This is a genomic window from Pedobacter sp. BG31 (assembly GCF_042464845.1).
Taxonomy (GTDB): Bacteria; Bacteroidota; Bacteroidia; order Sphingobacteriales; family Sphingobacteriaceae; genus Pedobacter; species Pedobacter suwonensis.
This window is the reverse complement of record NZ_JBHNZK010000001.1, coordinates 519,042-576,712: the sequence shown is the minus strand read 5'-3', so window position 1 is coordinate 576,712 and position 57,671 is coordinate 519,042. Positions and strand designations below refer to the sequence as shown.

Genomic DNA, 57,671 nt, shown 5'->3' with positions numbered 1-57,671 from the left:
TTTATGACACGTAATTCATTCTTTTTGATATTTGGGGCAGCTAATTTTATATTTTTGGTGTTGAAACGGCCAACTAAAGATAAATTGATTTCCACTTTACAATTGCAACATCCAAATTCCGGGTCTTTATAGGCAATTAGCCTTATCTTTGCCCCTTAATGGAATACAATGTTCACACTCTGCCAAACGGCATCCGCTTATTGCACGTGCCTGCGGCTTCAGCCATATCTCACGCATGTATCATCGTTAATACAGGATCGCGCGATGAGCCTGAAGGCAAAGCAGGTTTAGCACACTTTATAGAGCACTTGATTTTTAAGCGTACCGAAAAACGGAACACTAACCAGATTCTGAATCATTTAGAAAGCGTTGGTGCAGATTTAAATGCCTATACCACTAAAGAATATACCTGCGTACATGCCTCTTTTTTAAATCCTTATTTAGCTAGAACTTTAGATCTCTTTAACGATATACTCTTCCATTCTACTTTTCCTGAAGAGGAAATGGATAAAGAAAAAAGTGTAATTCTGGATGAAATTTCTTCTTATCTGGATCAACCGGAAGAAGCGATTAATGACGATTTTGAAGATATGCTTTTTGCAGGTCATGCTTTGGGCAATAATATTCTAGGCACAACCGAATCCGTTCAACATTTTACAAGAGAAGATGTAATGAACTTCAGAAAGGCCAATTACCGTACAAATGAAATTGTGGTGGCTATTTTAGGCAATTATACTTTAAATTATGTTGTAAAAAAGGGAAGCAAATATTTTGCAGATGTAGAAGAAAATAACCCCAAAAAAGTGCGGGTTAAACCAACTATACTTCCTCCAAGCAATAACACCATTTACAAGCCCATTATGCAGTCTCACTGCATTTTAGGTACACAGGCATATTCTACACATCAATCACAAAAGGTACCGTTGATGCTGTTGAATAATTATTTCGGCGGCAATGGAATGAGTTCGGTATTAAATCTGCAGATCAGGGAAAGATATGGCATTGCCTACACCATCGAATCCAATTTTTCGCCTTTAAGCGACACTGGCATTTTCTCTGTTTATTTCGGAACCGATAAAGAAAAACAGGCTAAAGCACTATCTTTAATTTTTAAGGAAATCAAAAAACTCAGAGATCGTCCGTTAAATGATTTACAGCTTCAGAAAGCCAAAAACAAATTTATCGGACAAATTGCTTTGGGAGAAGAAAACAGGATTGGTTTGATCATTTCGATGGCAAAAAGCCTGATCGATCATAATCAAATAGATTCGCTGGAAACCGTTTTTGAAAAAATTAACACGGTTACCACCAGGCAAATGATAGAAGTTACCAATGAGATTTTAAATATTGAGCAACTGAGTGTCTTTACGTTCTGCCCAATAGCAGAATAATTGTTAGTTTTGTAAAGAATTGCTGTCATACTGAGGTACGAAGTATCTTATCCTGATAAGCAGTCACAATAAATATAGTAGCAACTCGTCTCGCCAGAAAAGCAATGTTAGAGATTCTTCATTGCATTCAGAATGACAAACTTGCATACAATTAATGAGTTCAGATTCACTTCTGAAAAAAATATAATACAATGAAATTACCAATAGTAGCTTACGGCGATCCGGTTTTAAAAAAGGTTTGCGCCGATATCGATAAAGATTATCCGGAATTAGAAAAATTGATCAGCGATATGTTCGACACCATGTATTACGCCAATGGTGTTGGCTTGGCTGCACCGCAGATTGGTTTGCCGATCCGCTTGTTTATTGTAGATACCGGTGAAGACGAAGACGGAAACCCTGGTTATAAAAAAGTATTTATTAATGCCGAAATTTTGGAAGAAACAGGCGAAGCCTGGAGCTTTAACGAAGGCTGTTTAAGTATTCCCGATATCCGCGAAAATATTATGCGCAAACCCAATGTCAAGATTACCTATTTCGACGAAAACTGGGTAGAGCATACCGACGATGTTGATGGCATGCCTGCACGTGTGATCCAGCACGAATACGATCATATTGAAGGGAAACTGTTTACTGATAAAGTAAGTGTTTTACGCAAAACTATGCTGAAAAGTAAACTGGACGCCATTTCGAAAGGAAATATCAAGACAGATTATAAAATGAAGTTTCCGAACAAGAGCAAGAAAAGATAGGTTTTGATGGAAGATGTAAGAGGGAAAATGGAAACGTTTTCCCTTTTTTTGTCCCTGCTTTCCCTTATCAATTTCTTTGCATTCGTCATCCTGAACTTGTTTCAGAATCTTTTTAGCTATGATTACATATGTAAAAATCCGTCATTGTGAGAAGGCTTTTTCAGCCGGCAATGAGGAATACTGGTGGATCTGTCAATGGTAACGAAACGCAAGAATTTAAGAACCCTAAGAGGTACACATAAGCTAAACACAATCTGCAACGCCCTCACCATAAACTCGTTAAGAGTCTTTCTTGTTAAATAAACCGCTATGTTTCAGCCGGGATGACGAGAGTAAATAAATCCCGTATGCATAGACTAAGGACTCCAGACTTAGGGCTCAAGACTAATTCGTCCTGCTCTTATCGCCATCAAAGATCTGCTGCATTAGTTTGCCCCAGGCGAAAGGATTAAGCAGTGGATTGGTTTGCACCATATTCTTATTGATCATCCTGTCGAAATTATAACGGTAATTCTGGCTGCCAATTTCCTGCCCATCTCGTGGTAGCGTTTGGATCAAACCATCAATTGAAGAACGCGAAAGATTCTTCTTGGCAATGGCCATATCGTCATCCGCTAGTTTCATTGATAAAAACTCGCGGGTAAATTCTTCAGTGGTTGCCCAGGGAAAAACGCGCACCGAAGGTAAATCGATCACATTTGCTTTCAATTTAACCATAATGGTGTATTTGCTATCGGGCGTACTTTGTGGTATTACGGTAGAGAATTTTTTGTAACCAATGGCTGTAAATAGTATCGTATCGCCTGGGTTAACAATAAAGGTAAAATATCCCCTGTAATCGGCACCAACCCTTTTGCTCCTGGCAGAAAGATTGGTAATGGTAACATAAGGTATTACGTTTGAACTGTCGATATCGGTAATAATCCCGGAAAATTGGATCAGTTTATCCTGAGCCGGCTTTTGTTGTGCAGAAGCGGCTAAAGAAAAAATAAGGCAAATTAGGATAACACAATATCTCATTAATACAAAAGTAATTTTATTAATAAAACTTCCTTGTTAAATAGTGTTAAAGCTTATTCTTGTTCAGCCATGTTAACGGCAACCACAGACGTAATCTGAGGAACAGCTTTCATAATGGCCTGTTCAATACCAGATTTCATCGTCATAAAACTCATTGGGCAAGAACCGCAATTGCCTAAAAGCTTAAGCTTTACCGTGCCTTCAGCTGTAATTTCTTCAACAGAAACATCCCCTCCATCAGCCTTTAAATACGGCCTGATAGTTTCCAATGCCTGTTCTACTTCTTCTGTTAAATTCATTATATATATTTTAATTTATAAAAATAGTAATTTTTTAGCAATTCACGATTTGTGCATTGTTAATGGAGATCTGTTGTGCAATCTTACTGGCAATATCTCCAAATACAACATCCAATAACGGGTTTTGATTTAGTGCTACAGGTTTTCCTTTGTCACCAGCTTCGGCAATACTTTGGATAATTGGAATTTCTCCCAGAAACGGCACATCAAAACGCGATGCAAGCGCTGTACCGCCACCTTTTCCAAAAATATAATATTTGTTCTCCGGCAATTCGGCTGGTGTAAAATACGACATGTTTTCTATAACGCCTAAAATCGGGATATTAATTCCAGGCATTCTGAACATCGCCAAGCCTTTATGCGTATCAGCCAGTGCTACCTGTTGCGGTGTAGTAACCACTACCGCCCCCGAAATTGGAAAACTTTGGGTAATGGTAATGTGGATATCGCCCGTTCCCGGTGGAAGATCTACAATCAGGTAATCCAGTTCTCCCCAGTTGGTATCATTAAACAATTGTTTTACCGCATTTGAGGCCATTGGGCCACGCCAGGGTACGGGTTGGCCAGGATCAGCAAAAAAACCAAGAGATAACAATTTAATGCCATACTTTTCAATTGGCAAAATTTTGGTCTTTCCATCAGCCGTTTCTTCGGCAGCAGGTTTGGCATCAACCAGATCGAACATGGTTGGTACCGATGGACCATAAATATCAGCATCAATAAGCCCAACCTTGGCACCATCTTTAGCCAATACAACCGCCAGATTGCTTGCAACGGTAGATTTACCAACGCCTCCTTTGCCAGATGAAACCAAAATAATGTTTTTGATGTTATCTAATGATGATGAATTGCCGGGCTGAGTAACCCTTGACGTTACATTGATCATTACCTCCGCAGTGGCTGATACAAAATGCCTGATGGCATTTGTACAGGCATTTTTCAGCATTTCTTTCATTGGACATGCCGGCGTGGTAAGCTCTAATGTAAAATTGACCTGGTTATCTGTGATCTGTAAATCTTTGATCATGTTTAAAGTAACCAGATCTTTTTTAAGATCGGGATCTTCAACATTTTTAAGCGCATCTAAAACTTGTTGCGGGCTAATCTGCATGGTATTAATTTAAATTCAAAATTAACAAAACGTAGCCACAAATACTTTTATTTAGGCTTTTTAACTGTAATTTTAACACGAAATAAACATTTAATTGTTACGTTTAAGCAATTAACCATTTTAACGACTATATGCGAATACCAAAAATTAAGATCCCCAAAAAATATTTGAAAATCGGAGCCTGGTTTTTAGGTGTTTTTGTTGTTGTTTGTATCGCTTTTGGAGCCGTAGCCTACAGCAAAAGGGAAGCGCTTCTTAAAAAGATGGTGGCCAAAGCAATCGCTAAGGCCGACAAAGATTATAACCTGGAAGTTAAAATCGGATCAGCAGATTTTGCCGGACTCAGCACCGTTAAAATGACCAATATTTCTGTCGTTCCTAAAGAACGAGATACCCTTTCAAACATTAATGAGCTGAGCGTTAGCGTTAAGCTTTTTCCTTTAATATTCGGGAACGTAAAACTTTCGGAAATAAAACTGAAGGAAGGTTATGTGAGTGTAGTGTTAAAAGATTCGACCACTAATATCGATTTCATCTTAAAACGGAAGAAAAAAGACAGCATTCAGACCAATCAAAAAGCAAATTTATCAGAAATTGCCAGCAACATTTTAAATCAGGTTTTATATAAAATCCCTGATGATATGGATGTGAAGAATATGATTTTTAAGCTAAATGATCATGATACAGCCAAACTGAGCTTTGCAACCACTGCTACAATTGATGGAGGAGATTTAAAATCAACCATTGACGTAAACAACAACGAATCTACGTGGCATGTCAATGGGTATGTTGATCCTGGAAGTAAAAAGTTAAACTTTTTAGCCTATGCCGATGGAAAAAAGCTGGAATTGCCTTACCTCAACAATAAATTACACGCCAGGCTTAGTTTCGACACCTTACAAACTGAATTAAAAAATGCCAAATATAGTGGCGATGATTATAAGATATCGGGCTCCTGGTCGGTTAAAAATATGCTGATCAATCAGCCCCGTATCGCATCAAATGATATTATTGTACAAAGCGCAAAACTGGATGCCGATATTTTGGTTGGACCCAACTACATTGCCTTAGACAGCACCTCTACAGCCTATTTAAAAAATGCACAGATTCACCCTTTTGTTAAGTATACCTTAGGGAAAAACAAAATATATGAACTAAAGCTCAATGCCGAAGAACAGGATGCACAAGCGGTTTTAGATGCATTTCCACAAGGTTTGTTTGAATCGCTGGAAGGATTAAAAGTACAAGGCAAGGTTAAATACAGCCTTAACTTTTACCTGGATACCAAGATACCCGACAGCGTTCGCTTCAACTCTACACTTACACCGGTCAATTTTAAAATCTTGCAGTGGGGCAAAACCAATCTGCAAAAAATTAACAATACTTTCATTTATACACCCTATGAATATGGCAAGCCGATGCGCGATATTACCATTGGCCCGTCAAATCCGAATTTTACACCCTTATCTGCCATTTCAAAGAATTTTATCAACGCCGTTTTAACGGCAGAAGATCCTTCCTTTTTTACCCATAATGGTTTTGTGGAAGAATCGATCCGCAAATCAATTGCTGTAAATTTTAAGGAAAAGAAATTTAAGCGCGGGGGCAGTACCATCAGCATGCAGCTGGTGAAAAATGTTTACTTAAGCCGTCAGAAAACTTTGGCCCGTAAAGCCGAAGAGATCTTAATTGTCTGGCTTATCGAGCATAACCGCCTCATCAGTAAACAACGCATGTTGGAGGTATATTTTAATATTATGGAGCTGGGGCAAAACATTTATGGTATAGGGGAGGCCTCAAGGTATTATTTTGGAAAGCAACCGGCAGATTTAACTATTGGTGAAGGATTATTTCTTGCCAGCATTGTTCCCAAACCAAAAGCTTCAATGTATAAATTTATGGCCGATGGCAGCCTGAAACCTTATATGTTCAACTATTTTAGGTTTATGGGCAATATTATGGCCAGAAAAGGTTTAACGCCTGGCGATACCTCAGGTTACGGGTTTTATAATGTTCGCTTAAGGGAAGGTTTGCGTCGTTACCTGGCTCCAGACACGGCCGTGGTTGATACCTCTGCTTTCGATGATGATGGAGATGGATTGCCCGTTGTAATTGTTCACGATAAAAATAAAAGCTTCTTCGAACGTCTCTTTGGTGGCAATCCTAAAAAAGACACCACCAACAATAAGCAGATGAACGCTCCGGCCGATACCACCAAAACAAAAAAACAGTTGAGGCAGGAGCGAAGAGAAGAACGGAGACGCCAGAAGGAACTGGAAAAGAGCCTGGAGCAGTAGTTTTGAGTTGCGCATCTGAAGACTGAACTTGGGTAACAGGTTTTCAGTTAGCGGTTGTCAATTCGCAAAACAACCCAACAATAAAACAATCATCAACAAAAACCTTACAACTTTCCAACATTAAAACCTTTTTCAAACAATAACAAAGCAGCATGCACAAAATAAAAGTAGAGGATAAAGAATTCGAGATATTTTTAGAAAATGATACATTAAACAAAAGAATACGCTTGCTGGGTATCCAGATGAATGTAGATTATGAGAATAAATGCCCTTTATTCATCGGTGTGCTAAATGGCAGCTTCCTGTTTATGGCTGACCTGATTAAAGAGATTGATATACCTTGCGAAGTTGCTTTCATGCGTGTTGCATCCTATGATGGAACAGCAAGTTCGGGAAATGTAAAAGAACTGATCGGATTGCCAGATAATCTGGAAGGTAGGGATATCGTTATAGTGGAAGATATTGTTGATACAGGCCTGACTTTAACACATATTTTAAAAACGATAAAGGAAAAAAATCCGGCTTCCGTTAAAGTAGCTTCTCTTTTGCTTAAACCAAGTGCTTTAAAACACGAAATTGAAGCCTTAGAATACGTTGGCTTTGAAATACCTAATGAATTTGTAGTGGGTTACGGGCTGGATTATAATGGCCTTGGCAGAAACCTGACAGATATTTACAGAGCAACGGGCGCATAATTTTTAGATTGGATTAATTTATTTTTCGCACCTTTGCCCTATAATTTCTAAAATAATGACCATACATAAAGAAGGCTACACCACTATTGCCTTAAGCATATTGTTTATCTTCGTAATCAACGCCATAGTCGATTATAAATACCATGACATTACCTGGTTGCGCTGGTTTATCTATATCTTTTCTGCTGCTTTATTTATTATTGTGCTGCAATTTTTCCGCAACCCGAGCCGCAGCTTTTCTTCAGGCGATAATCTGGTGATTTGCCCTGCAGACGGCAAAGTTGTGGTAATTGAAGAGACGGAAGAAGGCGAATATTTTAAAGATAAACGTTTACAGGTTTCGATTTTTATGTCGCCCGTAAATGTGCACATCAACCGTAATCCGATTTCGGGGGTAGTGAAATTTTTCAAATATCACCCTGGAAAATACCTCGCCGCCTGGAATCCAAAATCGTCCACTGAAAATGAGCGTACGACCACCGTTGTTGAACATAAAAACGGCACGCCTGTATTGTTCCGTCAAATTGCAGGTGCCTTAGCACGCAGAATTGTATGGTACGTTAAAGAAGGGGATCAGGTGGTACAAACCGAACAGTTTGGCTTCATCAAATTTGGATCAAGGGTGGATGTTTTTCTTCCGGTAGGCACCAAAGTTAATGTAGAGCTAAACCAGGTTGTAAAGGGTGGGATCACTACCCTGGCAACCTTAAGTTAAAGATATTAAATAATGTATAAAAAAGCCGTCCCGATTTTGCATCGTGACGGTTTTTTTGTGATTCACATTTGATTAACACGATGTTCTGTGATGATACAAACCACGGCAACTGAAAGGGATTTTGAAACACTAAAGTATCCACCTAAACCTGATAGCAACAGAAAACCCGGATCCCGGTTTTTCATTGGGAGAGGAGTTGTGGTGGATAGCAGGAGCAAACTTTAATAACAGGCTTTGCTTTCCAAAAAAGCAACTTTTTCCCCTTATCCGTTGTACTTTCTGTATGGCAATTTCTTTAATTTACGCAGCGGTTTGTGGAAATACAAACCAAAGGATCAGAACTAATCCATAGCATCATTACCCACTTCTTTTTCTGTTGCGGCGTTACTGAGCGGCCTGTCGCTGATTAAACGTTGTGTAGGGTAAGCAAAATCCGATTTATTCCTAACTACGATCTCCATAATCTCCAGGTTAATTTCCTGCCTGATTTTCAGGAATTCAACGGAATCAAGTACGGTTACGAAATAATTGATTTCCACGTTCAGGCTTGAATCGCCAAAGCTTTTAAAAGAGGCATTTCCATCATCGCTGGTACCTTCATGATTGTTGATATAATCCTGGATTTCAGAAATAATTTTTCTTAAGGAATCAGAACTGGTTTCGTAGGTAAGTCCGATTACAAATGATACCTTACGCGAATTTCGCAAGGAGAGATTTTCCAAAACCCCATCAATCATACCCCTATTAGGGAGGGTAGCCATGGTTCTTTCAGAAGTCCTGATTCTTGTACTCCTAAAACCAACCTTTTCTACAGTACCTTCTACACCATCAACCTTTACCAGATCGCCCACCACAAAAGGCTTATCTAAAAATATGGTAAAAGAACCGATCAAGTTCTCCAGGCTCTCTTTCGCGGCCAAAGCAATGGCAATACCACCAATACCCAATCCGGTGATCAGGGTTAACACGTTAACTTCGAAAACAAAACCCAGCAGCGTGAAAAAACCGATAAAGATTACAGTTGTTTTAAGTAATTCTTTTAAAAAAGGCACTAACTGATCGTCAGCCTTATTTGCGGTAAGCGATGCTTTAAATAACAACACGTGGGTAATAAAATCAATTATCCTTAAAATAATCCAGAAAAACGATAGGATGATGCCAAACAAAAATATCCGGTCGATACAATCGCCAATAGATACCGGTATAGACTCTTTAACCTTTCCGATTAACTTGCTGTAATGGAATACAGTTACCTCTAAAGGGTGTTTCAACTGGTTGATTGAAAGATAAAGTGTGGTTAACAGAATGAAAACTTCTATTGGCTTTACCAGCAGTGCCACAAAAGCTTCATCATGTGATTGGTTTGAAAAGTTCCTGAAAAGCTTGAAAAGCAGCTTGCTTAACAGCTTAGAGACGATATTTTTGAAAACCAAGCCGAAAAGAAGTATTCCTCCGAAAAGGAAATAATCCTTTATGGTATTGCCCCAAAAAACCTGATTGAAAAAAGCAGAGTCTAACATTTAACAAAGGTATAAACAAAAAAACCTCCACGAAATTAATCGTGAAGGCTATATCTTATAATAAAGAATATTATTTTCTCAAAGATTTGATACGAGCAGCTTTACCGGTTAAAGCACGTAAATAGAACAATTTCGCTCTACGAACTTTACCATAGCTATTCACTTCAACTTTCTCGATGTTAGGAGAACTAAAAGGGAAAATACGTTCAACACCAACGCCGTTGCTCATTTTACGAACAGTAAAAGTTTCGTTAGCACCTGCACTGTTACGTTGTATTACAACACCTTGGTAAATTTGAACACGTTCTTTATTACCTTCGCGAATTTTATAGTGTACGCTCACTGTATCGCCAGACTTGAACGCAGGAAAATCTTTTTTCGCGATGGCCTGCTCTTCAACAAATTTTACTAAATCCATGATTTTAAGCTATTAAATCGATATTTCATCCCGTGAAAATCGGATTGCAATATTAGGGATTATTTTCGATAAAAAAAAACCTATTTTAATTTTTTCCACATTCTTAATGAATTCCACATTTGATTGTGTTAATTGCTTCTATTCCAAAAGATCAGGACGACGGGCTTTGGTCCGTTCTAAAGCCTGTTCATGCCTCCATTCGTTCACTTTTGCCTCATGGCCGCTCAATAAAACATCAGGCACCTTATGTCCACGCCAATCTGCAGGACGGGTATAAACCGGTGCATCCAGCAGCTCGCCTTGAAAACTATCAGACAGGGCAGAAGTCTCATCATTTAAAACCCCGGGAATTAAACGTACCACAGCGTCTACCACAATTGCTGCCGGCAGCTCTCCTCCGCTTAAAACATAATCACCAACAGATATCTCCCTTGTTACGAAAATATCCCTTATACGCTGATCTATGCCTTTGTAGTGGCCACACAAAATAATGATGTTCTTTTTTATAGATAGCTCATTGGCCATGCTCTGGTTTAACGTAACACCATCCGGACTCATGAATATTACCTCATCATATTCCCTTTCTGCCTGAAGTTTTTCGATACAGGCAGCAAAAGGTTCGATGCTCATTACCATACCACTACCACCGCCGTATTGGTAATCATCTACACTTTTTTGCTTGTTGGTGGCATAATCTCTCAGGTTATGCACAACAATTTCGGCAATGCCCTTTTTTTGTGCACGATGCAATATAGAATGGGCAAAAGGGCTTTCTAATAACGCAGGTAAAACAGTAATAATATCGAAACGCATGGAGCAAAGGTAAGGCTTTTGACGGTCAAATGTAAATAAGCCGAACCGGGATCAAAACCAGTGTATATTGTCAAAATAACTGACTAATATTTAGCGTTATAGCACTCCTGACCAAGACAGATATCTAGCCTTTTTTTATCTTGTCCACTTTCCGCCATAGTTCCTGCCACTGGTAAGTTTCTTTTCCGTCAACTTGTTTTGCACCACCCATTATACCAAGGTACCGATTACCGTCAGGCCCATCAAAAAACTTAAATTTCAAACTGGAAACAGTATTGTTTAATGGCGCACTGATAGAATAAATAACACTTTCTTTTATAAAATTCTCATTTTCTACTTCAATTTTAGCAGTTTGCCACACCACCGCTCCTTGTTCAGTTACTTTCAACTGGAGACAGTTACCCATGGTATCAAACACCTTGAGGGTTGATAAAAATGGCAGCTGTGGAGCATTAGCCTGGCCAGATGGCTTTACAAACTCCCATGCCCCAACAAAATCAGATAAAGTTGATTTCTCCTGGGCGCTAACGCAAGTTGAGTTTAAGAAAAAAAGAACGGCAACAAGAACGAATTTAAAGGCTTTTCTCATATTAATTTTAGGTTTATTGTCGCGCTAAAATGATTTCACTTTGACCATACTTTCTTCCCACTTGAGCGTATCCGATCCAGATTTACTATACACAACACCAGAAAGCTTAACGCTCTTCATATCTTTTCCAAAAACATAATGATTGATGTATTGACGATCCTTAAGCGCATACTTTCGGTTAGGCAGTTCGTAGGTAATATCAAGTAAATAGGCACCATCGCCAATCACTTTATAATGACCACTATGGGTAATCACCTGGCTATCACCTTCCTTATAGCTATTATAAAAATGGCCATCTTCCGTATAAGTGATAAAAGATCCTGTTTCTTTAACATTCTGCCAAATCCCAACAAAAGGCTTGTTGGCTTTTAAAGATAGTTTTTGTGTGGTGCAGGCTTGAAATGAAGCCACCAATAAAAGCAGCGCAATAGCTTTAGATCGTTTCTTAAACATAAAGAATTAATTAGATATAGCTAATATAAAGATTTAGATCTATATCTAATTAATTGTTTTATTGCACACTCTATTTTTCCAGGTAAACATCCAGCAAACCTTCGGGCAAACTAAGTGTGAGGATCTTTTCATCCTCATCATATTCAACAATAAAATCTTCATTTAGCGGAAACAGCACTTCGGTTCCTTTATACATCACCGTAGCCACAAATTGCTGTGGATATTCGTTTACTTCCAGAATTTCGCCTAATTCGCCTAAAGATTCATCTATCGCTAAATAACCTTTAAAATCGGTATAGAAAAATTCACCTTCTTCGCGTTCGGGCATCTGCGACAGCGGCAGGTACAATTTCTTTTTTAACAGTGGCTGCACTTTATCAATATGATCAGCATCATCAAAGTTGAAGTAACCTGTTTTATTGGCTTGCAATTTTGCCGATGCTACAAAATAAGGTACTAGTTTGCCATTCATATCTGCAAATACCACATCAAAATCAAGTTCTTCGTATTCATCAAATTCAAAAAATACCTGAACTTCTCCCTTTAAACCCCTTGTTTTTGTTACGTAACCGATATAAAATGCTTCTTCGTGTTTCATGATAATTTGCATTTTGATTCTGATGCACGAGGGATCTTTTAATAACTAGAAAGCCCCTTCGTACCTCAGGATGACATTTTTGTTTAAAAAAATAGCGTTCCGGTAACCGGAACGCTATTTTATCAGGCAAAATAATTAAAAACTATTCTGCACCTTCTTCTTTAGGAGCTTCTTCAGTTGCCTCAGCCTCAACAGCTGGAGCTTCTTCTTCAACAACTTCTTCTGCAACTGGTGCATTTTTAGCTGCGATAGTTGCTGCTCTATCTTCTTTCTTTTTAGCTTCTGCTGCTAACGCTGCTTTACGCGCATCTGCTTTAGAATTAGCTAAACCTTCTGTTTTACCAGAAATTTTACCTGCTTTAGCATCTAACCAAGCTGCAAATTTTTCATCTGCCTGTTCTTGAGTCAAAGCGCCTTTTTTAACACCACCTTCTAAGTGTTTTTTGTATAAAACACCTTTGTAAGAAAGGATAGCACGAGCAGTATCAGTAGGTTGTGCACCACTGTTAACCCAGGCTAAAGTTTTTTCGAAGTTAATTTCGATGGTAGCAGGATTGGTATTTGGGTTGTAAGAACCTAAACGCTCAATAAATTTACCATCACGTGGAGAGCGGGAATCTGCTACCACAACGTGGAAAAAAGGTTTCCCTTTTTTACCAAATCTTTGCAATCTGATTTTAGTTGCCATTTTCTTTTGTATTTATGTATTCAACATAGTTCCCGGAGCTTCATACTGCGGGGCTGCAAAGATAACTAAAATACTGGAAATTAAAAACATAGTTTAATTTCTTTGTTTTCAGGATATTTACGCCCAAATATTTGCAGATACAAATGGAAAGAATTGCGATTGATATGGACGAGGTGATTGCCGATGCCGTTGGAAAATTTATTAAACTTTATAACCGGGACTTTAACGTTCCTTTAGACTTGAAAATTGACGCTGGAAATGAAATCTATCATCATGTTCCACAAGATGTGAATCAGAAATGGTTCGAGTATATCAATGAGCCTGGTTTTTTCCGAGATCTTGACGTTATAGCCGATAGCCAAAGGGTAATTAAAGCTTTACAACAGAAATACGATGTTTACATCGTTTCGGCAGCAATGGAGTTCCGGAATTCATTGGTTGATAAATACGACTGGCTGGCCGAACATTTCCCTTTTATCGATTGGCAACACATCATGTTCTGCGGAAATAAAATTGTGAATGTTGATATCATCATTGACGACCGAACTAAAAACTTTATAAATTTTGCCGGCAGGCCATTGTTGTTTACCTCGCCACATAATTTACTGGTAACCGAATACGAGCGTGTAAATAACTGGGAAGAAATAGCAGGATTACTGTTATAATTCCTGCCATGGTCAGTTTTTATAAGCTGCAACAGAGAAATCTATAGCATTCTTTATTCCGTTACATTCCGATTGGCAATGACAATCCAGGCATTAAGCTCCTAAACCTTTACATTTCGAAAAGTGTAACATTTCTGGAAAGATTTGCTCTAATGATAAAAAAATTAAACTATGCTAGTAACCACAACGCCTACAGTTGAGGGCAGAAAAATTATAAAATATATTGGTTTGGTAACCGGAGAAACCATTATAGGTGCAAATATTTTTAAAGATTTATTTGCAGGAATAACAGATATAGTAGGAGGGAGATCGAGTTCGTACGAACGCGTTTTAAGAGAGGGAAAAGATACCGCTGTTAATGAAATGCAGCAATATGCAGCGGCACTTGGAGCAAATGCCATTGTTGGGGTTGATTTAGACTATGAAACCGTTGGTAGCGGTGGAAGCATGCTCATGGTAAGCGCCAATGGTACTGCGGTAATTTTAGCAGACTAAAAAATTTGCTTATCGCGAAAACTAAGCAAAAAACAAGAAAATCTTTCCGGTGCGGGAAAGACTTTTCTTTTAAACGTTTTTCACTTAAAACGAAAGTATGTCAATTAATTTCAGCCATTTAGAACTTACTTTCTCTGCATTAATATGCTTTATTGCATGATCAAAAGGGGTAAAAACAATTTCCCGGTTAATCTGTCCGACCATTACACCACTCTCACCCTGAATTAAACCCTCAACTGCAACTACGCCTAAGCGGCTGGCCAATACGCGGTCCATACAAGTTGGCTTACCCCCACGTTGAATATGCCCCAAAACTGAAACTTTGGTATCGTAATGTGGATATTTTTCCTGCAAAATTTCGCCAACCTTAAATGCACCACCGGTATCATCACCTTCAGCAACGATAATAATCTTTGATGATTTATCTTTACGGCTATGCTCCAGCTTGTGCAAAATATCATCCGCATTCATATTTGCTTCAGGGATCATGATGGCCTCAGCGCCAACACCAATACCACTTCTTAAAGCGATTAATCCAGAGTCGCGGCCCATTACCTCTACAATAAAAAGCCTGTCGTGGGATTCTGCCGTATCCCGGATTCTATCTACCGCATCAACAACGGTATTAATAGCCGAGTCATATCCAATAGTGAAATCGGTACCCACCAAATCATTATCAATGGTACCAGGTAAGCCCACAATCGGAAAATCGAATTCTTTGGAAAAAACATTGGCCCCCGTAAACGTTCCATCTCCACCGATTACCACTAAGGCATCAATTCCATTGGCTTTCAGGTTTTCGTAAGCTTTTTGCCTGCCTTCTACCGTTCTAAAAGCTTCACTACGGGCTGTTTTTAAAATAGTTCCACCTCGCTGAATAATATTGGCCACCGACTTACGGTCCATCGGAATAAAATCATTGTTGATCAACCCTTCATATCCACGGAGAAATCCGGTTACTTCAATATCATAATAAATAGAGCCTCTAACTACCGCTCTGATTGCGGCGTTCATGCCTGGCGAATCTCCACCAGAGGTTAAAACGCCAATATTCTTAATCTTATTCATTTGTCTATTTCTTGGCAAATCCAGATAATCCATTATCCAGGTATTGCAAATATTTATCTATATCAAATTCTACCCCAATAGGAGGCGAAACTAATTCTTTTTCATCAGTACCCAAAAGCACATAATATGGTTGCGAAATGGTATTAAATCTCTCTGCCTGCAAATGTTTGAACTTTTTACCAACGGTATTCACTCTTGTGCCTAAAATTTTAGAGTCAAATTGTTCTGCTTCCGGCAAACTGGTTTTGTCGTCAGTGTAAAGCGATACCACAATGTAATCTTCTTTCAATTTTTTTAGCACTCTGGGATCAGACCAAACCCGCGCTTCCATTTCGCGGCAATTTACACAACCATGTCCTGTGAAATCAAGAAATAACGGTTTTTTTACTTCTTTGGCATAGGCCAAAGCTTCTTCATAATCAAAAAAACCATCAATATTGTGCGGAATATGAAGAAAATCAGCATATTTACGTTTAGCATGATTGGTTGTTGCCGTTTGGTTTGATCCCCCTCCGGCATCTTGTCCAATTACAAAATCCTGCGTAGATAGCGGAGGTACCAGTGCACTTACAGCTTTCAAAGGCGCTCCCCACAAACCCGGAATAAGGTAAATAGCAAATACAAAAGTTGCCGTTGCAATGAATAGTCTTGGTACAGAAACATAAGGGAGGTCACTATCATGAGAGAACTTGATTTTACCCAATAAATAAACGCCCAAAATTAAAGCCAGTACAATCCAAATAGCTAAAAATATCTCACGGTCCAATATTCCCCAATGATAAGCCAGATCTGCTGTTGAAAGGAATTTCAGTGATAAACCCAATTCTAAAAACCCTAAAAAGACTTTAATGGAGTTTAGCCAACCACCTGATTTTGGCAGCCCCGTCATTAAACTCGGAAAAATAGCGAACATGGTAAAGATCAATGCCAATGACAGCGAAAAGCCGAACATCACGATAACAGGTGTTAATAAATCGGTATTGATGGCAACTAAAGAAGTTCCGATTAATGGTCCTGTACAAGAGAAGGAAACAACCGCCAAGGTTGCTGCCATAAAAAAGATTCCACTTAAACCTTTAGCATCAGATTTTGCGTCGAGTTTGTTCACAAATGAACTTGGCAGGGTAATTTCGAAAGCACCTAAAAACGATACGCCAAAAATAATTAATATCAGAAAGATAAAAATATTAAAAAATCCGTCTGTAGAAATTTCATTCAGTGCACTGGCGCCCCAGATTAAGGTAATGATTACACCTAAACCCACGTAAATGACAATAATCGATAAACCATAAATAATGGCACTCCTGATACCTTTCGCCCTGCTTTCGGCCCTCTTGGTGAAAAAACCAACAGTAAGCGGTACCATCGGAAAAATACATGGAAGAAAAAACGCGGCGACACCCGCCAAAAGCCCCAAACCAAAGGTTACCCAAAGCGATTGTTTAGGAGCATCTTTTCCCGATACAGGAGCTTTTACTTCTTTAACCGTATCCTTCTTAAGTGTATCATTTTCTGTTTTTACCTGCTTATTGGCGGCACTATCTTGTGCAGAGCCTACCTCAGTAAAAACGATATCATCTGGAGGAGTTGTTGCTGTGGTATCCTGTGTGACCGTTGCGTAGGTCTTAACGGCTGGCCATGCAATAAACGTTGCCGCCATTAAGAACAATAATAAAACCTTTTTCATTTGTGTGTATTTTGAAACCGTGAAATTAAGAATAATTTTAGAAACGATTTTTTTTAAACCACAACACCTTGTAGATTTTACTTTAAAAAGAAACAGTCCCAAAAATTCGGGACTGCCTGTAAACATTTTGATGTCAATTATTTAACCGGAACACTAAACTCCACTTCTTCTGGCGGAAGGCATTGCTTATCGTTACAAACCATAAACTCTACCACACCTTTAACTACAGTTGTTGCTTTGTTCAGCTTAATTTTTTGTTGAAAAATTACTGATTTTTCAAAGTAACTTACGTTCATTTTAAATGTGCTTTCGTATTTAACAATTGCTTTTGGCTCAATTGTTTTACCTACAAGACTAAAATCTTTTGATGGGGAAAAAGTAAAAGTGGTTTTTACAGGTCCTCCGTCTTTTACATTCTGAGAATAAATATGCCATCTATCATCAATCGTAGCCTTTAAATAAATTATGGCTTCAGTTTTACTTACTTTCTTTGCAGAGTATGCCCAAGTTACCGGTTTTTCGATCTGAGCAAATGCACCAACAACGGTAAAAAGTACCATCGAAAGCACCAGGGTGATTTTTTTCATTTGTGTTTTATTTTGTGTGTATAAATTCAATTTCTTTAAAGTTAAAAATTTTTACGCCATTTTTTGTATCAACTTTTAACCTGCCGTTATCTTCAACTCCTTCAATCGTTCCTTCAAAAATCCCGCCGTTGTGCTTATATAACGAAGCAACTCCGTAATTATATAGTTTCGTAAGGTAATCATTTTGTAAAATACTGAATTTGCCTGCCCTCAAAATTAGATAGTACTTTTCGATAAATATGAATATTTTATCCATAATATCCATTAAGGGAACCTCTTTTTGTAAAATTTGAATCACCGAAGTAGCACGTCCACTGATGCTCTCTGCAAATTCTGATTGATTCACGTTCAAGCCAATGCCAATTACTGATGATTTAAAAGTACTGCCTGTCAGTGTATTTTCAATCAATATCCCTCCTAATTTCTTATCCAGGTAGTAGATATCGTTAGGCCATTTCACCATTATTCCTTGCGGTATAAAACAGCATAAAGCATCACTAACAGCCAAACTAACGGCCATATTTAAGTAAAACTGCTTTTCAAGCGGCAAAAAAGAAGGCTTTAAATATATACTCGTACTGATATTTTTTCCTTCCTGTGTTTGCCAAACGCTATCCTGCTGTCCTCTTCCGGCAAACTGATGGTCTGCCATAATTACAGTGCCTTCTACTAATGGCTCGGATTTTGACACCAAATTTTTTAAAAAGTTATTAGTAGAATCAACTTCTTTTAATTTGATTAAATTTTGACCAACAAATAGTGTCGAAAAAGTGTTATTTTGCAAGTGTTGAATTTATAATATTGTAATTCCAAAATTAAAGCATTTTAATGGTAAAAAAGAAAATAGTAGCCCTTTCTACATATCTTTCTGAACTGGCCGTTCACGGCATACAAGAGAAAAAAGGAGAAGATATTGTGCGGTTAGATCTTAGAAATATTCATACTTCAGTGGCTGATTACTTTATTATAGCGAGCGCCAACTCTGCTACCCAGGTTAAAGCTATTGCCGATAGTGTAGAAAAAGAAATATATAAAGCCACTCAAGCCGACCCAAGGCATAAAGAAGGTTTCGAATCAGCAGACTGGATCATTCTTGATTATTTCGATGTGGTTGTGCACATCTTTAAAACTGAAAAGCGCCACTTTTATGGCATAGAAGAACTTTGGGGGGATGCAGAAAGCACAAATTTTCAAAGCGCATAACCTAATAGAACCATTTTGACAAAGACAAATGAACGACAATCAAAATAATAACGAAAAACAGGGAAGAAGAATCCCAAACATTCCTAAAAAACCACAAAAAGGTTCAAAATTTAATATTTTCTGGGTATATGCGGCCATTATTATAGCCATTATTGCTGCACAGTTTTTATTTACCACCGATGGAGGTAAAGAGGTAACCTACCAGAAATTTGAACAACAAATGTTGCTAAAAGGCGACGTGCAAAAAGTTGTTGCTTATAAATCTGATGATTTAGTGCGTGTAGAGGTATATATCAAGAAAGACAGTCTGAAAAAGCCAACATACGATCCATATAAAAGCAACAGCACTTTTAACGTAAATAATGCGTCAGGTCCTGTTGTGTTTTTCAATGCCGGAACGATGGATGGACTGGATAAACAACTTGCCGATTCGCAAAAAGACCTTCCAGCAAATCAACCAAGGATATTGGCAGAAAAAACCAGCCGCAGCAATCCGTTGGCAAGCTGGTTTTTAAGCATCATTTTACCTGTACTGCTTTTAATCGGTTTCTGGATTTTTATGATGCGCAGAATGGGTGGCGGTGCTGGTGGTGGTGGCCAGATTTTCAGTATCGGAAAATCTAAAGCAACACTGTTTGATAAAGAAAGCCAGGTAAACATCACTTTTAATGATGTTGCGGGTTTGGAAGAAGCTAAAACCGAGGTAATGGAAATTGTAGATTTCCTTAAAAACCCAAAAAAATATACCGATTTGGGTGGAAAAATACCTAAAGGTGCTTTATTGGTAGGTTCGCCAGGTACAGGTAAAACTTTATTGGCTAAAGCTGTTGCCGGCGAGGCCCAGGTTCCTTTCTTTTCTCTGTCAGGGTCTGATTTTGTAGAGATGTTTGTTGGAGTTGGTGCATCCCGTGTTCGCGACTTGTTTAAACAGGCAAAAGATAAATCGCCTTGTATTATCTTCATTGATGAGATTGATGCTATTGGTCGCGCCCGTGGCAAAAACGGTGTTATGGGTGGAAATGATGAACGAGAAAACACCTTAAACCAGCTTTTGGTTGAAATGGATGGTTTTGGTACCAATACACATGTGATCATTTTAGCAGCAACAAACCGTGCTGATGTTTTAGATAAAGCCTTATTAAGGGCGGGTAGATTCGACAGACAGATTTACGTTGATTTACCGGATGTTATAGAGCGTAAACAGATTTTTGAGGTACACATTGCGCCGCTTAAAAAATCGGAAGAGCTTGATACTGAGTTTTTAGCTAAACAAACGCCGGGATTCTCAGGTGCAGATATTGCAAATGTTTGTAACGAAGCAGCGCTAATTGCAGCACGTAAAAACAAATCGTCGGTTGATAAGCAAGATTTCTTAGATGCTGTAGACAGAATTGTAGGTGGTTTAGAAAAGAAAAACAAAATCATCACCCCGAGCGAAAAACGTGCAATTGCGATTCACGAGGCTGGCCACGCCACCGTAAGCTGGTTACTGGAACATGCTGCACCTCTAGTTAAGGTTACAATTGTTCCACGTGGACAAAGCTTAGGTGCAGCCTGGTACCTGCCAGAAGAGCGCTTAATTGTTCGCCCTCATCAAATGCTCGACGAAATGTGTGCAACAATGGGTGGTAGGGCTGCTGAAAAAGTAATGTTTGATACCATTTCTACTGGTGCGCTTAGCGATCTGGAGAAAGTAAACAAACAAGCGAGGGCAATGGTTACCATTTACGGATTGAACGATAAATTAGGAAACATTACTTATTATGATTCATCTGGTCAGAACGAGTATAATTTCTCAAAACCATATTCTGAGGACACCGCTTTAACTATCGATAAAGAAATTTCAGCATTAATTGAAGGCCAATACCAGCGGGCAATTCAATTATTGGAAGAAAATAAAGATAAATTGATCCAGTTGGCTGATATCCTGATCGAAAAAGAAGTTCTATTTAAAGATGATTTAGAAGTGATTTTCGGTAAAAGATTATTCGAAAATCAAGGAGAAAGCGGAAATCCCGGACACATTAAGCCCGTTGAAGCTTAAATAAATAATTTCTATTATTACATTTGCTACCCTGGTTTAACCATTAGGGTAGCTTTTTTTTATAATGAAGGATAATACGACAGCGAAAGAACAAATACTGAAAAAGATAAGGAAAGCACTATTAGAGAAGCGCGAAAATCCCTATCCTAATTTAGAAGAAAGTCCATTGTATAAAACAAATACAGATGAGCTTGAGATATTATTTGCCGAACAGCTTACGGCAATATCCGGTAATTTTATCTTCTGCGAAGACGGGATCGACTTTTTTGAAAATATGCTGCATCTGGCTGATAAGTTTAAATGGCGAAAAATATACTGCTGGGAACCAGAGCTACAGCAGTTTTTAAGCAAATACGAATTTCCATTTTACCAAACCGATAAGGATTTTGAGCAAGCTGAAGTTGGTATTACCCTTTGTGAAGCCTTAATTGCCCGTAATGGAAGCGTAATGGTAACTAACCAGGGCGCTGCAGGACGAAGGCTCAGCATCTTTCCACACCATCATATTGTGATTGCTAAGACCAGTCAGTTGGTTTTAGATCTTAAAGATGCCTTTTTGTTATTGAAGAACAAATATGGCAGCCAAATCCCATCCATGATCAGTAATATTACTGGACCAAGCAGAACGGCAGACATCGAAAAAACACTGGTTTTGGGCGCTCACGGCCCCAAAGAGCTTTTTGTGTTTTTAATTGATGATTTTAGTTAATTAAATTACCATTCATAGTATGCCTGAAAGCTTACCCAGGAATGCCATCGGTTAAATTCTCTTACAGTGTTAAATTCGGGCGAACGCCCAACAGCCATAGCGGAGAACCTTAAAGCCTTTTTCTTACAGACCGGTATCTTTGCACCCAAACCTAAATTCCAATCAAGAGTAGCTTTATTTAGCTGTCTAAAACTTATTGTATAAGGACTATCTCTAAACTGCCCCATTAATAAAGCATTGTAAAGCCAACCATTACCTTTAACACCTGCGAGGAGATGAACCTCCCATAAATTTTTATTTTCACTAGTCAAGCCAACCATATTTGACATTGGCAAAGTATTTATTGACCAATTTTTCTTGTCAAGCAAACCTAATCTCGAATTAAAACCTAAGCCTGTACTTACATAATAGCCTAGACGTACTTCAGCATTGGTACTCAATTGAAAAAAACCACGGCCATCACCGTTACCTTTTCCGATAAGTAACCAATCCTTCTTGCCGCTAATCAATAGCGTAGGTTCTCCCCCTTTCGAGATCTGGCCTTCCCATCCGTAAGGAATATCAGCAGTATTTCCGAACCAGTGATCGCGATGAATCGTTGTTTGTACTGCTTTGGAAACATTTAATCCAATGGCACCAACATTAATGCCGAATGTCATTGACTCATTACCGCCATCATCCTGCAAACCCAACCCCGTACCAATAATATTTAGGCTGGCAAATGGCCGATCATTCTTACGTTTAAATTCATGTACAGGATCATGCAAATTACCTAAATACTCCGGCGTAAACGTAGTGTTTGCCAACATTATGGTTGCATCGTATACATAATAGTCTTTAAGCATTTTGCCAAACAGTGTTTTAGCTATAAATCTATGCGGAGCGAAAACCCATGATCCGCCGAGTCTTTTATTCTGATAAATTAGGCCCAGTCCCATAGTATAGTTTCTATCCGTAGCATAAGATGGCTTTACGAATTTTAGAAAGTAATCTTGATCAACAACGATCCCGGCACGATGCAATGGTTTTTCAGATTCTTGCGAAAAAGATGCTTTAGCTAGTAAAAGCATTAAAAATATTGACAATAAAGTATTTTTCATAAGAGCAGTTGCTAATTAATCGTAGTACCGATTGCTTTAATTATTGCGTTTGATCGTTAGAGGCTGATGTTTTACTTTCTCCAAACAAGCTAAATCCAATGGCAAAACCAAGCCATGGCTTGCCCTGATAACCCCAATCAGCACCTTTAGATTTGTCAATAAAATCAAGTCCCGTAAATACCCCAATCTGAAACTTATCATACTGATACATGTAACCTGCAGATAGAGAGATTGCAGATGCGGAATTATCCTTGTCTAACTTTACAGCACCAGCAGATATTCCACCCAACAAATTACTAGCAGAATATACTGTATTAACATGTTGCCATTTGATACCTGCCGATATACCAAAATTAATTTTTTCTTCGAAAGCAAATGGTGCTTTTTTATTGCCAAAGCGTGCCTTTATCGGTAGCGTCAAAAAGCCCCAGGTAAAACCTCGCTTGTGTGGGTAAATAAATTCACATTTATTATTAAAATCTTTTAAAGAGATAAAAAATTGGGTATTGTTAGCCCAAAGATCTACATAAGCAAGATCCTTAAACTTGCTTAAAATATCAGTATTACTATTTTCTATACCTAATTGGGCTTTACTCATTTTATAATATTCGTCTGATTGTGCATTCAGGTTATCTCCTACCTTTTTTCCGTCTAAAGATTTATAAAAATTTAGTTTGGCAGTATCAGCTTTAAAATCCCATATCGAAATAATATATCCATTATCAGCAATGTCGTATATATAAAATTTTATATCATCATTAAGCATAAAAGATAAATCTTTTACCTCCTTTTTGATTGGATCATATACCTTTACCAATACGCTTACTTTAGTTACGTAAGACTGTCCAACAAGGTTTGTTCCTTGGCCGTTAGTTTGGCTGTATGCTTTAACAAAAGATAAAACAATTAGCATGACAAATATTAAATTTTTCATAATAGTATTAATTAAATGTTAAATAATAATTGGAAAGATAAAGCGCTTTATTCTAACCCTTTACCAACTGCACCCCGAGCACGAGAAAATAATAGCTAACAAATTCTAATTTTTTAAGTGGTTTGGTTTGATGTAAATGTAATTGATAGTCCAGGTAGTTTATATACCCTTTAAGCGGTATATTCATTACCTGGTTTATATCTTATATTTATAGAAATATTAACCGTAACTTTTCGACAATTCGTTCATCAATGAATAAATTTTTCCTGATTTCTGCATTATTATTGACAGCCTGCTTATGTGCTGCACAACAGGGAAATCCTATTTTAATTGATACGGCCAAAAAATTCAGTATCAGCAAACACGGATATTTTTATGAGGACAAAAACCTAAACCTGACCATCGACTCTATTATAAAGTATAAGCAGGCCGGTAAACTGATCCCTTTAAAACCTGAAAAAGTTTTTAGTAAAGGTTACTCGCAGTCTTATTACTGGATCGCCTTTGATATAACAAATACGCTTGATCAGGCTGTAAATCTGATGTTTAAGGAACAGAGTTCGAGTATCAACCAGCTCCGGTTATTTAAAGTAGATGAAGGGCAAAACGTTCATCCATTAGGTTTAACCGGTGATCATTTTCCTTTTAAACAACGGCCGTATTACAACAGAAGCTTTATTTATCCAATTGTACTTTTGCCCCATGAGAAAGCGACCTTTTATTTGTGGGCCGATAAAAGGGGCCAAAATATGTATATGCCGATGTCTATCGGACGCGACGTTGATATGATACAGGCAGAAATTCCGCAGCACACCTTATTTGGATTTTATACTGGCATTTTTGTTTTTGCAGTGATCTTTAATCTTTTGCTTTTTGCTTCGCTCAGGGATAATATCCATTTATACTATGCAATTTATATTTTTTGCACACTCATTTTTATCCTGGAAGAAGAAGGGCTGGCTTTTCAATGGTTTTATCCAAATTTGCCCGGTTTACAGGATTATATGCGGTTAATGATGGCATCATTAAGCTGTGGCCTGCTCATTCAGGTGATGCAGCTGTTTGTAAATCAAAACAGCACAAACAGTAAGTTATACCGTTTTACAAGCTATTATAAAAGATTCTGCTGGGCCATGTTCATTATTCCGTTGTTTATGTTCTTTAAATCCTTTATTATTTTAGAAAAAACGGTTTTTTACATCAACAATTTTCTTGCACTCCTTACGGTAATCGTGATGATCATTGGTGTGGTAGAAAGAATAAGGTCAGGCTATAAGCTAGGCTGGTATTATCTTATTGCCACGTTGATGTTATTGTTTGGCGTGTTTAATTATGTTTTTAACACTTTAGGGCTTACTAACTTTAATTTATTAAAACCAAACGGTTTAGTAGTAGGTTTAACGGCAGAAATCATTTTTCTTTCATTTGCACTAACACAACGTTATAATTTCCTTAAAAAAGAAAAAGAAGTCTTACTCGAAGAAAAAAGCAGACACCAGGTTGATCTGGCTGATGGTATTTTCAATGCTCAGGAAGATGAAAGAACGCGATTGGCCCGCGATTTACATGACGACCTGGGCGGAACACTGTCCATCATCAAGTTAAATATTACTGCTTTTCAACACAAGGTTTTAAAACTTGCCGAAAATGACCGCATATTTTACGATCAAACCATTGACATGATCGAAAAGGCCTGTGCAGATTTAAGAGAAATATCGCATAACCTGATGCCAAAAAACTTTGAACAATTTGGCCTGATTGAAACCTTAAATGAACATTTTAAAACTTTAAACCATTCTGGTAAAATTGCATTTGAATTTGTTTTTCAGGTAGAAAATCCTATTGATAGGGGCATTGAGATTACCATATACCGTATAGTTAATGAACTGGTTAATAACATCGTCAGGCATTCCTTTGCCTCAAAGGCAACCATACAGATTTTATCATTTACGGACCGCATTAGTATTATGGCAGAAGATAACGGCATTGGCTTCAATCCCGATGTAGATAAAAAGGGCTTGGGCATCCAAAATATTCTATCAAGGGTAAATTATCTTAACGGTAAAATCCAGATCGATAGCAATCAAAACGGCACAACTACAACAATTGATATTCCGCTAAAATAATGGACACAATACAACAACGCCCCATAACAATTATGATTGCAGATGATCATAAACTTTTTGCGCAAGGCCTATCTGCAATCCTTTCCGGACAATCAAACTTTAAGGTAATCGGAATGGCCGCAAATGGAAAAGAAATTTTGCACCTGCTCAATCACCAGCTGCCAGATGTTTTAATCCTCGACTTAAACATGCCCGTTCTGGATGGTGAAATTGCTGCCGAAAAAGTAAGTCAGCTGTTTCCTTCTGTGAAAATAATGGCATTGTCCATGTATTATACAAGCAAACTATCAGCTAAGCTTGAGAATATAGGCGTAAAAGCATTTGTACAAAAGGATACCAATGCAGAAACCCTGTTTGAAATAATAACGGGTATACATCAGGGCAAAAAATACTTTCAAAAAGCGAAAACTGATGCACTTGCCTCATCCGTATTTAACGATGGTGATCATTTTCAAAAAAGCCACAACTTAACAGCCCGTGAAATGGAAATACTAAAACTGATAAGCGAAGATTATTCCTCACAACAGATTGCCGAAAAACTATTTATAGCCTTGAACACGGTTGACACCCACCGCAAGAATATGGCACAGAAGCTAAATGTAACCGGAAAAGCAGGGTTATTAAAGTTTGCGCTTGAGAATAAGCTACGCTAAATTTTTATTTATTTTCAATTACCGAAGATAAATGGTATTTTTATACTACATACCGTTTTAGTATGTGGTATTATAATTATGAGCAAAGCAATAAATACGGTAATAACCGGTACTGGGAGTTATATTCCACAAAATATTATTTCAGGTAATGAATTCTTGAACTCCACATTTTTTGAGAATGGAAATGTACTTGAAAAAGAAAATTCAGAAATTATTCATAAATTTTCAGAAATCACAGAAATTGTGGAGCGTCGTTACGCCTGTCCTGATCAGTTAAGCCATCACATCGGCGCAAAAGCAGCAGAAAATGCCATTGAAAATGCAGGTATTGATAAAGAATCCTTAGATTATATTATATTCTGCCATAATTTTGGAGACATCCCTTTGGGCAGTAACCGCACTGACGTTCTGCCATCTTTAGCTTCAAAGGTAAAACAACGACTTGGTATTCAAAATCCAGACTGCGTTGCTTACGATATCATTTTTGGTTGTCCGGGATGGATTCAGGGTGCAATACAGGCTGATTATTACATAAAAAGCGGAGATGCCAAACGGGTTATGGTTATTGGTGCAGAAACCCTAAGCCGGATTATTGATCCGCATGACCGTGACAGCATGATCTTTTCGGATGGAGCCGGAGCCGTGATATTCGAAGCAGAAGAAGCAGCCGAAAAAAGAGGGATATTGGCCCACAAGACAGAAACGCATGCACTTCATCATAGTAACTTGCTCACCATGGGTAAAGGATCTAATCCTGATGAGACCAGCGGAAACTTCTACCTGAAAATGAACGGACGCAAGCTATACGAATTTGCGGTAATCCAGGTTCCGCAGGTAATCAAAAAAGCTATCGACAAAGCAGGTTTAAGTGTTGATGATATCAATATTGTATTTGTGCACCAGGCCAATGGCAAAATGGACACTGCAATCATGAAACGTTTGTTCAAACTTTATGGAAAAGATACCGTACCAGAAAACTTAGTTCCGATGACGATTTCTTGGTTAGGAAACAGTTCTGTTGCCACGGTACCAACCTTGTTAGACCTGGTATTAAAAGGACAAGTTAAAGGCTATAATGTTAAACCTGGTGATATAGCAGTTTTTGCTTCAGTAGGGGCGGGCATGCACATTAATGCTTTTATATACCGCTTCTAATTGGCTAACCGCTTTAACCCGGCCCTAGCCTGGTTTTCAATACTGCTTTCAAACTCATGGTTTTTCATGGCAATCGCAGTATTGAAAGCCTCTTTTGCTTTCGCTATATTTTTCCTTCTCTCATAAATCTTACCCATTTGTACAGCAGCGTTCGCCGCAAAATAATATTTCAGGTTTCTACCTTCATCAATCGTTTCCTGATAGGCGGTTAATGCCTGATCATCTTTCCCTAAATCATCGTAAATTCTACCTAAACGGTAATGGAGTTCTGTTCTATCTCTATCGCTAGTGTAATCTGTTGCCTTCTTGCTATCAATTACCTGTAAGGCCCTGCTTAAATAACCGCCATCAAACAGCAGTCTGGCTTTTAACAGATCAATGTTCGGTACTGCCGCCGAAGCCTCTGCTTTAGCCTGCTTATCCTTTTCCATATAAGTGTAACCATTTTTAACTGCCCTGGATGCAAATGCCACATATGTTCCTTTATCTCCTTTCAGAAGCGCAATCCATCCCAGATGAAGATAAGCATCTTTAACAAAGTTTACGCCCTTTGTAGTCTGCAAAAACCGGTTAAAATAGGTGCCTGCAGTAAGATCAAGTTTATTTAAATGTGCAATTCCTTCCAAATAATCCAGATAAGGAAAAGGCTGATAAACACCTCCCTCTGGTCGTCTTGCTAAAATAGAAATTGCTTCTTCACTATGCCCGTTTTTAATGCAAACATAACTCTGCAGATAACTTTTTAACAAACTGGTATCGGCAATCCGTTCGGTGTACCTCATGGTTTTGGCATATGCCTGCGGGCTATGCGCCACATCGGTTAAAACGTAGGCATAATAAAACACCACTTCTTCATAAAAGGGTTCGTAAGATGATTTTGGCAGGTTATCAGCCAATTTTTCGAACATATTCAATCCGCTCTGCAGGTTTCCCTTAATGCCGAATGTTGAAAGTGCTGTTTTTAAAGCCCCGTCAGGAAGATTGCCTAATACTGCGTTAATCAATCCCAAACCTTTTAAGTTCAGGTGAAAATTTGGAAACTTCTTACTATTATCCTGTAACAGATTGTTTGCTCTTTTAACTTCCATGGCGGCATTAAAATATTCACCAAAACGGCCTCGGATGAGCGCCCATTGCAAATTGATTTCTGCCTGCGCATACAGGTAGTAAGGCGAATTTTTATCATCATCGCTTATCTGATCCAAACGTTTAGATTTATTTCCTTTCAAACGGTCAAAATCAGCCTTGCTTTCTGAAGTAAGTACGGTAAAATAATCAACATAATTTTCCAGAAGCGGAATAATGGAATTATTGGGATGCTGCTTTTTCTCGGTAGAGATATAAGCCCTCGCATTGCCCAACTTCAATTCGAATATGCTTTTATAAGCATTTAAGCAGTTGCTGTTAAAATCGAAATTTGCAAGTGAAAACAAAGGGGAGAGGAGCAGGAGAAACGTTACGGAAAAACGGAAATTTTTATTCATCAGGGATTCTATTTCGGTTTGGTTCTATGCTGCAGCAATCGCTCACATTCAAACAAATATCTACACTAAACGATAAAATCATATTCTTGTTTTGAGTAAGACCAAGAAAATAGCCTTAAACAAAAAACGTCCCGATTAAATCGGGACGTTCAAATACTTTTATTATTTAGCTTAAGCCTCTGCTACTTCGTGTGTTAGCGCTTCATCAACCAAAATACGACCACAGTGTTCGCAAACGATAATTTTTTTACGTTGGCGAATATCTAACTGGCGTTGTGGTGGAATCTGGTTAAAACATCCGGAACAAGAATCGCGATCAATGGTTACTACAGCTAAACCATTCACAGCATTTTTGCGTAAACGTTTATAAGCAACCAATAAGCGTTCTTCGATTTGAGGCTCCGCTTTATCTGCTTTCTTTTGTAAATCCTGCTCCTCTTTTTCAGTTTCGGCAGTAATTACATCTAGTTCTGCTTTTTTAGCTTCCAAATCTTTTTTTCTTCCATCTAATTCGGCTTTAGCAGCTTCATAGATTTCAGTTTTTGAAGTGATTTCGAAACCATGTTCTTTAATTTTCTTTTCAGAAACCTGGATATCTAAACCCTGAATCTCAATTTCTTTGGTTAAAGCATCGTATTCACGGTTATTTTTAACTTCTTTTAATTGAGAATCATATCTTTTGATGGCAGCCTGCGCATCTTTGATTGTATTTTTACGCGTTACGATCGAATCTTCAAGATCATCAAGCTCACCTTTAATTTTTGCAATTCTAGTTTCCAGTCCTAGAACGTCATCCTCAAGGTCGGCAACTTCCATTGGTAACTCGCCACGTACCTGGCGGATTTTATCAATTTTCGTGTGGATATTTTGTAATTCGTATAAAGCTTTTAGCTTTTGTTCTACGGTTTGTTCCATTAAAACAAGTAATTTATGGGGTTTGTATTTTGCTCCGTTAAACGGATTGCAAAGTTAGTAAATTTTTTCTGAATAATTTCAAGCAATAAATTTGAGGTAAATTGTTCAGTTTCAAAGTGTCCGATGTCTGCAATGATCAATTTTTCTTCCGCGTCAAAAAACTCGTGGTATTTAAAATCTGCGGTAATAAATGCATCGGCCCCGGCAGCTATGGCTTCTTTTAACAGGAAGCTTCCCGAACCTCCGCAAACCGCAACTTTCTTGATCCTTTTTCCAATTACTTCTGTATGCCTAACCACTTTAGCCTGCATCCTATCTTTCACCAGATGCAGAAAATCATAAGCATCCATATCGTATTCCAGCCAGCCTACCATACCCGACCCCACCAGCTGATGTTTATTTTCGAGTTTATAGATGTCGTAGGCCACTTCCTCGTATGGATGGTTTTCAAACAAAGCAACGAGGATTTTTCGCTCAGCCTGGGTAGGGTAAACCATTTCGATCCGTATTTCGGCCTCCCGGTGGCGAACACCTTTTTCACCAACAAAAGGGTCGGAATCTTCATTTCCTTTGAATGTGCCAAAACCATCAGCGTTGAAACTGCATTCGCTGTAATTACCAATGGTACCTGCACCAGCATAAAACAATGCCGATCGCAGTTGCTCCGCCTGGGCTTGTGGACAATAAGTAACCAATTTCTTTAACAGACCTGCTTTCGGCGAAAGTACTTTAGTACCTGTTAAACCTAAACGTTCACAGATCCTGGCATTTACCCCTGTATGAATACTGTCTAAATTGGTATGAATGGCATATAGTGCAATATTATTCCTGATTGCCTTTAAAACCACACGCTCTACATAGTTTTTACCATTAAGCTTTTTTAGTCCTTTAAAAACTATCGGGTGATGGGTAATGATCAAATTGCATCCTGTCGAAATGGCTTCATCTACAATTTTCTCTACACAATCCAAAGCCACCAAAGCAGCACGGATTTCCATGTTTGGATCGCCCACAATTAAACCAGAGTTATCATAGTCTTCCTGATAATTAAGCGGAGCGATGCTTTCTAAATAATTGGTAATTTCAGCTAATTTCATTCGATAAATATAGAAATTTCATTGTTTTCTTTTTTCTGTCATAAAAGTTCATTTAACAAAAAAGTCCGCATCCAATTTATTTGGATACGGACCTGAGTATTGAGATTAATTATCTTAGAATTTTCCTGCTTGTTGGAATCCACCTCCCATTCTTACCATCTGTAAGCTTTCGAAAACCATTTTCTGGTTGTATTCAAAAGCAAGTGTTTTGTGGTTTACCACATCGATAATCGAACCGATAAAGCATAAACCGGCAGTTAAAAGGTACAAAATACCCATACCGATCTGGCCTATGATAAACCTTTGCAAGCCCGGAACAGCAAACAATCCGATTAAACAAAAAATCAACATATCTGATGGATTTTTTCTTTTGCTGCTGTAAACCATCAGGAAATTACGTAACTGCTCTTCAGTTAAACCGGTAGTGGCTTGTTGTAAATATGAGTATTCCTCTGGTGTTATACCTGGTAACGACATTAGAGGTGATTGAAATATATCCATGGTTTCTATGTATTTGTGGTTAAAACTTTAAACTTCTTTTTGTTCCTTATCAATGTGCAAATTCTATAAATTATAATTAAAAGTGCCGGAAAACCAAACCAATGTTCGGAAAAGCTTTCGGTAAACTCGCCATGTAAAATATGACTGATTGACCTGCCTATGCCACACCCCGGACACCAATCCTCTAAGCCCAAATTGGCTAAAGGACAAAGTGTAAAATGATGTTGGTGGCTATCTGCCGTTGCCAGTATTATTAAAGCTGTTAACCAGAAAAAAAGTTCCAGTGGAAAGCTTTTAATGTACTTCATTGTTTCACTTTTTATAACATTTAGAGGCTATAGAACTACCTTTGTTACACCGATTTGCCCTTAATCGACGAAAGGGGGATATATTTCGACCAAACGAACGTTCCCATCTAAGAATAAGTTTTCGTTTTTCCCAAATCTGATTATTCTATCACAACCCTGCCAAAAATAGTTAAAAAAACCTTTACACAAATTGCGGGTTAATATTAAAAGATAAGCTTATTTTTGTGCCTTGAACATTCGCGATTTAATAAACAGATACAAAACCGACGATAGGGTAACTCAATTTACCAAAGCGTTGAACAGCAGCAAAAACCCAAAGATACAATTAAAGGGATTGGTGGGTTCGGCTGATGCTATTGTTGCACTTTCTTCTTATTTCCTGTTACATAAGCCCCTTCTGTTCGTTTTGCCTGATAGGGAAGAAGCCGCTTATTTTCAGTCTGACCTTGAAAGTGTATTGGATAAACAGGTTTTACTATTTCCTTCATCGTACCGAAAATCTTTCGATTTCACCCAGGTAGATACCGCTAACGTGCTGGCCCGTGCGGAAGTACTGAACGAGCTGAATCATGATTCAGAATACGGAAAAATTGTAGTTTCCTATCCTGAAGCCATTGCCGAAAAGGTGATAGATCGCTCTGCGCTTGAAAAAAACACTTTAGAAATCAGTTTGGGCGCCAAACTGGGCATTGATTTTATCAATGAATTTCTAATTGATTATGATTTTGACAGAAGAGATTTTGTTTACGAACCCGGACAGTTTTCCATCCGAGGTGGCATTGTAGATATTTTCTCCTTCTCCTCTGATCTTCCTTACCGCATCGAGTTTTTTGGTGACGAAGTAGAAAGCATCAGAAGTTTTGAAATTGAAAGCCAGCTGTCGGTTGCCGAAGTTAAATCGCTTACCATTGTTCCAAATGTTCAGGCCAAGTTTTTAACTGAAAGTAACATCAGTATTCTCGATTATATCGATCAGGACACGCAACTCTGGTTTAAAGACGTAGAATTTACCCTGGATATTGTTAAAGCCGGTTTTAAAAAAGCTGTTGAACTTTGGAAAGCCTTGCCAGCGGCAGATAAAAGTCAAAACCCGGAGTGGATTGATCCTAAATTTGCCTTTACGGATGAAAAGTTATTGGGCGATCACCTTCAGGATTTCCCTTTGGTAGAATTCGGGAAACAGTTTTTCTATAAAACAGATAATCGTTTTGAATTCGAAACCAAGCCACAACCATCATTTAATAAAGATTTCAATCTGCTGATTCACAATCTTAAGGAAAATGAAAAGGCTGGAATCGTTAATTTTATTTTTACCGATTCGCCTAAGCAGATTGAACGTTTATATGCCATTTTAGAAGATATTGACAAAACGGCCAAGTTTACACCAATCAACAGCATGCTGCGCGAGGGTTTTGTTGATCCGCAGATCCAAACGGCATTTTACACTGATCACCAGATTTTCGACCGTTACTACAAATACAAGCTTAAAAAAGGTTATCAGAAAAGTCAGGCCATTACCCTAAAAGATTTGAGGGAACTAAAATCCGGCGATTATGTTACCCATATCGATCATGGTATTGGTAAGTATGCCGGACTTGAAAAGGTTGAGGTGAACGGCAAAACCCAGGAAATGATCCGTTTAGTTTATGCCGATAACGACCTGCTTTACGTCAACATCAATTCCCTAAACCGGATTGCCAAGTACAGCGGTAAGGAAAGCGGCGTTCCTAAAATGAATAAGCTGGGTACCGATGCCTGGGATAAGTTAAAAAAAACTACTAAAAAAAAAGTTAAAGATATCGCGCGGGATTTGATCAAGCTTTATGCCTTGCGCAAAACCCAGGCCGGAACAGCATTCTCTCCAGATAGTTATTTACAGACCGAATTAGAGGCTTCTTTTATTTATGAAGATACCCCCGATCAGTTAAAAGCCACCCAGGACGTGAAAAAGGATATGGAATCCCCACATCCAATGGACCGTTTGGTGTGTGGTGATGTTGGCTTTGGAAAGACAGAAATTGCCGTACGTGCTGCATTTAAAGCGGTAGCTGATGGTAAACAGGCTGCCGTTCTGGTACCAACAACCATTTTAGCTTTACAACATTTTAAAACTTTTTCCTCCCGTTTAAAGGATTTCCCGGTAACGGTCGATTATATTAACCGTTTTAAAACGAATAAACAGATAAAAGATACCCTGGCTGAGGCCGCAGCCGGCAAAGTTGACATTTTAATTGGAACACACCGTTTGCTTAGCAAAGATGTCAAATTTAAAGATCTCGGCATCATGATTATTGATGAAGAGCAAAAGTTTGGTGTTACTGCAAAAGAAAGGTTAAAAGCCATACGGGTAAATGTTGATACCTTAACCCTTACAGCCACTCCAATTCCAAGAACACTGCATTTTTCGTTAATGGGGGCAAGGGATTTATCTATTATAAGTACGCCACCGCCGAACCGGCAGCCCGTTAGCACCGAATTGCATGTTTTTAATGATAAATTAATCCAGGAAGCCGTGCAGTTTGAACTGGATCGCGGCGGGCAGGTGTTCTTTATCCATAACCGGGTAAATGACCTGATGCAATTGGGTGGGTTAATCCAGAAATTGGTTCCAAAAGCAAGGATTGGTATTGCGCATGGCCAATTAGATGGGGATGCTTTGGAAGATGTAATGCTTGATTTTATTAACGGAGAAAAAGATGTTTTGGTAGCCACAACTATTATTGAAGCAGGTTTGGATATTCCAAATGCCAATACCATCATCATCAACCATGCACACATGTTTGGTTTAAGCGATCTGCACCAAATGCGTGGCCGTGTAGGCCGGAGCAACAAAAAAGCTTTCTGTTATCTACTTTCGCCTCCGTTATCTACCTTAACTTCAGAGGCCCGGAAACGTTTAAGTGCCATTGAAGAGTTTTCCGATCTGGGCAGTGGCTTTAATGTGGCCATGCGCGATTTGGATATCCGTGGAAGTGGAAATTTATTGGGTGCCGAGCAAAGTGGGTTCATCGCCGAAATCGGTTTTGAAATGTACCATAAGATACTGGATGAAGCCATTCAGGAATTGAAAGAAGCTGAGTTTAAAGGCCTGTTCGAAAATGAACCTGCCCGTCCGTTTGTAGGCTTTACACAGGTAGATACCGATCTTGAATTATATATTCCTGATGCTTACATTACCAATATTACTGAGCGTTACAATTTATACACCGAGCTTTCTAAGCTTGACAACGAGGCTGAATTAGCCGTTTTCGAAAAACACCTGGCCGATCGTTTCGGACCTATACCCCCGCAGGTAAAAACCATGCTCAGTGTGGTACGGTTACAATGGTTGGGTAAAAAATTAGGATTCGAAAAAATCAGTTTCAAGAAAAATAGCTTAAGAGGATATTTTTTAAGTGATAAACAGTCGGCTTATTTTGACTCAAATACCTTTACCAAAATTTTAACTTTTGCGCAGAACCATCCGCGCATGTGCAATTTAAAGGAAGTAAAGAATACACTTAGAATTGCTTTTGATAATGTAAAAACCGTTGAAGAAGCGATTGAAATTTTAGAACTGATCGATTAAAAAACATTAATTGAGTCAGTCTATTGACTGAATTAACGTTAATTGAGTCAGTCTATTGACTGAATTAACGTTTTTACCTATATTTGGCTTAAATGGAAAGTCAAATTGTTAGAGCTTTGAAGCCGGTTATCCTCCACAAAATTGGGAAGAACAAAGTAATCCTAATATTCGGAACAAGGCGGGTCGGTAAAACCTGGTTGGTAGAAAGCATTACCAAAGATGCGAACATCAACTACTTTTCTTTAAATGGGGAAGACCAGGATGTACAGGTATTGCTTTCAACCCGAACAGCTGCCAATTACAAAAGGGTTTTGGGTGATGCCAAGCTACTCATTATTGACGAAGCCCAAGTTATACCTGAAATCGGAAAAATATTAAAGTTACTCATCGATACTTTTAAAGATCTTACCATTATCGCAAGTGGATCATCTACTTTCGATTTGTCAAACCAAACAGGTGAACCCTTAACCGGAAGAAGTTTAACTTACCATCTTTACCCCATAGCACAGGTTGAGTTGGATAAACAGGAAAATGCTTTACAAACCACCCAAAATCTGGAAGAAAGATTAATTTTTGGTTCTTATCCTGAGTTATTCCACCTGAATTCATTGGCTGAAAAAGCACAGTATTTAACAGAACTGGTTAAATCATATCTGTTAAAAGATATTTTGATGTATGAGAATATCCAAAATAGCGCTAAACTACTGGAATTATTAAAACTGATTGCCTATCAGGCAGGATCCGAAGTTTCAATTGATGAGATTTCCCGTAATTTGGGTATCAGCAAAAATACGGTAGATCGTTACCTTGATTTACTGTCAAAGGTTTTTATCATTTATAAAGTTGGCGGATATAGTAATAATTTACGGAAAGAAGTTACAAAATCATCCAAATGGTATTTTTACGACAATGGGATCCGGAACGCAATCGTAAACGATTTCAGGTTGTTAGCCTTAAGGAACGATCAGGGTATTTTATGGGAAAACTACTGCTTTAGCGAACGAATTAAAAAAATGGAGTACGAACAGCAAAGTGCCACTTATTTCTTTTGGAGAACCTATGATCAACAAGAAATAGATCTAATTGAAATTAACAACGGAGAAATGTTAGCTGCCGATTTTAAATGGGGAAACCAAAAGAATAAAATCCCGGGCTTTTTTGCAAAGAACTATCCTCAAGCTAGTTTTTCCGTAATTAACAAAGAAAATTATCTAGATTTTATATTATAATGTTAGATCCCTCCTTATTACTCGATTTAGTAAAAATGCAAATGCCTTACGGAAAATATAAAGGTTACCTGATTTGTAATATTCCTGAAAGCTATTTGCTATGGTATAAGGATAAGGGCTTCCCGAAAGGCAAATTAGGCGATTTAATGGCTACCATGTTCGAAATCAGGGTAAATGGTTTGGAGTATTTATTAACGCCGTTGAAGAATCAGCAGCGGTAAGTTTCCCCAGCCATTGTCATCCTGAGGAATAATTTATGATATAAAAATTAATATGATTGACAGATAAAATTTAATTAGGTAATATCCATCAAGAAATCGTCATTCCCAACTTGATTGGGAATCTTAAAATGTGCATTAAGATTCCCGCATGCGCGAGAATGACGACCGAACTAGTGGATTCTGTCAATGGTAGCGGAGTGTCGAAGAACCTAAAAACGGTCGTCCTCCTGAACTTGTTTCAGGATCTAACACCCCTCAGTTACCGTAATTTCGAGCGGAGTGCTACGAAGCCGAGAACCCGAAGGCTCAGCGAAGCTAAATCTGTCTTGATAGATCTCTCCACTCCACTGCGTTTCGGTCGAGATGACGAAAAAGTATAACCCTATATCTCACAACCATTCTCATCACAAACCGCATTATCATTTTTATTTAATGAGGTAAGTTTGGTTTTAGGCTGAGTTTCTTTCCACTCGGTAAAACTTTGGGTAAGCGCGTCAGTAAAAGCCTGAACAGGTTGGGCACCAGAAACGCCATATTTACGATCCATAACAAAATATGGCACACCGCGGATTCCTAAATTCTGGCTTTCATAAATATCATAACGAACAGCTTCAGCAAACTCGTCGCTATTTAAAACGGCCACAGCTTCGTCCTTATTCAATCCTATTTCTACTGCAAGATCAACTAAAACATCTGTTTCGCCAATGTTTTTGCTGTTCAAAAAATGGGCTTCAAACAATTTTTCTTCGGCTAAATCCTGAAGGCCGTGTTTTGCTGCCAAATGAATCAAACGATGTGCATTGAATGTATTTGCTGGAATATTGGTATCGAAATCGATGCTTAATCCTGCATTTGCCGCCATGTCTGCCACTTGTTTGGTCATTTGTTTAGCCTGATCAACCGGCATTCCCTTACTTCTTGAAAGGTAATCGTACACCGTTTCATTATTAGCATTATGATATTCCGGATTAAGCTGAAAACTCTTCCAATCCACTTCAATTTCATTTTTGAAAGGCAGTTTCTCTATCGCCTGTTCAAAATGTCTTTTCCCGATATAGCAAAACGGACACATTACGTCCGACCAGATTTCTACTTTCATAATACAAAATTAAGCTGATTATAACTGGCTATAGTAAGTGTAAAGTAAAAAGCCGCTATCGTTAAGGATAGTGGCTCCATATCTCAATAAAAGTTTATATCCAGATATCGTCATTTCGACCGCAGTGGAGAAATCTTTGGACTATGTTAAAAAGATTTCTCGATTTTGCTACGCTTCAGTAGAAAAGACGACCTTTATATTAGATTTGTAAGTGGTATTCTCTTAAGAAACAGCGTAAATTCGTTTTTGAACAAGCTCAACATGGAAAACTCAACTATAACTATTTATACAACTGGTTAAATATCAATTTAAAAGTGCCATGCGTTTGCGCCCTGAACGCAATTTCCGGCCCGAAAGCAAGTAATTTACCCTTACCAACCCTGGCTTCAAAAGCCGTTATCCCATCTTGCAAATAAGCCTGGCCCCAGGCCCAGCCGCTACGCAATGGTGTTGCATTTTCAAACCACATCAAAGGCTTGATCTTCCCAGCCACAATGGCGTCGCCGGTGAGTTTAAAAACAGGACTATTATCAAAATAAACGTCAGCTTCTTTTTCCATGCCCCAATTGGCTGGTAAAGTGGTATCTACACCAACATTTAAAACACTTCCCGGAACATAATATTTTTCAGCAGGTAATCTTTTTTCTTCACCATTTATAATTTCGACCATTGCATTACGTACGGGTAGGTTTAAGTGATAAGCCAGGTTGGTACTGCTCCCAATGGTTACAATGTTACCTCCGGCTTCTAAAAACTTCTTTAATTCAGGGATGGATTGATCAGGACTAATCCTGCCCAAACGGTTTCTAAACTCCTGTGGAATTTCATCTGACTTTGGTCCGACAGATCTGTTTCCACTGCCTCCGCCCTGAACCGATGGAATGGCACCGCCCACAAAAATGATCACATCGAATTTAGATTTTAAATTTCCGGCATCAATATCCTGCGGATAAATTACCGTAGCAGCATAATGGTACTGTTCCATTAAAAACCGCACCCAGCCGGATGCCATAGAACCTCCATAAGCATCCCAAAGGGCAATTCTAGCCGTCGAAACTTTAATCTTATTTTTAGGGGCAGCAGAAATTTCTAGTTTGATGTTTGCTTTTTCAAGCACTGATTTTCCTGCTGATGAAACATAAAAATCGCCATTTTCAGGAGAGCGGTAAACTTCAACTTTGTTTCTTAATAAATCGTTAACTGCAGTATAAGAATCATTTTGAGCAGCACTTAATACATAACCCGACCCATTTGGCAATTTATTTTCTGGTTGTAAGAGTTTTCCGTAAGGATTTTTCTCAAACGGACCAGAAAAGTCATCCAGCATGCGATCGAATTTCACGTCCATGAGATAAGCTAATGTCCATCCTGCGGCATCATAAGGCGGAACTGGCGCACCACCTTCGTATTTAAAATCATTAGGATGATCCTGTGGTTCGAACATATCCAAAACATGTGGACGGAAAGCCTGATCGGTTTTAACCACATAGCTTCCGGCAGGATAGTTTTTCCCTGAAACGGTAAATGGAGCGGTTGCTTTTTGAACTACAACACCCGTTCTGATCAATGCATTCAAGAACTTAATGGCAGTATTAAAATCAGGTTGCTCTGCGGATAAGATATATCCACGTGGATCCCGGTTTGCAGGCGCTTTCATCACGGTATCGAAAGCTTTCATGCTAATCTGACGCCGGAATCCAAAACCTGCATCGCCTCCGGAAATTGCGGCGGCCTTTTCACCTTTTGCAGCGCTGTTAATGGCATCTATCTTCTTTGGGGAGAAAGACCAGCTGTCTTTTTTACCTCTTTCAATCGAATTTCTGCCCATCTGATAAATGTTATACAGTAACTCATCATGGTATCGCGCTGCGTAATTCAAAACGGCATAGTTTAACGATACAGAATAATCAATCGAATTTTTAAAATACCATTTTCCCGGAGTGATTGGGTTTGGTGAATCGCCACTTGGCAGCAAACGCGATGGAACCAATGGAATTTCAGAGGGAGTAGGATTACCGATAATTTCCGTCAGCAGTCCAATCATGTTATGAAAATAGGTAGTTGTCCTTAATCCGCCGTTGTACCATGTAGAATAAACCGATCCTCCACGTTGAGTGTAACCGGGCTTATTTTCTACATTCATCCTGTTATGCATGGCCGCACCTACCGCATCTAAACTGGTTAACAAGGTTGGGTCAAAAACATAATTAAACGGATCCCGGTAGGGAGGACCTGCCACAACCGTTCCCGCCGGACCGGCCTGGTGGTGGTTATACATGATCTGTGGAATCCATTCTATAAAAAGCTGGCGACCAATATTTTGTGTTTCTTTAAGATTTAACATAAAAAAATCGCGGTTATTATCATGTCCCGCATATTTTTCATACAAAACCGGCAAGCCTGAAGTTGTTCTTTTCTTTGGGTCTTTTTCCCTCATGTACCAGTTGCTCACCAACTCCTGTCCATCGGGGTTTGCATGCGTAAATAAGATGATCACATTATCCAGAATACGCAAGGTTTCCGGGTCTGTTCTGGAGGCAAATTCATATATTGTCTGAATCAGCTGATGGGTACCAACTACTTCATTTGCATGTAATCCGCCATCTATCCATACCACTGCTTTACCTTCTTTTGCCAAAACTTTGGCCCGCTCTGGCGTAATTTCTGCATGAGCCAACTGTTGCGAAATTTCTTTATAACGATCTAATTTCTTTAGGTTTTCCGGCGAAGAAATAACCAGCATGTATTGACTTCTGTTTTCTTCAGTTTTACCGATATCAACCAGTTTAATGCGGTTAGAACTTGCAGCAAGTTTTTTAAAGTAAGCCTCTGTTTGGGTATAATTGGCCAATTGGTGATCATCGCCAATATCAAAACCAAAATGCGATTTTGGCGTTGGCACTTCCTGTGCCTGTACGACACAGTTACTTACCATTAAAAAAGCAATGCAGAGCCTGATAAAGCAGGTTTTTATCATAATTTGAAGGTTTAATTGGTAATCAAATATAATGGAGAATCAGCGCCAAAGACAGCTTGCTGTAAATTTGTTACAAGTTATTCCATGAGCATACTATTAACCACAGATAAAAAGTATGCACACAGATATCAGTGTTTATGCCCGTTCACCTAATTTTTATGTAACGCGTCGTTGAAATATTTAAGGCACTATGCTGGCTTACTTTGAAAAAGAGAACAGGTTATACCGAAGAACGTCGTCAATCCCAAGAGCGGGAAATCAAAAAAACAGATGCAGGACAGAACCCCTTAGCACAACCAAACCTTAACGCAGTGGTTTTGTGTTCAGATCTGCAAAAACATTCAATTAGCATCAACGAACAAAACAAAGTGCCGTTGTTTTTTTGATGAGTGAGAGGTAGTGTGAAGGCTCCTTGTTGGATTGACGAAGCGCTTTGGGTACTTTGGCGCTCCAAAGTACCATGCCTCCGCGGCATAGAGCGGAAAAACATTTACTATATGTCATATGGTCTCTAACTGATGAGCATTTGTTGGAGGTGGTAAAATCAATGCTTACAAAAATAGCTTAATCTTTAAATCCTAATCCATACATTTGCCCTGATATAAGTTCTTAACTTTATTTTCATCAACCGATACAGGTTCCCGGAATACAACCGGGATTAATAGGGAATCGTGTGCAAATCACGAGCTGTCGCGCAACTGTAAATTCTGTCTTTAACAAGAAGACAACGGTCTTATCATTTATGCCACTGTGCCTTTACCGGTATGGGAAGGCGATAGGATCGGGAATAAGTCAGGAGACCTGCCTATGTTGAATTGACGGTGCTTTCGCGTTATAAAGTAATTGGTCAGGTCTGATTGTACACGATAAAATTTAAATTTTATAGGCTTGCTTAAAGTTTTTACTGATGAGTGGGCAGGCTGTGCCATAACCTTTCCTTTAATCTTAACAAAGAGTATTACAAATATTGCTTTAAGAGCTTTTAAATGATTTATTTACTTAATCTTTAAGAGAAATGCTAACGCAAAATCTAGGCTATCCGCGAATAGGTAGCCAAAGGGAATTAAAGAAAATCTGCGAAAATTATTGGGCAGATAAAACTGGGTACAAAAGTGTACTGCAGGTGGGCAAAAATATCCGCCACGAAAATTGGAAACTTCAAAAAGAAGCTGGGATTGATGTAATTCCATCAAACGACTTTTCTTTTTACGATCACGTGCTCGATCATTCCTTAACTTTTGGAGCCATCCCAAAAAGGTACAACGAAGTGATCCTGAAAAAAGGAAATGAGGAACTGGATCTTTACTTTGCGATGGCCAGAGGCTACCAAAAAGAAGGACTGGATGTGGTAGCGATGGAAATGACCAAATGGTTCGATACCAATTACCATTACATCGTGCCCGAATTTTACAAAAATCAACCTTTTAAACTTTTTTCTACCAAGATTATCGATGAGTTTTATGAGGCAAAACAATTAGGAATTAATACTAAACCCGTACTGATTGGACCGGTTTCTTACCTTTTATTGGGTAAGGAAAAAGAGGCTGGATTTGAAAAAATAGACCTGATTAAAAACCTGCTTCCGGTTTATATCGAGATTTTATCTCGCTTAGAAGCGCTGGATGTAGAATATATTCAGTTTGATGAGCCATTTTTGACTTTAGATTTGAAAGAAAAAGACAAAAAAGCCTATGAATATGCCTACAAAGAAATCAGGAAAGCCTTTCCAGGATTAAAAATTGTTTTAGCTACTTATTTTGAAGGATTAGGTAATAATTTAGCATTAACGGCTTCATTACCTGTAAATGTTTTACATATCGACTTAGTCCGTGCAGAAGATCAATTAGACGATGTTTTAGCTTCGTTAAGAAGAGATACCATTCTTTCTTTAGGCTTGGTAGACGGAAGAAACATTTGGAAAAATGACTTTGAGAAATCTCTTTCGACCATTAACCATGCAGTAGACAAAAGAGGATTGGATAAAATATGGATTGCTCCATCCTGTTCGTTAATTCACTCACCGGTTGATCTGGACAATGAAACCAATGAGAAAAATTTATCGCCAGAAATTAAACAATGGCTGGCCTATGCAAAACAGAAAATTGCGGAAGTAGCTACCTTAAAAAAACTGATCACCAACGAAAGCCCTGCATCTACCCTGCAAAAACTCGAAGAAAATAAGATCGCAATTGCTAACCGTAAAGTTTCTAAAATCATCCATAATCCGGCAGTTAAACAAAGGGTTTTAGACTTAAAAGAGCAGGATGCCGAACGTTTGAGTCTATTTTCGATCAGAAAAATTAAACAACAGGAACTTAATCTGCCCATTTATGCCACTACCACTATCGGCTCGTTTCCACAAACTGCAGAGGTAAGAAGCTGGAGAGCAAAACTTAAAAACAGAACGTTCACTATTGAAGAATACGATGATCTCATTGCAAAAGAAACTGAAAAAGCAGTAAAGTGGCAGGAAGAAATCGGTCTGGATGTTTTGGTTCACGGCGAGTTTGAACGCAATGATATGGTTGAATATTTTGGGGAGCAGCTAGATGGTTTTGCTTTTTCTAAAAATGGTTGGGTACAGAGCTACGGATCACGCTGTGTAAAACCACCGATTATTTTTGGCGATGTTTCGCGCCCAACACCCATGACGATCAAGTGGACAGCCTATGCCCAGTCGCTTACCTCCAAATACATGAAAGGCATGCTAACGGGTCCTGTAACTATCTTACAATGGTCATTTGTACGGAATGATCAGCCACGATCGGAAACCTGTACACAGATTGCCCTGGCTATCCGCGATGAGGTTTGCGACCTGGAAAATGCAGGCATTAAAATTATCCAGATTGATGAACCTGCCATTAGAGAGGGATTGCCATTGCGCAAAGCAGATTGGCAAAACTACCTGAACTGGGCAGTGAAAGCTTTCAAAATCTCAGCAAGTGGGGTAAAAGACGATACACAGATCCATACGCACATGTGCTATTCGGAGTTTAACGATATCATCCAAAACATTGCTGATATGGATGCAGATGTAATTACGATCGAAACCTCGCGTTCGCAGATGGAATTATTAGACGCTTTTGCCGATTTTAAATATCCAAACGAAATTGGACCAGGTGTTTATGATATTCACTCTCCAAGAGTTCCGAAACGCGAAGAAATGGTTCTGTTGCTTAAAAAGGCAAGAGCCGTTATTCCCTCTGCACAACTGTGGGTGAACCCTGATTGTGGCTTAAAAACCCGCGGATGGGACGAAACCAAAAAAGCATTGATCGAAATGGTTGAAGCCGCAAAAGAGATGCGTAAAACGGAAGAAGTACTGTCTGCAGATCTTCAGGTAAATTAATATAATTTGTGTTAAACATTCACTCATTGTCAGTCTGAGCCTGTCGAAGACTCTTCAACATGAATAACTGAAATAAATTGTATTAAGAAAATCTTCGGGATGATAGTTTTATCCTGATCTCAACTTTGACAACTTTCTAATCAGAAAGTTGTCAAAGCTTTTTACTCACCCTATATTTACCCCATGACCTTATCAGAAAGAATAGAAAACTCAAAAACCAGTATTTTTAAAGCCGTTTTCCCAAATACAACCAACCATTACGATACGCTTTTCGGCGGTACCGCCATGCATTTGATGGACGAAGTGGCTTTTATTACCGCAACTCGGTTCAGCCGCCAAATTATGGTAACGGTAAGCAGCGACAGGATCGATTTTAAAAAGCCGATTCCAGCAGGAACCATTGTAGAACTTATTGGCAAGGTAAACCATGTAGGCAATACCAGTTTAAAAGTTAACGTAGAAATTTATATCGAGCAGATGTACGCTGAAGGAAGAGAATTAGCCGTACATGGCGATTTTACTTTTGTAGCTATTGATGAAAACAAAAAGCCAGTTCAGGTCATTAAATAATCTGATAATTTTTAGCTAAAATGGTATAAAGTTCATCAGGTTTAAATCTTTAATTTAATAATGGAGCATGAACATTCCGAAGAAGAATTAAAAAACATTGCGAAACAGCTAAGCTGCCCGGAAGGCGAACATGGCATTAAAACAGGGGAGATGATGCATGCCAGCAACATTGGCATGACCACTTCTGCAATTGATGCATTAAATCTCAAAAACAATGAAACTGTTTTAGAAATCGGTCATGGCAACGGTGGACACATTGCTCAGTTATTTTCACGGGCCGAAAACATCAACTATTTTGGTGCTGATATTTCAGCTACCATTATCGCCGAAGCTGAAAAAAACAATCAAGTTTTCTTAGCACAGGGAAATGTCCAATTTAAACTGACAGATGGAAACAGTCTGCCTTTCCATAATCATCAGTTCGACAAGATTTTCACAGTAAATACCATATACTTTTGGAAAAATCCATGCGGATACCTCGCCGAAATTAAAAGAACCTTAAAACTTAATGGCACTCTGGTAATCTGCTTTGCCAATAAAACTTTTATGCAAAATCTTCCTTTCACGCCTTATGTTTTTAAACTTTATGAAGTAGAAGAGGTAAAAGAACTCTTAAAAAACGGCGGATTTACGGTTGAAAATATTCTTAGTAAAACCGAACAGATAAAAAGCAAAACTGGCGAACAGGTACAAAGGGAATATCATGTTGTAACGGCAAACACATTATAGTCCTCGTTTGTAACGAGGATTAGCGAGAATAGCGATTGTATCGCTAATAACAAAAACCACATTACAAATGTGAATCCCATTCATCCTCGTTACAAACGAGGACGATAGATAAGGTATTTCTTTGTTTCTTCCTGTCTTTGTGATTAATCTAATACAAAATCAGATACAAATACGCATAAACCACCGGTGCAGCCAATAATAAGCCATCAAAACGATCTAACAAACCGCCGTGTCCTGGCAACAGACCGCCACTGTCTTTAGTATCTAAACTTCGTTTAAGCATCGATTCTACTAAATCGCCCAATGTTCCAAAACCTGCAATTAATACAGCCATACCCATCCAAACCCAGGACGGGCTTTCAGTAAAAAGAAAAGACAGAGCAAAAGCGACCAAAATGCTGGTAAACATCCCGCCGAAAAATCCTTCCCAACTTTTCTTCGGCGAATGACGCTCAAACAATTTGCGCTTACCGTATTTTACGCCAAAAAGATAGGCTCCGGTATCATTTGCCCAAAGCATTAACAAAAATGCGAGCGGTAAATGAAAGTTATATTCATTCCAGTTTTTTAAGAAACCGAGGGCATGGAAAAAACAGAAAGGGATGGTTACATAAACAAAGCCAACAAACGTATAAGAGATATTGGCAAATGGAATTTTGTTTTTCTTATACAACTCAGTGATAAAAACAGAGAAAATGAGCGGGATACAAAGCAACAGATACTTAACATCATATTCTAAATAATGTAAACCTGCGGCCATTAGAAAAATTAAAGATCCTGCCATTAAACCGATGTTTCGGTGTGGCCTGATACCAGCATTTTTAATCAGCTTATAAAATTCAAATAAGGATAAACCACTCAGGATAAGATAAAAAATAGTAAATGCATAACTCCCCAATAAGATAGAGCCAAGCATCACAATGGTAAAAAAGAAAGCGGTTATTGCCCTGGTTTTCATTTAAGTTAAGAGGTAAAGGGTATAAGGTTTAAGGTCATTATTACTATTCAATTTCGTTCTCAACGATGTATTCTATGGCTTTATTGAAATCTAACTTACTCACCGAAACATTTATTTCGCCAATATTATATGCCGAGAGCTGTTTATTTATCGTCACTGCGGGAATACCTGCTTCTGTTAATCCCTGTTTTAATACCTCTGCCGCAAAGGCATTGCTGGTGGTGTATACCTTAACCCAATTTTCGCTCACGTGATGCGCTATCTTTAAAAAATTTAAACAAAGCTATGGTAATTATTGCACTAATTAAATACCCATACCAAGGAAAACCAATCGGCTCATCAGCTTTATCAAGTGGCATATGATGCTTTTGCATATAAAAAGCCGCGCAAACCGCATAAGCATTGTTTAAAAAGTGCGCAAACATGGCATACCAGATACTTCCGCTAAAATAATACAGGTAACCAAAGCCTGCACCCAATAACATCCGCGGCACAAAACCATAAAACTGGAAATGGATCGCACTGAAAATAATGGCAGCACTCCAAATGGCAATATGATGATTACCCAACATTTTTTGCAATGAACCTTGCAGCCCAGCCCTAAAAAAAAGCTCTTCACCAATAGCAGGCAACACGGCAATCATCACCAAGTTAACCACAAAATCCCAGTTACTCCTCACCGTAATCAGTTGAATGGTCATTTTCATGGCTTCCTGTTCCTTCATTTTCATCCAGTTTTCCAATCCCTTTAAAAACTCAGGCAGTACCATTTTTTGATTGACAACCGTTACCCACTCCATAATAGGCATACTCACCACCATAATGGCAAAAACTAGAACAAAAGGAAGAAAATTATGCTTGTTAAACCTATAAAACGTATTCGGTTTTTGTCCCTCTGTATACGCTAAAACAATAGGAGGCAAAATAAACATACCTATAGAACTCGAAATCTGTATTATTTTTAAGGCTGTGATAAATTTAGGGTCACCGCTCATAATGGTTCCAAATTCGCCAAATATCGAAGTACCATAAAAAATTGCAACCACTACAAAGCCTAATAATGTGCATATTACCGCACCTACTGCCCAGTAAACGCAAAGTAAAAATATCTGTAAAAGTGGGTGGCTGCCTTTGCGGATGGGTGTTACAAAACTCATTATTTGTACCTTTGTATGTTTTATTAATCGTTGAAGATAGAAAATGTCTGTAAAGATAGGAAATATAGATTTAGGTGAGTTCCCGTTATTGCTGGCTCCAATGGAGGATGTAAGTGATCCACCGTTCCGTTATGTATGCAAAAAAAACGGTGCAGATATGATGTATACTGAATTTATCTCTTCGGAAGGCTTAATTCGGGACGCTGCAAAAAGCCTGCAAAAATTGGATATTTTCGAATATGAGCGACCAATTGGCATCCAGATTTTTGGTGGCGATATCGAACACATGCGCGAGGCCTCAGAAATTGCTTCTGCAGCAGGTCCCGATCTGGTTGACATCAACTATGGTTGTCCGGTAAAAAATGTAGTTTGCAAAGGTGCAGGCTCAAGTTTACTTCAGGATATTGATAAAATGGTAAAAATGACTGATGCGGTGGTTAAAGCTTCGCATTTACCTGTTACCGTAAAAACCCGCTTGGGTTGGGATGACAATACTAAAAACGTTTATGAAGTAGCCGAACGGCTTCAGGATGTGGGTATCCAGGCACTAACCATTCATGGCCGCACCAGGGCACAATTATATAAGGGAGAGGCCGATTGGAGTTTAATCCGTGAAATTAAACGCAATCCGCGCATTAAAATTCCGATTTTTGGCAACGGTGATGTAGATAGTCCTGAAAAAGCAGCCAATTGGCGCATGGAATATGAGGTAGATGGCATTATGATAGGCCGTGCCGCAATTGGTTATCCATGGATTTTCCGCGAAGTAAAACACTTCTTCAAAACCGGAAAACACCTGGCCGGACCAACTATGGAAGAAAGAATTGAGGTTTGCCGTACACACCTGGATAAATCGCTGGAATGGAAAGGTCCTAAAACCGGTATTTTCGAAATGCGTCGCCATTATGCCAACTATTTTAAAGGCCTGCCAGATTTTAAACCGTATCGCATGCGATTGGTTGCTGAATCAGATATCAGCAACATTTACAGCATTTTAGAAGAAGTGGCAGAAAAATTTGCCAACTATGATGCTACCAGTGTACTGGCTTGATTTTTGAAAGTTTTTTCTTACATTCGTTATTATCATGGTTACAGCAATTACAGATGGTGTTAAGGTTTCGGTAGAAACCGTCTACCAGCCAGAATATTCAAATCCGGCGAACGAACATTATATGTTTGCCTATCGCGTAGAAATTTCAAATCTTTCTGATTATGCTGTCCAGTTAATGCGCCGCCAATGGTTGATTTTCGATTCGAACTCAAGCCGTAGAGAAGTAGAAGGTGAAGGTGTTGTAGGTTTACAACCCATTATCCAACCTGGCGAAACGCATGTGTATGTTTCAGGTTGTAATCTCAAAACCGATATGGGCAGCATGAAAGGCACTTACCTGATGAAACGCGATATAGATGGCTCTGAATTTGATGTTGACATCCCAGAATTTCAATTGGTAGCCCCTTATAGGTTAAATTAATCTCTTACTTACTCTTGTCACCCATGGAATAGTCTAACGGCTAGACCAAGATTCATTTTAGAAAAGCACATTCAGTATTCCATTTTACTAATTATTCCTGCTTTTTTGCTCCAAGTACTCTCCACGCTTTGAGCTTTTACATCAATATCAAAGGCTTAGGTTATCTATGCAACCTGCAACCCCAAATAGTACAAGCTACCGTGCCACCTAAACCCGATCAAAGCGAAATGCCGATATTTTCATCGGCAGAAGCGGGAGCGGGACCGAAGTTTTCCTATTACCACAAAACCTGCTTTCCAAATAGATATTTTAAATATAGTCATCACCAGGTCTGATAGATACCGGATTTCAATCAGGTTTATTTAGTTGGAAAGATTCTGACCACGTAATTGCTACAAGATAATTGAAAATACTACCTCTACTTGTAAAACAAATCCGATGGATCGGATCAGCATGACGATCGGGTTAAATTAATAAACAAAAACGGCCAGGATAATGATCCCGGCCGCGTTGTATTTTTCATATTCAATATTCCCTAATCCCTGCTCCGTCCAAAAAGCATTGATGCGTAATATAATAAATTGGCTAATGCACCCACAGCCGCAACCACGTAAGTCATGGCTGCCCACCAAAGTGCATCTTTGGCCTGCGCATTTTCTTCCTGTGTTTGCATCACACCATTATTGTTCCTGAGCCAGGCTAAGGCCCGGTTACTGGCATCAAATTCAACAGGTAGGGTAACGATACTAAATACGGTTACTAATGCTAAACCCACTACACCAATCGCCAAAACAATCGGGTTTCCGGTAAAACCTATTAACAATACACCTATTAATAATACCCACTGCAAAAGATTAGATGATATGCTCACTACCGGCACCATGCTGCTTCTTAGCTGCAACCAGTTATATGATTTCGCCTGTTGCACCGCATGGCCACATTCGTGAGCCGCTACCGCTGCTGCTGCTACGCTACGACTGTAGTATACATCAGTACTTAAATTAACGGTTTTATCTGACGGATTGTAATGATCTGTTAATTGTCCCTCGGTACTCATCACCTTCACATCGTATATTCCATTATCATGCAGCATTCTTTCTGCTACCTCTTTGCCCGATAAACCAGAGCTTAATTGCATTTCAGCATACTTAGAAAACTTGTTTCTAAATCGCCATTGTACAAACATGCTCAGCAATAATACCGGGATGATTAATATTAAATAAACTCCCATTTTCTTATGTATGTTTTTCATTTAGCCTATATCAAAAAGCGTTCCCATATTATTTAAAATTTAAAAAACAGTACATTTATGTTATGCCAAACGAACTTTCATACTGGGAAAAAGAATCATTTTTTTGTAATTATGATGCGATTGTAATTGGCAGTGGAATAGTAGGATTAAATGCCGCCATTCACCTTAAAAAAACAGTTCCTTCGTTAAGGATAGTCATACTTGAAAAGGGATTTTTACCTACCGGTGCAAGCACAAAAAATGCTGGTTTCGCCTGCTTTGGAAGCATTTCTGAACTAACTGAGCAAGAGAAAAGGATGGGTAGCGAACGACTTGCAATGCTCATCGAAAAACGGTGGAAAAGTCTGCTCAAACTACGTTATTTGTTGGGCGATAATACCATTGATTATCAATGCCTGGGCGGATATGAACTATTTAAAAAAGAAGATCATTCTTTAGCTGAATTAGGTGTATCCAAAATTGAACATTTTAACCTTTTGGTTAATGATATTGTCGGATCCAATGCTTTTCGTGTAAACAATAAAAAAATCAGTTTATCTGGTTTCGAAGGGGTAAGTACTTTAATCGAAAATCAATATGAAGCCCAGATTGATAGTGGTAAAATGATGTACGCTTTAATTCAATATGCGCAACAACTTGGCATTGGTATTTTTAATAATTGTACTGTAGACCGGATTGAAGAAGAATCAAAAGGTTTTTGCCTGATCACCAAAAATGGAAATTTTTCTTGTAAACAATTGATTCTTACAACCAATGCCTTTATCAAAGATCTGTATCCTGATGTAGATATCAACCCAGGTCGCGGTCAGGTTTTAATAACCAGACCGATAAAAAATTTAAAGATAGCGGGTACTTTCCATTACGATAAAGGTTACTACTATTTCCGGAATATAAATAACAGAATTTTATTAGGTGGTGGTAGAAATATTGATTTCAAAGCCGAACAAACTACTACTTTTGGCCACACCGAACCAGTGCAATCTGCGCTTGAGCGTCTGCTAAAAAAAGTAATCTTACCAACCACTAAATATGAAATTGATTACCGCTGGAGTGGGATTATGGCTTTTGGTAAAACACTTGAACCGCATATAGAAGAAATCCGTCCAAATGTATTTTGTGCAACCAGGTGTAATGGTATGGGCGTTGCTATTGGCTCGCAAACAGGAGAAGATGTAGCTAATTTATTGTTAAATAAACTATAGCTGTTTTTTACCACAGAGAACATTGAGGAAAAGCACAAAGGACACAAAGTTTGGTTTTACTTAAGATCCTTCCTTGCATTCAGGAGACAGTAAAGAGATAATTATAGTCCCATCATCCATTTTACAACTTATATCATTTAAACACTATCGTCTTATTTCCACTCACAAAAACCCGGTCTTCAAAAATAAGTTCCAAAGCCTCCAATAATACTTTTTTTTCTATCTCCTTACCGGCATGTACCATTTCCTTCACACCAAAATTATGGTCTACATGATTGGTATGCTGCGCAATAATAGGCCCTTCATCTAAATTATCGGTAACAAAGTGTGCGGTAGCACCAATAATTTTTACCCCGCGCTCAAAAGCTTGCCGATAAGGATTGGCACCTATAAAAGCAGGCAAAAAGGAGTGATGGATGTTGATGATTTTACCTGCATAATCCTTTACAAAATCAGCTGAAAGAATCCGCATAAACTTAGCCAATACCAGGTAGTCTACCTCAAACCGATTAATGATGGTTTTTACTTCAGCTTCAAATTCACTTTTATCTTTGTTATTATGATCTACATAAAAATAGGGAATCCCCAGTTTCCCGGTAAAATCTTTAAGGCTTTCATAGTTACCAATTACACATTGAACATTTGCCCCTAAAGTTTTAAAGTGATTTTTAATCAGTATTTCTGCTAAACAATGATACTCTTTAGTCACCAGAACAGCAATCCGTTTTTCCTGTTTGGTAATTAGATTTACCTCAGCCGCATTTGGTAAATTTTCCAACAGTTTTTCCTTTAATTTTTCAGGATTTTCCAGATCTCCGGTGCAGGCAATTCTCGTAAAAAATGCTTTATTGGCTTCATCTACAAATTCGCGCATGGCAATGATATTCAGTTGATGCGCAGCCAGCACACGGGTAATATGGGTAACCAAACCCACTTGATCTCGACAGGAAATAAGGACAGTTAAAGCGTTCATTTTTAAAATACTAATATCCAATTATAAATAATTTTTACGGTTTTTTACGGTTAAAACTGACTAATTTTTTTTGGTATATCTATTTTAAATCTACATTTTTGCTAAAATTCTTATCATTATGGAGATCGCTGGTATTGCTTTACTAATTGTAATTTTAATTGTCCTGGTTATTTTATTACTAAAGAAACCTCAGGCTTCAATACCCATCGTTTCGTTAGAAGATTTTGAAAGGACAAAAAGTGAAAATGAAACCTTAAAAATAAGATTAGCCAAAGCGGACGAACGTGTTTCTAACTTAGCTACAGAAAAAGAGCATATTACCATTTTGCTTAAAGATGAACAACGGCGTTTAATTGATGAATTACAGGCTGAGCGGGACCGGCTTGCAGATGCCAACCGTGAGCTCGAAAGTACGAGATCATTTTACCTGGCCGAGAAAGAAAAGTTAGCAGAACAAAAATTAAGTTATGAGCAGTCGCAACAAAAACTGAATAAAGATTTCGAACTGATTGCCAATAAAATTCTGGAAGAAAAATCGACCAAATTTATCGAGCAGAACAGGACCAATCTGGATATTATCCTTAATCCTTTGAAAGAAAATATCAAGGCTTTTGAAGATAAGGTAGAAAAGGTTTATAAAGCAGAATCTGATGAAAGAAATATACTCAAAGGTGTAATTTCGGAACTGCAGATTCAAAGTAAACTTATTCAGGAAGACGCCAACAATTTAACCAAAGCCCTAAAAGGCGATAGTAAAAAACAGGGCAATTGGGGAGAAATTATATTGGAAAAGGTTTTGGAGCGGTCTGGTTTGGTCCGGGATCAGGAATACCGTATCCAGGCTTCGCATGCATCAGCCGAAGGCAGCCGTTACCAGCCAGATGTGGTAATAGACCTTCCAGACGATAAACACCTCGTTGTTGATGCTAAAGTAAGTTTAGTTGCTTATGAGCGCTCCGTATCTGCAGATACTGATGAAGAGCGTGAAGGCTATGTAAAGCAGCATCTGGCATCAATTAAAAACCATATTCAGGAACTTTCATCAAAAAACTACCAGGATTTATATAAAATCAATTCTCCGGACTTTGTTTTATTGTTTGTACCCATCGAATCTTCTTTTAGTATAGCAGTACAAAAAGATGCCGAACTGTTCAATTTCGCCTGGGACAGGAGGGTGGTAATCGTAAGTCCATCTACTTTGCTGGCTACTTTGCGCACCATAGCCAGTATATGGAAACAGGAACGTCAAAACCGGAACGTAATGGAGATTGCCCGTTTAAGCGGTAGTATGTATGATAAGTTTGTAGGTTTTATTGCCGACATGGAAAACATTGGAAAACATATTAAAAATGGACAGGACGCCTACGATAAAGCCATTAATAAATTGTCAGCAGGTGCAGGAAATTTAACCAATACTTCAGAAAAGATAAAAAAATTGGGTGCAAAGACTTCGAAACAGATTGATACCAAGTATTTGGATTTGAATGAAATACAGGATTTATAACTTTATAGTTATGAGTCACGGCCTCTGATTTTCGGGAAAACACTTAAAATGGTAAAAACTTGCAAAGTTAGTGATTTTTTATGATAGCGTTAGGACGATTTTTTTTCTTTTTTTTTAAGAGAATAGAATACATTTATTTTGCCTAAGGCAATATAGATGGCTTAAAAACACAAAAGTCGATGTAGCTGAGAACGTTTTATATTTTCTTAGCAATATCGACTACAAAGTAAAATCGTCATCCCGAATGGAACGCAGTGGAATGGAGAGATCTATACAGACAGATTTAGCTTCGCTGAGCCTTCGGGTTCTCTACTTCGTTGCACTCCGCTCGAAATGACGCACTGTTTTTATTTCTTAAAAGCATTCCAGCCCTGGGCTTTCAGCTCGTGCACATTATTTGATTTGGACACCATTTTGCAACCCGAATTTTTATCCGTTACATGTCCGATTACCGTGATATCTACATCATGTTTGAGTTTTTTGTAATCATCCTGGCTAATGGTAAATAACAATTCATAATCTTCACCACCACTTAGCGCACAAACAGTTGGATCAATACCCAATTCGCGTGCAGTTTCATAAGTCATTGGATCTAAAGGAATTTTCTCTTCATAAATGGTCATCCCTTTATCTGATTGTTCGGCCAGATGCAGAATTTCTGAAGCTAAACCATCTGATACATCGATCATAGCGGTTGGTTTTATATTCATTTCATCTAAAAGCGCAACAATATCCATCCTGGCTTCAGGCTTCAGTTGTCGTTCGATGATATAATCCTTTCCTTCTAAATCCGGCTGGATCTGCGGATTTTCAAGATAGATCAATTTCTCTCTTTCTAAAATCTGCAGGCCTAAATAGGCTCCGCCCAAATCGCCTGAAACGCATAACAAATCATGTTCCTGTGCGCCATTTCTGTACACCACTTTATCTGCATCGGCATAACCAATACTGGTAATACTGATTACTAAACCTTGCTTACTTGATGAAGTATCACCTCCTATCAAATCGATATTGTATTTATTACAGGCCAGTTCAATGCCTTTATAAATTTCTTCAACGGCTTCTAACGGAAATTTGCTCGACAAACCCAGCGAAACGGTAATCTGACTTGCCTTTCCATTCATGGCATAAATATCACTCAGGTTTACCTGTACAGCCTTATAACCCAAATGCATCAACGGCACGTAAGCCAAATCAAAGTGGATTCCTTCCAATAATAAATCGGTCGAAATTAAAGTCTGTTTACCTCTTGCATCCAGTACTGCAGCATCATCGCCAACTCCTTTTACCGAATAATCGTTTTTAATTTTAAAATTAGTCGTCAGGTGTTTAATTAAGCCGAATTCACCTAATTCATTAATATCTGTGCGTTCTTTATTTTCAAACATAACTTATACTTAAGGACAAAGCCTCATTTTATTTTTAAAAATTTAATTGTCATTCTGAGCACAGCGAAGAATCTTTACCTTAAAGCAGGTGCTTCATAGTTGAAGATCCTTCCTTCGTCAGGATGACAGATTTTTATTCTCCATCCAATTTCTTCCCTCGGTAAACCTGGCAATTAACATCGCCGCAACATTATCGCCTGTGGCATTTAATAATGTCGCCATCGGATCAACCAAAGTGCCTATAATCATGGCAGGTGGTAACGCCTCGGGTGGTAACTGATAGGCCGAAATCATCAATAGCTCGCCTATGTAACCGCCATTGGGTATTCCACCCTCAACAATGCTCACCAAAACGGTAATGCCAAGAGCAAGTACAATCGTATCTACATGCACTAAATCTTTACCAAAAATGGTAAAAACGACTGCAATTTTGATAATGGAACTGATGCTTGAGCCATCTTTATGCAAAGTTGATCCCAAAGGAATCGTTACATTGGTGATATATGCCGGTACGCCCATTTTCATAGTTCCTTCTAAATTTGCCGGAATAGTGGCAATGCTGCTACAGGTTCCAATGGAAGTTAAAGAAGGTACAATATTATTTTTCCAAAATACTTTTATTGCTTTAAATCCACCCGCAATGAAGGCATAAAAAGTAAAAAAAACAATAAAATAAAATGCCCCAACACCATAATACAGACCCAGGGCTTTAGCATAGGTACCAAAAAGCTGTGGACCAAATACGCCAACCTGGTAGGCAAAATAAGCACCCAATCCAACCGGCCCTAACTTCATAATTAAGATGATGAGTTTTTTCATCACTTCATTGCCTGAAACCAGGAATTTTTTAAAACTTTCACCTTCTTTTTCAGCATATAAAGTTGAAAAACCTACCAAAACTGAAAAAATAATCAGCGCCAGCATATTTTTCCTGCTTCCGATTTCGAAAAATTCACCAACTGTTAAAAGTTGTGTCATTTGTTCGCCAAATGATTGTACTTTGTCAGGTTCAGCTGGCAAAGCAGCACTTCCTAATTGCTGATGGATAGGAAAGATCCATGTCGCAAACAAAGTTAAAACCGCAGAAATGAGTATGGTAGAGAGAAATACCAAAACCATAATGGTTAATAATCTGCCTAACTTTTTTGTTCTATCGATATTTGCAATAGCTGAAGAAACCGCAAAAAATACCAACGGAATAACAGCTGTAAACAACAGGTTTAAAAATATATCTCCTAATGGTTTGATACTTTCAACGCTTTTTCCAAAAATTAAGCCCACGATACTTCCGACGGAGATTCCCGCCAAAAGCCATAGTAAGCCTGAGTAATTTTTAAGAATGTTGTTTTTTTCCATATGATCTTTTTCGTCATTGCGAGGCACGAAGCAATCTTAATACGCACGCCAGTAGCGATAGTTGTAAGATTGCTTTGTCGTACCTCCTCGCAATGACGATTTTTATTTTTACAATCCCAATTCTGCTGAAATATCCAGCATCCTCTGGATCGGTTTGCGTGCCTGCTCTATAATATGCTCAGGAACAGTTACTTCTGGCAAACCATTTTTAATACATAAATATAGTTTTTCTAAAGTATTTCTTTTCATATACGGGCAATCGTTACAGGCACAACTGTTATTTGGTGGCGCCGGAATAAATGTTTTTGTCGGATTCGCCTTTTCCATCTGGTGGATAATGCCACTTTCGGTAGCTACAATAAATTCTGTAGCAGGGTTAGTAATGGTATATTTTAAAAGCCCGGTTGTAGAACCAATATAATCAGCCATTTTCAAAACGACCTCTTCACACTCCGGATGGGCAATAAATTTAGCATTAGGATGGCGTTCTTTCAATTTTGTAATTTTTTCCTGCGAAAAAATTTCATGTACCATACAGGCACCGTTCCACAATACTAAATCCCGACCAGTTTTTTTT

At 38.4% G+C, this 57,671-nt stretch carries 56 protein-coding genes and 1 riboswitch (2 of these 57 cut by a window edge); of the genes, 25 read left to right on the top strand and 31 right to left on the bottom strand.

What is annotated here, in order from left to right; all coding sequences use genetic code 11:
* From ACFE6N_RS02585 to def, 3 genes are all read left to right on the top strand, one after another.
* On the top strand, nt 1–132 hold the end of the coding sequence (locus ACFE6N_RS02585) for a hypothetical protein (RefSeq protein WP_378933531.1). 321 nt of this gene lie to the left of the window's left edge; only the last 132 of its 453 coding nucleotides appear in the window; the start codon falls outside the window, past its left edge; the stop codon is at nt 130–132.
* A 26-nt stretch (nt 133–158) separates the two neighbouring features.
* A complete protein-coding gene (locus ACFE6N_RS02580; RefSeq protein WP_378933529.1) occupies nt 159–1,391 on the top strand; it encodes a M16 family metallopeptidase in 1,233 nt (410 codons plus the stop codon).
* Nucleotides 1,392–1,582: 191 nt separating this feature from the next.
* Nucleotides 1,583–2,143, top strand: coding sequence for a peptide deformylase (gene def, locus ACFE6N_RS02575; protein ID WP_090981307.1), 561 nt, complete (start codon nt 1,583–1,585; stop codon nt 2,141–2,143).
* A 384-nt stretch (nt 2,144–2,527) separates the two neighbouring features.
* Here the strand turns inward: def and ACFE6N_RS02570 are convergent, their stop codons facing one another.
* The 3 genes from ACFE6N_RS02570 to ACFE6N_RS02560 are packed head-to-tail and all read right to left on the bottom strand — an operon-like array spanning nt 2,528 to nt 4,573.
* Entirely contained in the window at nt 2,528–3,163 is a 636-nt protein-coding gene (locus ACFE6N_RS02570; protein ID WP_090981309.1) for a hypothetical protein, read from the bottom strand.
* Between the two features lie 53 nt (nt 3,164–3,216).
* Entirely contained in the window at nt 3,217–3,462 is a 246-nt protein-coding gene (locus ACFE6N_RS02565; protein WP_090497495.1) for a NifU family protein, read from the bottom strand.
* A 34-nt stretch (nt 3,463–3,496) separates the two neighbouring features.
* Nucleotides 3,497–4,573 (bottom strand): Mrp/NBP35 family ATP-binding protein, encoded by a 1,077-nt coding sequence (locus ACFE6N_RS02560; RefSeq protein WP_378933526.1) that lies wholly within the window; start codon nt 4,571–4,573, stop codon nt 3,497–3,499.
* A 131-nt stretch (nt 4,574–4,704) separates the two neighbouring features.
* Between ACFE6N_RS02560 and ACFE6N_RS02555 the strand changes: the two genes are divergently transcribed.
* From ACFE6N_RS02555 to ACFE6N_RS02545, 3 genes are all read left to right on the top strand, one after another.
* Nucleotides 4,705–6,870 carry a transglycosylase domain-containing protein gene (locus ACFE6N_RS02555; RefSeq protein WP_378933523.1) on the top strand — a complete coding sequence of 722 codons (2,166 nt, stop codon included), beginning with the start codon at nt 4,705–4,707 and terminating at the stop codon, nt 6,868–6,870.
* A gap of 152 nt (nt 6,871–7,022) precedes the next feature.
* Nucleotides 7,023–7,565: a hypoxanthine phosphoribosyltransferase gene (hpt, locus tag ACFE6N_RS02550; RefSeq protein WP_378933521.1), complete on the top strand. Its 543-nt coding sequence runs from the start codon at nt 7,023–7,025 to the stop codon at nt 7,563–7,565.
* A gap of 55 nt (nt 7,566–7,620) precedes the next feature.
* Nucleotides 7,621–8,280, top strand: a complete 660-nt coding sequence (locus ACFE6N_RS02545) for a phosphatidylserine decarboxylase family protein (protein WP_090981317.1) — start codon at nt 7,621–7,623, stop codon at nt 8,278–8,280.
* A 341-nt stretch (nt 8,281–8,621) separates the two neighbouring features.
* On the opposite strand, the gene ACFE6N_RS02540 is transcribed toward ACFE6N_RS02545, so the two are convergent.
* The 7 genes from ACFE6N_RS02540 to ACFE6N_RS02510 all read right to left on the bottom strand — a co-directional run bounded on the left by ACFE6N_RS02540 (nt 8,622) and on the right by ACFE6N_RS02510 (nt 13,359).
* On the bottom strand, nt 8,622–9,800 hold the full coding sequence (locus ACFE6N_RS02540; protein ID WP_378933518.1) for a mechanosensitive ion channel family protein: 1,179 nt from the start codon (nt 9,798–9,800) through the stop codon (nt 8,622–8,624).
* 70 nt (nt 9,801–9,870) lie between these two features.
* Entirely contained in the window at nt 9,871–10,218 is a 348-nt protein-coding gene (gene rplS, locus ACFE6N_RS02535; protein WP_057930964.1) for a 50S ribosomal protein L19, read from the bottom strand.
* A gap of 138 nt (nt 10,219–10,356) precedes the next feature.
* Nucleotides 10,357–11,031: a tRNA (guanosine(37)-N1)-methyltransferase TrmD gene (trmD, locus tag ACFE6N_RS02530; RefSeq protein WP_090981321.1), complete on the bottom strand. Its 675-nt coding sequence runs from the start codon at nt 11,029–11,031 to the stop codon at nt 10,357–10,359.
* 124 nt (nt 11,032–11,155) lie between these two features.
* The gene (locus tag ACFE6N_RS02525; protein WP_378933514.1) at nt 11,156–11,620 is read right to left on the bottom strand and encodes a hypothetical protein; all 465 of its coding nucleotides are present in this window, start codon (nt 11,618–11,620) and stop codon (nt 11,156–11,158) included.
* 24 nt (nt 11,621–11,644) lie between these two features.
* On the bottom strand, nt 11,645–12,073 hold the full coding sequence (locus ACFE6N_RS02520) for a hypothetical protein (protein ID WP_378933511.1): 429 nt from the start codon (nt 12,071–12,073) through the stop codon (nt 11,645–11,647).
* 70 nt (nt 12,074–12,143) lie between these two features.
* Nucleotides 12,144–12,671, bottom strand: a complete 528-nt coding sequence (rimM, locus tag ACFE6N_RS02515) for a ribosome maturation factor RimM (RefSeq protein WP_090981444.1) — start codon at nt 12,669–12,671, stop codon at nt 12,144–12,146.
* Between the two features lie 142 nt (nt 12,672–12,813).
* Nucleotides 12,814–13,359: a 30S ribosomal protein S16 gene (locus ACFE6N_RS02510; protein WP_378933508.1), complete on the bottom strand. Its 546-nt coding sequence runs from the start codon at nt 13,357–13,359 to the stop codon at nt 12,814–12,816.
* Between the two features lie 143 nt (nt 13,360–13,502).
* On the opposite strand from ACFE6N_RS02510, the gene ACFE6N_RS02505 reads away from it, so the two are divergent.
* Both ACFE6N_RS02505 and ACFE6N_RS02500 read left to right on the top strand, forming a co-directional pair.
* Nucleotides 13,503–14,024, top strand: coding sequence for a 5' nucleotidase, NT5C type (locus tag ACFE6N_RS02505; protein WP_244950690.1), 522 nt, complete (start codon nt 13,503–13,505; stop codon nt 14,022–14,024).
* 171 nt (nt 14,025–14,195) lie between these two features.
* Nucleotides 14,196–14,519, top strand: a complete 324-nt coding sequence (locus tag ACFE6N_RS02500; protein ID WP_090497467.1) for a heavy metal-binding domain-containing protein — start codon at nt 14,196–14,198, stop codon at nt 14,517–14,519.
* A gap of 84 nt (nt 14,520–14,603) precedes the next feature.
* Here ACFE6N_RS02500 and pfkA read toward each other — a convergent pair whose 3' ends face one another.
* From pfkA to ACFE6N_RS02480, 4 genes are all read right to left on the bottom strand, one after another.
* Nucleotides 14,604–15,587: a 6-phosphofructokinase gene (gene pfkA, locus ACFE6N_RS02495; RefSeq protein ID WP_090981448.1), complete on the bottom strand. Its 984-nt coding sequence runs from the start codon at nt 15,585–15,587 to the stop codon at nt 14,604–14,606.
* Between the two features lie 4 nt (nt 15,588–15,591).
* Nucleotides 15,592–17,274, bottom strand: a complete 1,683-nt coding sequence (locus ACFE6N_RS02490; RefSeq protein WP_378933503.1) for a protein-disulfide reductase DsbD family protein — start codon at nt 17,272–17,274, stop codon at nt 15,592–15,594.
* Between the two features lie 137 nt (nt 17,275–17,411).
* Nucleotides 17,412–17,861, bottom strand: coding sequence for a protein-disulfide reductase DsbD domain-containing protein (locus ACFE6N_RS02485; protein WP_090981329.1), 450 nt, complete (start codon nt 17,859–17,861; stop codon nt 17,412–17,414).
* 7 nt (nt 17,862–17,868) lie between these two features.
* Entirely contained in the window at nt 17,869–18,645 is a 777-nt protein-coding gene (locus tag ACFE6N_RS02480) for a biotin--[acetyl-CoA-carboxylase] ligase (RefSeq protein WP_378933500.1), read from the bottom strand.
* 44 nt (nt 18,646–18,689) lie between these two features.
* On the opposite strand from ACFE6N_RS02480, the gene rsfS reads away from it, so the two are divergent.
* The 3 genes from rsfS to ACFE6N_RS02465 all read left to right on the top strand — a co-directional run bounded on the left by rsfS (nt 18,690) and on the right by ACFE6N_RS02465 (nt 21,817).
* Nucleotides 18,690–19,064, top strand: a complete 375-nt coding sequence (rsfS, locus tag ACFE6N_RS02475; protein WP_090981333.1) for a ribosome silencing factor — start codon at nt 18,690–18,692, stop codon at nt 19,062–19,064.
* A 28-nt stretch (nt 19,065–19,092) separates the two neighbouring features.
* Complete coding sequence (gene ftsH, locus ACFE6N_RS02470; RefSeq protein WP_378933496.1) at nt 19,093–21,108, top strand: ATP-dependent zinc metalloprotease FtsH; 2,016 nt, start codon at nt 19,093–19,095, stop codon at nt 21,106–21,108.
* 64 nt (nt 21,109–21,172) lie between these two features.
* A complete protein-coding gene (locus ACFE6N_RS02465) occupies nt 21,173–21,817 on the top strand; it encodes an LUD domain-containing protein (RefSeq protein WP_090981337.1) in 645 nt (214 codons plus the stop codon).
* Between the two features lie 5 nt (nt 21,818–21,822).
* Here the strand turns inward: ACFE6N_RS02465 and ACFE6N_RS02460 are convergent, their stop codons facing one another.
* Nucleotides 21,823–22,917 carry a lipid A-modifier LpxR family protein gene (locus ACFE6N_RS02460; protein ID WP_378933493.1) on the bottom strand — a complete coding sequence of 365 codons (1,095 nt, stop codon included), beginning with the start codon at nt 22,915–22,917 and terminating at the stop codon, nt 21,823–21,825.
* 40 nt (nt 22,918–22,957) lie between these two features.
* On the bottom strand, nt 22,958–23,851 hold the full coding sequence (locus tag ACFE6N_RS02455) for a hypothetical protein (protein ID WP_378933490.1): 894 nt from the start codon (nt 23,849–23,851) through the stop codon (nt 22,958–22,960).
* Nucleotides 23,852–24,102: 251 nt separating this feature from the next.
* On the opposite strand from ACFE6N_RS02455, the gene ACFE6N_RS02450 reads away from it, so the two are divergent.
* The 3 genes from ACFE6N_RS02450 (at nt 24,103) to ACFE6N_RS02440 (ending at nt 27,785) form a co-directional block, all read left to right on the top strand.
* Nucleotides 24,103–25,977 (top strand): 7TM diverse intracellular signaling domain-containing protein, encoded by a 1,875-nt coding sequence (locus tag ACFE6N_RS02450; RefSeq protein WP_378933488.1) that lies wholly within the window; start codon nt 24,103–24,105, stop codon nt 25,975–25,977.
* Entirely contained in the window at nt 25,977–26,630 is a 654-nt protein-coding gene (locus ACFE6N_RS02445) for a response regulator (RefSeq protein WP_378933485.1), read from the top strand. The genes ACFE6N_RS02450 and ACFE6N_RS02445 overlap by 1 nt, the downstream gene beginning before the upstream one ends.
* Nucleotides 26,631–26,708: 78 nt before the next feature.
* On the top strand, nt 26,709–27,785 hold the full coding sequence (locus ACFE6N_RS02440) for a 3-oxoacyl-ACP synthase III family protein (RefSeq protein WP_145858165.1): 1,077 nt from the start codon (nt 26,709–26,711) through the stop codon (nt 27,783–27,785).
* Here ACFE6N_RS02440 and ACFE6N_RS02435 read toward each other — a convergent pair.
* The 5 genes from ACFE6N_RS02435 to ACFE6N_RS02415 all read right to left on the bottom strand — a co-directional run bounded on the left by ACFE6N_RS02435 (nt 27,782) and on the right by ACFE6N_RS02415 (nt 32,090).
* Nucleotides 27,782–29,269 (bottom strand): tetratricopeptide repeat protein, encoded by a 1,488-nt coding sequence (locus ACFE6N_RS02435; RefSeq protein ID WP_378933482.1) that lies wholly within the window; start codon nt 29,267–29,269, stop codon nt 27,782–27,784. The genes ACFE6N_RS02440 and ACFE6N_RS02435 overlap by 4 nt on opposite strands.
* A 171-nt stretch (nt 29,270–29,440) precedes the next feature.
* Nucleotides 29,441–30,184, bottom strand: a complete 744-nt coding sequence (locus tag ACFE6N_RS02430; RefSeq protein ID WP_090981351.1) for a zinc ribbon domain-containing protein — start codon at nt 30,182–30,184, stop codon at nt 29,441–29,443.
* Nucleotides 30,184–31,281, bottom strand: coding sequence for a Nif3-like dinuclear metal center hexameric protein (locus ACFE6N_RS02425; RefSeq protein WP_090981353.1), 1,098 nt, complete (start codon nt 31,279–31,281; stop codon nt 30,184–30,186). The genes ACFE6N_RS02430 and ACFE6N_RS02425 overlap by 1 nt, the downstream gene beginning before the upstream one ends.
* Before the next feature lie 114 nt (nt 31,282–31,395).
* Nucleotides 31,396–31,782, bottom strand: coding sequence for a TM2 domain-containing protein (locus ACFE6N_RS02420; protein ID WP_090981355.1), 387 nt, complete (start codon nt 31,780–31,782; stop codon nt 31,396–31,398).
* A gap of 5 nt (nt 31,783–31,787) precedes the next feature.
* Entirely contained in the window at nt 31,788–32,090 is a 303-nt protein-coding gene (locus tag ACFE6N_RS02415) for a DUF2752 domain-containing protein (protein ID WP_378933477.1), read from the bottom strand.
* A 229-nt stretch (nt 32,091–32,319) separates the two neighbouring features.
* Between ACFE6N_RS02415 and mfd the strand changes: the two genes are divergently transcribed.
* The 3 genes from mfd to ACFE6N_RS02400 all read left to right on the top strand — a co-directional run bounded on the left by mfd (nt 32,320) and on the right by ACFE6N_RS02400 (nt 37,108).
* A complete protein-coding gene (gene mfd, locus ACFE6N_RS02410; protein WP_378933475.1) occupies nt 32,320–35,658 on the top strand; it encodes a transcription-repair coupling factor in 3,339 nt (1,112 codons plus the stop codon).
* A 92-nt stretch (nt 35,659–35,750) separates the two neighbouring features.
* Nucleotides 35,751–36,887: an ATP-binding protein gene (locus ACFE6N_RS02405; RefSeq protein WP_378933472.1), complete on the top strand. Its 1,137-nt coding sequence runs from the start codon at nt 35,751–35,753 to the stop codon at nt 36,885–36,887.
* The gene (locus tag ACFE6N_RS02400; protein ID WP_145858153.1) at nt 36,887–37,108 is read left to right on the top strand and encodes a DUF3820 family protein; all 222 of its coding nucleotides are present in this window, start codon (nt 36,887–36,889) and stop codon (nt 37,106–37,108) included. The genes ACFE6N_RS02405 and ACFE6N_RS02400 overlap by 1 nt, the downstream gene beginning before the upstream one ends.
* Nucleotides 37,109–37,490: 382 nt before the next feature.
* Here ACFE6N_RS02400 and ACFE6N_RS02395 read toward each other — a convergent pair whose 3' ends face one another.
* On the bottom strand, nt 37,491–38,207 hold the full coding sequence (locus tag ACFE6N_RS02395; protein WP_378933469.1) for a DsbA family protein: 717 nt from the start codon (nt 38,205–38,207) through the stop codon (nt 37,491–37,493).
* Nucleotides 38,208–38,487: 280 nt separating this feature from the next.
* Nucleotides 38,488–41,184: a M14 metallopeptidase family protein gene (locus tag ACFE6N_RS02390; RefSeq protein WP_378933466.1), complete on the bottom strand. Its 2,697-nt coding sequence runs from the start codon at nt 41,182–41,184 to the stop codon at nt 38,488–38,490.
* Nucleotides 41,185–41,387: 203 nt separating this feature from the next.
* On the opposite strand from ACFE6N_RS02390, the gene ACFE6N_RS02385 reads away from it, so the two are divergent.
* The 4 genes from ACFE6N_RS02385 to ACFE6N_RS02370 all read left to right on the top strand — a co-directional run bounded on the left by ACFE6N_RS02385 (nt 41,388) and on the right by ACFE6N_RS02370 (nt 45,832).
* The gene (locus ACFE6N_RS02385) at nt 41,388–41,570 is read left to right on the top strand and encodes a hypothetical protein (protein ID WP_378933464.1); all 183 of its coding nucleotides are present in this window, start codon (nt 41,388–41,390) and stop codon (nt 41,568–41,570) included.
* A 232-nt stretch (nt 41,571–41,802) separates the two neighbouring features.
* Nucleotides 41,803–42,008, top strand: a riboswitch (cobalamin riboswitch).
* Nucleotides 42,009–42,199: 191 nt separating this feature from the next.
* Nucleotides 42,200–44,533 (top strand): 5-methyltetrahydropteroyltriglutamate--homocysteine S-methyltransferase, encoded by a 2,334-nt coding sequence (gene metE, locus ACFE6N_RS02380; protein ID WP_378933461.1) that lies wholly within the window; start codon nt 42,200–42,202, stop codon nt 44,531–44,533.
* A 183-nt stretch (nt 44,534–44,716) separates the two neighbouring features.
* Nucleotides 44,717–45,103, top strand: coding sequence for an acyl-CoA thioesterase (locus ACFE6N_RS02375; protein WP_378933458.1), 387 nt, complete (start codon nt 44,717–44,719; stop codon nt 45,101–45,103).
* A gap of 60 nt (nt 45,104–45,163) precedes the next feature.
* Nucleotides 45,164–45,832 carry a class I SAM-dependent methyltransferase gene (locus tag ACFE6N_RS02370; protein ID WP_378933455.1) on the top strand — a complete coding sequence of 223 codons (669 nt, stop codon included), beginning with the start codon at nt 45,164–45,166 and terminating at the stop codon, nt 45,830–45,832.
* 148 nt (nt 45,833–45,980) lie between these two features.
* Here the strand turns inward: ACFE6N_RS02370 and ACFE6N_RS02365 are convergent, their stop codons facing one another.
* The 3 genes from ACFE6N_RS02365 to ACFE6N_RS02355 are packed head-to-tail and all read right to left on the bottom strand — an operon-like array spanning nt 45,981 to nt 47,947.
* Nucleotides 45,981–46,790 (bottom strand): phosphatidate cytidylyltransferase, encoded by an 810-nt coding sequence (locus ACFE6N_RS02365; RefSeq protein WP_090981373.1) that lies wholly within the window; start codon nt 46,788–46,790, stop codon nt 45,981–45,983.
* Nucleotides 46,791–46,833: 43 nt separating this feature from the next.
* Entirely contained in the window at nt 46,834–47,040 is a 207-nt protein-coding gene (locus ACFE6N_RS02360; RefSeq protein ID WP_378933452.1) for a putative signal transducing protein, read from the bottom strand.
* Complete coding sequence (locus tag ACFE6N_RS02355; RefSeq protein ID WP_378933449.1) at nt 47,021–47,947, bottom strand: CPBP family intramembrane glutamic endopeptidase; 927 nt, start codon at nt 47,945–47,947, stop codon at nt 47,021–47,023. The genes ACFE6N_RS02360 and ACFE6N_RS02355 overlap by 20 nt, the downstream gene beginning before the upstream one ends.
* A gap of 43 nt (nt 47,948–47,990) precedes the next feature.
* On the opposite strand from ACFE6N_RS02355, the gene dusB reads away from it, so the two are divergent.
* On the top strand, nt 47,991–48,998 hold the full coding sequence (gene dusB / locus ACFE6N_RS02350; RefSeq protein WP_378933446.1) for a tRNA dihydrouridine synthase DusB: 1,008 nt from the start codon (nt 47,991–47,993) through the stop codon (nt 48,996–48,998).
* A gap of 34 nt (nt 48,999–49,032) precedes the next feature.
* The gene (gene apaG, locus ACFE6N_RS02345; protein WP_090981381.1) at nt 49,033–49,419 is read left to right on the top strand and encodes a Co2+/Mg2+ efflux protein ApaG; all 387 of its coding nucleotides are present in this window, start codon (nt 49,033–49,035) and stop codon (nt 49,417–49,419) included.
* A gap of 535 nt (nt 49,420–49,954) precedes the next feature.
* Here apaG and ACFE6N_RS02340 read toward each other — a convergent pair.
* A complete protein-coding gene (locus ACFE6N_RS02340) occupies nt 49,955–50,650 on the bottom strand; it encodes a zinc metallopeptidase (RefSeq protein ID WP_090981452.1) in 696 nt (231 codons plus the stop codon).
* Between the two features lie 83 nt (nt 50,651–50,733).
* On the opposite strand from ACFE6N_RS02340, the gene ACFE6N_RS02335 reads away from it, so the two are divergent.
* Nucleotides 50,734–51,873, top strand: coding sequence for an NAD(P)/FAD-dependent oxidoreductase (locus ACFE6N_RS02335; RefSeq protein ID WP_378933442.1), 1,140 nt, complete (start codon nt 50,734–50,736; stop codon nt 51,871–51,873).
* 133 nt (nt 51,874–52,006) lie between these two features.
* On the opposite strand, the gene purU is transcribed toward ACFE6N_RS02335, so the two are convergent.
* On the bottom strand, nt 52,007–52,846 hold the full coding sequence (gene purU, locus ACFE6N_RS02330; RefSeq protein ID WP_378933439.1) for a formyltetrahydrofolate deformylase: 840 nt from the start codon (nt 52,844–52,846) through the stop codon (nt 52,007–52,009).
* A 118-nt stretch (nt 52,847–52,964) separates the two neighbouring features.
* Between purU and ACFE6N_RS02325 the strand changes: the two genes are divergently transcribed.
* Nucleotides 52,965–54,350, top strand: a complete 1,386-nt coding sequence (locus ACFE6N_RS02325; protein WP_378933436.1) for a DNA recombination protein RmuC — start codon at nt 52,965–52,967, stop codon at nt 54,348–54,350.
* A gap of 347 nt (nt 54,351–54,697) precedes the next feature.
* Here the strand turns inward: ACFE6N_RS02325 and thiL are convergent, their stop codons facing one another.
* The 3 genes from thiL to nadA all read right to left on the bottom strand — a co-directional run.
* Nucleotides 54,698–55,738 (bottom strand): thiamine-phosphate kinase, encoded by a 1,041-nt coding sequence (gene thiL, locus ACFE6N_RS02320; RefSeq protein ID WP_090981389.1) that lies wholly within the window; start codon nt 55,736–55,738, stop codon nt 54,698–54,700.
* A 117-nt stretch (nt 55,739–55,855) separates the two neighbouring features.
* Nucleotides 55,856–57,094 carry a dicarboxylate/amino acid:cation symporter gene (locus ACFE6N_RS02315; protein WP_378933433.1) on the bottom strand — a complete coding sequence of 413 codons (1,239 nt, stop codon included), beginning with the start codon at nt 57,092–57,094 and terminating at the stop codon, nt 55,856–55,858.
* Between the two features lie 108 nt (nt 57,095–57,202).
* Nucleotides 57,203–57,671, bottom strand: the 3' end of a protein-coding gene (gene nadA, locus ACFE6N_RS02310; RefSeq protein ID WP_378933430.1) for a quinolinate synthase NadA. The gene runs 530 nt beyond the window's last position; 469 of the gene's 999 nt are visible here — the last part of the coding sequence; the start codon falls outside the window, past its right edge; the stop codon is at nt 57,203–57,205.

Excerpts from the sequence above, each read along its gene's own strand:
- ACFE6N_RS02580 (WP_378933529.1), top strand. The coding sequence starts at position 159 with ATGGAATACAATGTTCACACTCTGCCAAACGGCATCCGCTTATTGCAC.
- def (WP_090981307.1), top strand. The coding sequence starts at position 1,583 with ATGAAATTACCAATAGTAGCTTACGGCGATCCGGTTTTAAAAAAGGTT.
- ACFE6N_RS02570 (WP_090981309.1), bottom strand. The coding sequence starts at position 3,163 with ATGAGATATTGTGTTATCCTAATTTGCCTTATTTTTTCTTTAGCCGCT.
- ACFE6N_RS02565 (WP_090497495.1), bottom strand. The coding sequence starts at position 3,462 with ATGAATTTAACAGAAGAAGTAGAACAGGCATTGGAAACTATCAGGCCG.
- ACFE6N_RS02560 (WP_378933526.1), bottom strand. The coding sequence starts at position 4,573 with ATGCAGATTAGCCCGCAACAAGTTTTAGATGCGCTTAAAAATGTTGAA.
- ACFE6N_RS02555 (WP_378933523.1), top strand. The coding sequence starts at position 4,705 with ATGCGAATACCAAAAATTAAGATCCCCAAAAAATATTTGAAAATCGGA.
- hpt (WP_378933521.1), top strand. The coding sequence starts at position 7,023 with ATGCACAAAATAAAAGTAGAGGATAAAGAATTCGAGATATTTTTAGAA.
- ACFE6N_RS02545 (WP_090981317.1), top strand. The coding sequence starts at position 7,621 with ATGACCATACATAAAGAAGGCTACACCACTATTGCCTTAAGCATATTG.
- ACFE6N_RS02540 (WP_378933518.1), bottom strand. The coding sequence starts at position 9,800 with ATGTTAGACTCTGCTTTTTTCAATCAGGTTTTTTGGGGCAATACCATA.
- rplS (WP_057930964.1), bottom strand. The coding sequence starts at position 10,218 with ATGGATTTAGTAAAATTTGTTGAAGAGCAGGCCATCGCGAAAAAAGAT.
- trmD (WP_090981321.1), bottom strand. The coding sequence starts at position 11,031 with ATGCGTTTCGATATTATTACTGTTTTACCTGCGTTATTAGAAAGCCCT.
- ACFE6N_RS02525 (WP_378933514.1), bottom strand. The coding sequence starts at position 11,620 with ATGAGAAAAGCCTTTAAATTCGTTCTTGTTGCCGTTCTTTTTTTCTTA.
- ACFE6N_RS02520 (WP_378933511.1), bottom strand. The coding sequence starts at position 12,073 with ATGTTTAAGAAACGATCTAAAGCTATTGCGCTGCTTTTATTGGTGGCT.
- rimM (WP_090981444.1), bottom strand. The coding sequence starts at position 12,671 with ATGAAACACGAAGAAGCATTTTATATCGGTTACGTAACAAAAACAAGG.
- ACFE6N_RS02510 (WP_378933508.1), bottom strand. The coding sequence starts at position 13,359 with ATGGCAACTAAAATCAGATTGCAAAGATTTGGTAAAAAAGGGAAACCT.
- ACFE6N_RS02505 (WP_244950690.1), top strand. The coding sequence starts at position 13,503 with ATGGAAAGAATTGCGATTGATATGGACGAGGTGATTGCCGATGCCGTT.
- ACFE6N_RS02500 (WP_090497467.1), top strand. The coding sequence starts at position 14,196 with ATGCTAGTAACCACAACGCCTACAGTTGAGGGCAGAAAAATTATAAAA.
- pfkA (WP_090981448.1), bottom strand. The coding sequence starts at position 15,587 with ATGAATAAGATTAAGAATATTGGCGTTTTAACCTCTGGTGGAGATTCG.
- ACFE6N_RS02490 (WP_378933503.1), bottom strand. The coding sequence starts at position 17,274 with ATGAAAAAGGTTTTATTATTGTTCTTAATGGCGGCAACGTTTATTGCA.
- ACFE6N_RS02485 (WP_090981329.1), bottom strand. The coding sequence starts at position 17,861 with ATGAAAAAAATCACCCTGGTGCTTTCGATGGTACTTTTTACCGTTGTT.
- rsfS (WP_090981333.1), top strand. The coding sequence starts at position 18,690 with ATGGTAAAAAAGAAAATAGTAGCCCTTTCTACATATCTTTCTGAACTG.
- ftsH (WP_378933496.1), top strand. The coding sequence starts at position 19,093 with ATGAACGACAATCAAAATAATAACGAAAAACAGGGAAGAAGAATCCCA.
- ACFE6N_RS02465 (WP_090981337.1), top strand. The coding sequence starts at position 21,173 with ATGAAGGATAATACGACAGCGAAAGAACAAATACTGAAAAAGATAAGG.
- ACFE6N_RS02460 (WP_378933493.1), bottom strand. The coding sequence starts at position 22,917 with ATGAAAAATACTTTATTGTCAATATTTTTAATGCTTTTACTAGCTAAA.
- ACFE6N_RS02455 (WP_378933490.1), bottom strand. The coding sequence starts at position 23,851 with ATGAAAAATTTAATATTTGTCATGCTAATTGTTTTATCTTTTGTTAAA.
- ACFE6N_RS02450 (WP_378933488.1), top strand. The coding sequence starts at position 24,103 with ATGAATAAATTTTTCCTGATTTCTGCATTATTATTGACAGCCTGCTTA.
- ACFE6N_RS02445 (WP_378933485.1), top strand. The coding sequence starts at position 25,977 with ATGGACACAATACAACAACGCCCCATAACAATTATGATTGCAGATGAT.
- ACFE6N_RS02440 (WP_145858165.1), top strand. The coding sequence starts at position 26,709 with ATGAGCAAAGCAATAAATACGGTAATAACCGGTACTGGGAGTTATATT.
- ACFE6N_RS02435 (WP_378933482.1), bottom strand. The coding sequence starts at position 29,269 with ATGAATAAAAATTTCCGTTTTTCCGTAACGTTTCTCCTGCTCCTCTCC.
- ACFE6N_RS02430 (WP_090981351.1), bottom strand. The coding sequence starts at position 30,184 with ATGGAACAAACCGTAGAACAAAAGCTAAAAGCTTTATACGAATTACAA.
- ACFE6N_RS02425 (WP_090981353.1), bottom strand. The coding sequence starts at position 31,281 with ATGAAATTAGCTGAAATTACCAATTATTTAGAAAGCATCGCTCCGCTT.
- ACFE6N_RS02420 (WP_090981355.1), bottom strand. The coding sequence starts at position 31,782 with ATGGATATATTTCAATCACCTCTAATGTCGTTACCAGGTATAACACCA.
- ACFE6N_RS02415 (WP_378933477.1), bottom strand. The coding sequence starts at position 32,090 with ATGAAGTACATTAAAAGCTTTCCACTGGAACTTTTTTTCTGGTTAACA.
- ACFE6N_RS02405 (WP_378933472.1), top strand. The coding sequence starts at position 35,751 with ATGGAAAGTCAAATTGTTAGAGCTTTGAAGCCGGTTATCCTCCACAAA.
- ACFE6N_RS02400 (WP_145858153.1), top strand. The coding sequence starts at position 36,887 with ATGTTAGATCCCTCCTTATTACTCGATTTAGTAAAAATGCAAATGCCT.
- ACFE6N_RS02395 (WP_378933469.1), bottom strand. The coding sequence starts at position 38,207 with ATGAAAGTAGAAATCTGGTCGGACGTAATGTGTCCGTTTTGCTATATC.
- ACFE6N_RS02390 (WP_378933466.1), bottom strand. The coding sequence starts at position 41,184 with ATGATAAAAACCTGCTTTATCAGGCTCTGCATTGCTTTTTTAATGGTA.
- metE (WP_378933461.1), top strand. The coding sequence starts at position 42,200 with ATGCTAACGCAAAATCTAGGCTATCCGCGAATAGGTAGCCAAAGGGAA.
- ACFE6N_RS02375 (WP_378933458.1), top strand. The coding sequence starts at position 44,717 with ATGACCTTATCAGAAAGAATAGAAAACTCAAAAACCAGTATTTTTAAA.
- ACFE6N_RS02370 (WP_378933455.1), top strand. The coding sequence starts at position 45,164 with ATGGAGCATGAACATTCCGAAGAAGAATTAAAAAACATTGCGAAACAG.
- ACFE6N_RS02365 (WP_090981373.1), bottom strand. The coding sequence starts at position 46,790 with ATGAAAACCAGGGCAATAACCGCTTTCTTTTTTACCATTGTGATGCTT.
- ACFE6N_RS02355 (WP_378933449.1), bottom strand. The coding sequence starts at position 47,947 with ATGAGTTTTGTAACACCCATCCGCAAAGGCAGCCACCCACTTTTACAG.
- dusB (WP_378933446.1), top strand. The coding sequence starts at position 47,991 with ATGTCTGTAAAGATAGGAAATATAGATTTAGGTGAGTTCCCGTTATTG.
- apaG (WP_090981381.1), top strand. The coding sequence starts at position 49,033 with ATGGTTACAGCAATTACAGATGGTGTTAAGGTTTCGGTAGAAACCGTC.
- ACFE6N_RS02340 (WP_090981452.1), bottom strand. The coding sequence starts at position 50,650 with ATGGGAGTTTATTTAATATTAATCATCCCGGTATTATTGCTGAGCATG.
- ACFE6N_RS02335 (WP_378933442.1), top strand. The coding sequence starts at position 50,734 with ATGCCAAACGAACTTTCATACTGGGAAAAAGAATCATTTTTTTGTAAT.
- purU (WP_378933439.1), bottom strand. The coding sequence starts at position 52,846 with ATGAACGCTTTAACTGTCCTTATTTCCTGTCGAGATCAAGTGGGTTTG.
- ACFE6N_RS02325 (WP_378933436.1), top strand. The coding sequence starts at position 52,965 with ATGGAGATCGCTGGTATTGCTTTACTAATTGTAATTTTAATTGTCCTG.
- thiL (WP_090981389.1), bottom strand. The coding sequence starts at position 55,738 with ATGTTTGAAAATAAAGAACGCACAGATATTAATGAATTAGGTGAATTC.
- ACFE6N_RS02315 (WP_378933433.1), bottom strand. The coding sequence starts at position 57,094 with ATGGAAAAAAACAACATTCTTAAAAATTACTCAGGCTTACTATGGCTT.